Source organism: Streptomyces sp. CNZ287, from assembly GCF_007827615.1.
Genome location: NZ_VISV01000028.1, coordinates 1 through 56359, shown reverse-complemented (window position 1 = coordinate 56359; position 56359 = coordinate 1). Strand labels below are relative to the sequence as shown.

Sequence of the window (56359 nt, the reverse complement as noted above, 5' to 3'; positions counted from 1 at the left end):
TCGCCCGACGAGACCGAGCCGCCGGAGCCGGGTCGCGAGTGGATCGCCGAGATCCCCGGTGACGCGGACGAGCGCGGCGGGGACCGCAAGAGCGACGCCTCGGGACGCGACGCCGCGGCGGGCGGCGGCAGTTATACCGTCCGACCGGGTGACACCCTCTCGGATATTGCCAGCGAGCATTCCCTGTCGGGCGGATGGTCCGAGTTGTACGACGGGAACAAGAACTCCCTCGGTGAGGACCCCGACACCATCAAGCCTGGTCAGGAACTCGAATTGAGCGGGAACTGAACAGTCGACGGGTGAAGGCCGCGCGGATTAGTCATATTTGACGTAATCGGCTGACCGGGCTACCTGACGGACCTAAAACCGGGCGTGGCATTTTCCGAGGTCTTTGAATCGCACACGCCTATGTGCTTACCGTCACATCGCTCGCCAACGCGAGCCCCGGTGATCGCCTCACGCCGAATCCTGTCGGCGTTCACCCGGGCCACCTGTGCATGAAGCACCGCTGACAGGAGCGGGGGACCCACGGTAAGCGCCGCTCCGGTCCAACGAGAAGGCGGACCGGACGGCTTGGGGTCAAGCCGCACGTATGACGTACGGCCGGGCACTCACAGCCCGCACCCGACAGCTCACCTCGCAGGCGTCGGTGAGAAAAGAGCACCATGCTTCTTCCTGCCGGAATGGGTAAGCACCGCCGCCCCACCGCACAGGCACGCCTTGGCACACACTCCCGCGTGGTCGTTCTCATGGGCGCCACCGGAACCGCGATCGGGCTGCCGGTGCTCGGCGCCCAGCACGCGTCCGCGGCGCCCATCGATACATGGGAACGGGTGGCCGCCTGCGAGTCCAGCGGAAATTGGTCGACGAATACGGGGAACGGCTATTTCGGCGGCGTCCAGTTCTCCCAGTCGAGCTGGGAGGCCGCCGGCGGCCGCAGCTTCGCCCCGCGCGCCGACCTGGCGTCGAAGCAGCAGCAGATCGCCGTCGCGGAGCGGCTGCTTTCCATGCAGGGACCGGGCGCGTGGCCCAACTGCGGCCCGCGCGCGGGTCTGGCGGCGGGCGGTCCGGCCGCCGGGCAGATCGTCCCACCGGCGCCACAGGAGGCCCCGCAGCCGCCGCCGCAGGAGCAGCCGCAGCCGCAGCCGCCGCAGGAGCCGCAGGAGGCCCAGACGTTGCCGGCCCCGGCGGCGCAGGAGCAGGCGCCGCAGGAGGCCCCGGAGGGCACCGAGGCCAGCGGCGCCGCCGAGCAGACGCAGCCGGAGTCCCGCACGGTCTTCCGCGGCTTCTACTACGAGGTCCGCGAGGGCGACACCCTCGACGACATCGCCCAGCGGCACGGCGCGGAGAGCTGGCAGCAGTTGTACGAGGACAACAAGCCGGTCGTCGGCGAGAACCCGGACCTGATCCGGCCGGGACAGAAGCTGAAGGTGAACTAGCTCCCCGCGCGGGCGGGCCGCACCGGACCACGAGCCGGCCGGCCCGCCCGCGCCCTGTGCACCGCCGCCGCCTGCCGCCCCCTGGTGCCCACCGGTGCCGCCTGCGGCCCGGCACGCCGCCGCGGTACGGCGCGGCCGTCCCGGCCCGTCCGGTGCGCGGGCCGGGACGACCACGCCGTACGCCACCCGCCGCCGCGGGCCCCGCCGCCGCGGGCCCGCCCCCGGCGGCTCCCGTCCCGCGCCGCGTCCGCTGGCCCGTCCCCGCTCCGCGGCCCGAACCGTCTCGTACCGCGGGATGCGGCCGGGTGCGCGCCGGGGCCGTCACCCGGGGCGGCTAGGCTCAGGGCGGAACCCGTAGCGAATCCCTCCGAAGGAGACACCGTGCCGTCCATCGACGTCGTCGTAGCCCGAGAGATTCTCGACTCCCGCGGCAACCCCACGGTCGAGGTCGAGGTCGGCCTCGACGACGGCAGCACCGGCCGTGCTGCCGTTCCGTCCGGTGCCTCCACCGGCGCCTTCGAGGCCCTGGAGCTGCGCGACGGGGACAAGGCCCGTTACGGCGGGAAGGGCGTCGAGAAGGCCGTGCTCGCCGTCATCGAGCAGATCGGCCCCGAGCTCGTCGGCTACGACGCCACCGAGCAGCGCCTCATCGACCAGGCGATGTTCGACCTCGACGCCACCCCCGACAAGTCCTCCCTCGGCGCCAACGCCATCCTCGGCGTCTCCCTCGCCGTCGCGCACGCCGCCTCCGAGGCATCCGACCTGCCGCTGTTCCGCTACCTCGGCGGTCCCAACGCGCACGTGCTGCCGGTGCCGATGATGAACATCCTCAACGGCGGCAGCCACGCCGACTCCAACGTGGACATCCAGGAGTTCATGATTGCGCCGATCGGCGCCGAGTCGTTCTCCGAGGCCGTCCGCTGCGGCGCGGAGATCTACCACCAGCTCAAGGCCGTCCTCAAGGAGCGCGGCCTGTCCACGGGACTCGGCGACGAGGGCGGCTTCGCGCCAAACCTCGACTCCAACCGGGACGCGCTGGACCTCATCATCGAGGCGATCCAGAAGGCCGGCTACACCGCGGGCCAGGACGTCGCCCTCGCGCTCGACGTCGCCGCCTCCGAGTTCTACAAGGACGGCGTGTACGTCTTCGAGGGCAAGGGCCGCTCCGCCGCCGAGATGACGGAGTACTACGAGCAGCTCGTCGCGGACTACCCGCTGGTGTCCATCGAGGACCCGCTGTTCGAGGACGACTGGGCCGGCTGGCACGTGCTGACCGAGCGCCTCGGCGACAAGGTGCAGATCGTCGGCGACGACCTCTTCGTCACCAACCCCGAGCGGCTCCAGCGCGGCATCGACGAGGGCTCGGCCAACGCGCTGCTGGTCAAGGTGAACCAGATCGGCTCGCTCACCGAGACCCTGGACGCCGTCGAGCTGGCCCAGCGCAACGGCTTCAAGTGCATGATGTCCCACCGCTCCGGCGAGACCGAGGACGTCACCATCGCCGACCTGGCCGTCGCCACGAACTGCGGCCAGATCAAGACCGGCGCCCCCGCCCGCTCCGAGCGGGTCGCCAAGTACAACCAGCTCCTGCGCATCGAGGAGATCCTCGACGACGCCGCCGAGTACGCGGGCCGCAGCGCCTTCCCGCGCTACAAGAACGGCTGAACGGGCCGACCCGTACGACATCGGCGTCGGACGCCCCCGGCCCCGGCCGCACCGCGTAAGGTGCGACCGGGGCCGACCACCGCTTGCCGCCCGGGGAGGACGCGACGCACATGGCCAGGGAGCGCTTCTCCACCACCACCCGGCTCAAGCTGCTCGGCGAGCAGGCCGTCAGCCGGGTCTCGGAGCGCGTCTACCGCGCGCGCCCGCCGCGGCGCAGCCGGCTGACGGGGCGGGCCGCGGTGCTCGCGCTCGTCGTCTGCTCGCTGGTGGTGGCGCTCGCGTACCCGCTGCGCCAGTACATCGCCCAGCGCGCCGAGGTCGCCGAGCTGGAGCGGGAGAAGGCGCAGGCCGAGCAGCGGGTCGAGGAGCTGCGGGACGAGAAGTCCCGCTGGAACGACCCGGAGTACGTGCGCCGGCAGGCCCGCGAGCACCTGCACTACGTGCTGCCGGGCGAGACCGGCTACCTGATGCGCGACGGCACCGGCTCCGCCCGCTCCGGCGAGGAGGGGGAGGCGGTGGACAGGCCGTGGTACGAGAACCTGTGGGACGGCCTGGACGCCGCGGACGGCCGGCGCTGAGGCGCGTACGGACGCGGACTCCGCCCGCCGCGGAACGCCGGACCCGACGCGGGCCACCTGCCGCCCGGACGCCGCCGCCGAACGCCGCCGCCGAACCCCGACGCCCGACGCCGACCGCCCGACGCCGGACGCCGACCGCCCGGCTGAACGAGGAGAGATGGACAAGCCCCCGCCGCCCACCGAGCACACCCCCGCCACCGCGGCCGACGCCGCCGCCGTGGCCGCGCAGTTGGGCCGCGCCCCGCGCGGCCTGCGCGCCGTGGCGCACCGCTGCCCGTGCGGAAACCCGGACGTCGTGGAGACGTCCCCGCGGCTGCCCGACGGCACGCCGTTCCCGACGCTGTACTACCTGACGTGCCCGCGCGCGAACTCCGCGATCGGCACGCTGGAGGCGGACGGCGTGATGAAGGAGATGACGGCCCGGCTGGCGGCGGACCCGGAGCTGGCGGCGGCGTACCGCGCGGCCCACGAGGACTACCTCGCCCGCCGCGACGCGATCGCCGAGCTGGCCGGATTCCCGAGCGCGGGCGGGATGCCGGACCGGGTGAAGTGCCTGCACGTGCTGGTCGCCCACGCGCTGGCGGCGGGGCCCGGGGTGAACCCGCTGGGGGACGAGGCGCTGGCGATGCTGCCGGAGTGGTGGGCCAAGGGCCCGTGCGTGACGTCAGAGGAATCCGGGGAGGATGAGGTATGACCCGAGTGGCTGCCGTGGACTGCGGTACGAATTCGATCCGCCTGCTGGTCGCGGACGTCGACACGCGGTCCGGCGAAGTGAAGGACCTGGACCGCCGGATGGAGATCGTCCGGCTGGGCCAGGGCGTGGACCGTACGGGCCGGCTGGCGCCGGAGGCGCTGGAGCGGACCTTCGCGGCCTGCCGCAGGTACGCGGAGATCATCGAGCGGCTGGGCGCGGTCCGTACCCGGTTCGTCGCCACCTCCGCCTCGCGCGACGCGGAGAACCGCGCGGACTTCGCCCGCGGCGTGGAGGAGATCCTCGGCGTCCGCCCGGAGGTCATCACCGGCGACGAGGAGGCCGCGCTGGCCTTCACCGGCGCGACGAAGGAGCTGTCGGGACGGGTGCCGGGGCCGTACCTGGTGGTCGACATCGGCGGCGGCTCGACGGAGTTCGTCGCCGGCACGGACGACGTGGCGGCGGCCCGCTCCGTCGACATCGGCTGCGTCCGCCTCACCGAACGCCACCACTTCGCCGACCCCCCGACGCCGGCGCAGATCGAGGCGGCGAAGGCCGACATCGCCGCGGCCCTCGACACGGCGGAAGCCGCGGTCCCGCTCCGCGACACCGCCACCCTGGTCGGCCTCGCCGGCTCGGTCACCACGGTCGCGGGCATCGCCATGGACCTCCTGGCCTACGACACGATGGCCCTGCACCACGCCCGCGTCCCGGTGGCGCGCATCCGCGACATCACGAACTCCCTGCTCAAGGCCACCCACGAGGAACGAGCCGCCATCCCGGTCATGCACCCGGGCCGCGTCGACGTGATCGCCGCGGGCGCCCTGGTCCTGCTGTCGGTCATGGAGCGCACGGGCGCCCCCGAGGTGATCGTCAGCGAACACGACATCCTGGACGGGATCGCGTACCGGTGCGCCTCAGCCTGATGGGGGCCGCTGACCTGCCATGACGCGGGTGATGCTGAGGGCGAGGGCGCCGAGCGCTTCCTTTTCGGGGCCGTAGATGCTCCGAATGTTCGCGAGCTGCTGCGCGCGCGGGGCTGTCGGATTGACGTTCTCCGGCCCCTCGCCGTCGAGCAGCGCCTCGAAGGTCGGGTACTCGTTGACCCGGGTGACCCGTACGTCGACAGTTTCCGCGGTGCCCTTGATCCGGAACCGGATCACGTCGCCCGCGGCGAGGTCGGCGAGGTGCGGATACTTGACCCTTACCTCGACGGACTTTCTGCCCGCCGCGACAAGATCGAAATACTGCCGGTAGAGATTGAGCTCGTGAACGCGAGCCGTGATTCCGGTCATGGGGCGGGAACGCTCCTGGTCGCTGGTGCGGTCAGCAGTCGGCCGACTTCGCCGACGGAGTACGAACGGAAGAAGTGCCGCGGGTCTGAGAGCACGATCTCGGTCATGCCGAGCAGGCGCTTGACGTAGTCGGCTAACGTGCCGGGCCATTCTCGGGTGTCGAGCATCCAGGGCTCCGCGCGGTCCGGCAAGGGCGCATGCCCTTCCCGGATGAGGGACTTGGACAGCTTCGCCCCCGTGTCCGTGATGACCTGCGGGCAGAACAACCGGGCGGGAAGCTGCTGCGGGGCGAGACCGACAGCCTGTAGGGCTCCGTCGACGAGCTGCGAGCCGAACACCCAATCGCCGCCTTTGACCATCACGTGGAGCGTGCCGCTGTACTTGTCGCCGAGGGACAACTCTTTCACCAGGTTCCGGTACAAAGTGGCCAGGTCGAGGTACCCGCCGCCGTCTGGAGCGATGGTGACCTCGTACGCGCCATGGCGCAGGCACTCTGCCGTCACGACCGCGTGATCGCGGCTGCTGTCGCGTACGCGCGTTCGCTGGGCATACTTCTCGGCCCAGCCGCACCCCGATGCGGGGCACGGCACGCGGAGGTGAGCGACGCCGGCCGAGGGGGCGAGCCACCAGCGGGCAGCGTCCATACGGGGCAGGACGCGCAGCCACGTATGCCGGTAGTGCTCGGTGGCCTGCTGCTGGCTGTAGGTCTCGACGGCGTAGGGCACCGCCAGGCGCTCGGAGAGCGCGGCGAAGAGCGGTCGGTACAAGGCGTCGATCTGCTCGGTGATGGCCTGCTCGCCGAGAGCGTGCGCGTAGGTGCGCATGTACCGGTGACCGGTCGAGGGGTCCGTGACGGTGGTGTGTGGGGCGTTGTCCAGCGCGGCGAACCGCACCTCGACTGGCACGCCGAACTTCTTGCGCACTCTCGCTGCCGTAGCGAAGGTGAGGGACTGGACGAGTGACGTACCGATGTGGGGCGCCCCGTTGATCTGCGTCCCGACGACGAACACGATCCGCTCGGGTGCCGCGTCGAGGACGCGAGGTGTGAGCACGTCCTGAGCATGTGAAAGCGCGTTGGCCAGGACAGTGTTCGGCGATACCGGGTAGGTGCTCACACTTCCTCCTCGGTTGGGTGAAAGGAACGATGCCCGCGCCGCTAACACGTTGCCTCTGCCGGTTGCTTGATTGTGAACTCGGCCCATACGACCTTGCCGGGGCCGGTGCGGTCGGACACTCCCCAGTCATCCGCGAATGCGGAAACGAGCAGCAGCGCGCGGCCGCGGTCGTCGGTGTCTGCGGGCGTGCACAGGCGCGGGATGTTGGTGCTGGCGTCGTGTACCTCGATGCGTACTACGTTGTCGCTGCACATGATCTGCACGAGGAAGCGGCGGCCGATGGGGGTGTGCTGTAAGGCGTTCGTGGCCAGTTCGGAGACGCACACGCGGATGTCGTCGGCCTGCTCGGGAGCGCATCCGCTGATACAGCCCGCCACGAATGTTCGAGCGCGGCCGACGGCTGCGGCGCTGCGAGGGAACGAACGCGATTTCACCTGGAGTCACATCCTCGGGCGTGGGCGTACCGGCAGTACCCTGGCAGCTCGTTGTCCTGGGACTGCAAGCCGGTTGTGCACGATGTGGCGCGCAGTCCTAGGACAGTCGACAGTCCTAGGACTGTGGTTCACTAGCGCTGTCGAGAGGAGGTGCTGCATGGCGCCCAAATGGCGAGTGCTTGCGGACCGACTGGCCGAACAGATCAGGAGCGGCGAGTACCTGCCCGGTGCCCAGTTGCCGCAGATCAGGGACCTCGTGGAAGCGGGGGAAGGCTCGAAGTCAACGGTCCACGCGGCGTACAAGGCGTTGGAAGCCGAAGGGCTGGTCACGTCGTCACGTGGACACGGCACGGTCGTCCGCGAGCGGATCCCGCTCAAGCGGCTCGGCATCGGGCGGTACGACAAGGCCAAGTGGCGCGACGGCGATGAAGTGGCGTTCATCGCGGACCGCGTGGCGTCTGGACGCCCGTACAGGCGGAACGAACAGACTCAGACCATCAGCCGCGTGGCGGCGTCTGCCACTGTCGCTCAGGCGTACGGCCTGCCGGAAGGCGCGGAGGTCTACGCACGCGCGCGCGTGGTCAAGGAAGGCTCACAGCCGACGCATACCCTGACCAGCTACTACCGTCCCGAGCACGTGGAAGGGACGCGCCTCGTCGACCCGGCGCCGGGGCCCGCCGGCCGGGGCGGCGGCTTCCGTGTCCTGTATGACGCCGGATACGAGATCGACCACATGCAGGAAACGCTGTTCGCGCGCATCCCCACGGCGGACGAGGTGCAACTCCTTCAGCTTTCACCGGGCGAATGGGTGGTAGAGCTGCACCGGACGACCTGCACGGCTGACGGCACCGTGGTGGAGTTCGCGATCGGCGTTCACGCGGCGACGCGCTTCGCCTGGACTTATGACTTCAAGGTCCCCGACTCGGCGGAAGCGGAGGGCGAGGGCAAGTGATCTCAGCACAAGTATGGGCCGACGCTCAACGGCTCTGGGACTTCCAGCAGATGGGCCACGAGCCGTGCCCGTGCTCTGTTGCGATCGGACTGGGCAGCCATGACCTGGGAGTCGCGGACACGACCGCCGATCTCTACCGCCGGGGCATGATGCCGCTGATCGTCTTCACCGGGGCGAGCAGCCGCACCACACGCGACCGCATGCCGCGTGGGGAGGCTGAGCACTATCGCGAGCGGGCGAGGGAACTGGGAGTTCCGGCTGGTGCGATCCTCGTCGAGCCGCGGGCTCGGAACACGGGGGAGAACATCCGCTTCTCCCGCACGCTGCTCGGGGAACAGAGTGTGCCCGTGTCGTCCGTCCTGCTGATCAGCAAGCCGTACGAGGAACGACGGGCCTACGCGACCGCCCGCAAGCTGTGGCCCGAAGTCGAGTGGATCAGCGCCTCCACGCCCATGACGCTGACCGGATACGTCGGCTCGATCGGGGACGCGCGCCTGGTGCTCGACATGCTGGTCGGGGCACAGCAGCGGCTCATGCTCTACCCCCAGCGGGGATTCATGATCGAACAGCACATCCCCGGCGACGTGGCCGCAGCGTACGAGCGCCTGCACGATGCCGGTTTCACGAGCCGCCTCGTGCCGGACAACCCGGAACGGAAGTGACGGAGCCGAGCCCGGAAAGAAGTTCGTGAAGTTATTCACATGCTTCCGGGGCGGATTTGGCCTTCTGGCTCGGATCCTGGACTCCCCGGGCTCGCGCGGCCTGTGACAGGCGCTTTGCGTCAGAGTGACATCTGTGGGTCGTGGGTCCGAAATCCCAGCTCAAGGGCCTGTCGCCGAAAACCGCCTCGCGGTCCGCGGTGAGCGCGCAAGGCGCGGCGGCGCAGTGTAGCACTACCGGGGGTAGAGCTTGTGAACCCCCTCACGAGCACCCCTCCGGTACCGGGGGGATACTCGAATCATGAGCACTACGGAGCGTCCCAGGATCCTCGTAGTAGGCGGCGGTTACGTCGGCCTTTACGCGGCGCGCCGCATCCTGAAGAAGATGCGGTACGGGGAGGCGTCGGTCACCGTCGTCGACCCGCGCTCGTACATGACGTACCAGCCCTTCCTCCCCGAGGCGGCCGCCGGCAGCATCTCCCCCCGGCACGTCGTGGTGCCGCTGCGCCAGGTCCTCCCCGGCGCCGAGGTGCTCACCGGCCGGGTCACCTCCATCGACCAGGACCGCAAGGTCGCGGTTGTCGCACCCATCGTCGGCACTCCTTACGAGGTGCCGTTCGACTACCTGATCGTCGCGCTCGGCGCCGTCTCCCGTACCTTCCCGATCCCCGGCCTCGCCGAGAACGGCATCGGCATGAAGGGCGTCGAGGAGGCCATCGGGCTCCGCAACCACGTGCTGGAGCAGCTCGACAAGGCGGAGTCCACCAACGACGCCGACACCCGCCGCAAGGCCCTCACCTTCGTCTTCGTCGGCGGCGGCTTCGCCGGCGCCGAGACCATCGGCGAGATCGAGGACCTGGCGCGTGACGCCGCCACGTACTACCCCTCGATCAAGCGCGAGGACATGCGCTTCGTCCTCGTCGACGCCGCCGACAAGATCCTCCCGGAGGTCGGTCCCGCGCTCGGCAAGTGGGGTCTGAAGCACCTCCAGGAGCGCGGCATCGAGGTCTACCTCGACACCTCCCTGGAGTCGTGCGTCGACGGCCGCGTCGTGCTCAAGAACGGCCTGGAAGTCGACTCCAACACCCTCGTGTGGACCGCGGGCGTCAAGCCGCACCCGGTGCTGAAGGAGTACGGCCTGCCGCTCGGCCCCAAGGGGCACGTCGACACCGCCGCCACCCTCCAGGTCCAGGGCACCGACTACATCTGGGCCGCCGGCGACAACGCCCAGATCCCCGACCTCGCCGCCCGCGCGGCCGGCGCCGAGAACGCCTGGTGCCCGCCGAGCGCCCAGCACGCCCTGCGGCAGGCGAAGCTCCTCGGCGACAACGTCGTGGCGGAGCTGCGCGGCTTCCCGCAGCGCCAGTACCGGCACAAGAACAAGGGCGCCGTCGCCGGGCTCGGCCTGCACAAGGGCGTCGCGATGATCAACGTGCTCGGCAGGTCCCTGAAGTTCAAGGGCCGCCTCGCCTGGTACATGCACCGCGGCTACCACGGCCTCGCCGTGCCCACCTGGAACCGCAAGATACGGGTCTTCATGGACTGGACGCTCGGCGTCTTCCTCAAGCGCGAGGTCGTCTCGCTGGGTGCCATGGAGTCGCCGCGGGACGAGTTCTACGAGGCCGCTGCGCCGGTCACCGCCGCCGCCCGGGCCCAGCACGACCAGTCCGTACGCGAAGCAGAGGCGACGCGGGAGAAGGAGCAGGCCCGCGGCGCCGTGGGCCTGCCGCCCGCCGAGGACGGCCGCGACGAGCGCGGCCGCGAGGAGCGCGGCCGCGAGGAGCACAGCCGCGAGGCGGCACGCGCCTCCTGACCTCCCCGGTGAACGCCGGTCAGGCGCCCGCCCGGTCCGCCGGGCAGGGTGCCTGACTGCTCTTTTCGGTGGTGGTACCCGCGCCCCGGCGGGCAACGGGACTTCCCGGGGTGGGTCTTGGTGTTTACGTGTAGTCCAGCAACGGCGGACACCACGTCGACCACCTGCCCATCTCACGGAGGTGCGCCATGCCCCACGGAGCCGCGCCCCGGCTCGCCGCCCTCGCGGAGGAGCTGCTCGGAGGCCCGCTGCCGATCCGTATCCGCGCCTGGGACCGCTCGGAAGCCGGTCCCGAGGGCGCCCCCGTTCTCGTCGTACGCCACCGCAGAGCGCTGCGCCGTATCCTGTGGCGCCCCGGCGAACTCGGCCTCGCGCGCGCCTGGGTCGCCGGCGAGATCGACGTCGAAGGCGACCTGTACGCCGCCCTCGACCGCCTCGCGGGACTCCTCTGGGACCGCGGCCCCGACGCTCCCCGCCCCCGCCCGGCCCGGCTCGCCGCCGCCGCCCGCGGTGCCCTCGCCCTCGCCCGGCCGCTGCCACCGCCCCCGCCGCCGCCCGAGGAGGTGCGCCGGCACAAGGTCCGCGGCGCGCTGCACACCCTCCGCCGCGACAAGGCCGCCGTCAGCCACCACTACGACGTCGGCAACGACTTCTACTCCCTCGTCCTCGGCCCGTCCATGGTCTACTCCTGCGCCTACTGGCACGAGGACGGCACCCTGGAGGACGCCCAGGCCGCCAAGCTCGACCTCGTCTGCCGCAAGCTCGGCCTCCGGGAAGGCGACCGGCTGCTCGACGTCGGCTGCGGCTGGGGCTCGATGGTGCTGCACGCGGCGCGCGAGTACGGCGTACGCGCCGTCGGCATCACGCTCTCCCGCCAGCAGGCCGCGTACGCGCGCAAGCGGGTGGCCGACGCCGGGCTCGGCGACCGCGTCGAGATCCGGGTACAGGACTACCGCGAGACGGCGGACGGCCCGTACGACGCGATCTCCTCCATCGGCATGGCCGAGCACGTCGGCTCCCAGCGCTACGGCGAGTACGCCCGCGTCCTCCACCGCCTGCTCCGCCCCGGCGGCCGGCTGCTCAACCACCAGATCGCCCGCCGCCCACTGGCGGACGAAGAGGACTACGCCATCGACGAGTTCATCGACGCGTACGTCTTCCCCGACGGGGAGCTGTCGCCGCTCAGCACGACGGTGGACCAGTTGGAGCGCGCGGGCTTCGAGGTGCGCGACACCCAGGCGCTGCGCGAGCACTACGCGCTGACGCTGCGCCGCTGGGTGGCGAACCTGGAGGCCCGCTGGGCTCAGGCCGTGACCCTGACCTCGCCGGGGCGGGCGCGGGTGTGGCGGCTGTACATGGCGGCGTCGGCGCTGTCCTTCGAGCGCAACCGGATCGGCGTGAACCAGGTCCTGGCGGTACGGACCCCGGCGTCGGGCGACTCGGGTCTGCCGCTGCGGCAGCCGCGGTGGCGGTGAGGCTCGTCGTGGGGTTCGGGGGCCTGGGGCTGTGGGGCTGCGGACCGGTTGATTCCGCAAACGGTACGAGGGCGTCACGCCGGCGCAGCACGCGGTTAACACGGGTCCTGCATTGTTGAGGACGTCGGCAAGGAACTCTCCGGAGCGGCTCCCGGACCTCCTGGTCGCCGGACGCAGGGCACGGCCTGACCGGCCCGCAGCGTCCCCACGCGGGGACCGCCGTCGTCCCGCCCCTTGGTGCACGCACCGGGGGTGCGGCGGTCCCCGCGTCACACGTTTGTTCGCAGGTGTACCAGCGGGTCGTCGAAGCTGACGTGCGCGGCGACGTCGTGCAGCATCGCGCGGTAGTGGGCACGGCGCGGCGGCGCAGGAGTGGTGAGGGTGAGCACGGCGATCCGGCTGCCGTCGGGGTGGGGCAGATAGGCGTGAATCTGCAGCAGCCGCTCGACGGCGATCCCGAGACCGGGCGCGACGCTCCTCGCCACCTCACCGAGGGCGGCGGGGCCGCAGGGGAGGTCGAGGACTTCGATACGGTCGTGACCTGCGGCGACGGCCCGGGCGGCGGTGAGGTGCCGGGGGGCGCGACTGATCTCCTGCCACCGGAAGGTGAAGAACGAGGTGAGGAGGCGGCCGTCGCCGTCGTCGTCGCGATGCAATCCGAGCGAACAGTGCACGACGCCTTCCTCCCGGAGGGCGAGCATCATCCGCTGAGCCCCGGCTAACTGCCCGATCACTCGCTGCCGCCCGACTCCGTCGGGGACCCCGGCGAGCAGATCACCGACCACCTCGCGCATCCGCGAGGCGTCGGCGCTGTCGGAGGAAGCGGTGAGAGCGTCGAGCGGGAGAGTGGTGAACCCGGCGGGCAGCGCGAACCAGGCTTCGCGGTCGGGGGCGGTGGCGGAGTCGTTGAGGATGTATGCGGGCTGGTCCTCAGTCATGAAGCAATGCCTTGCCCACTGCCTGCCGGGCACGGGAGTAGTCCTCGGGGGAGGCATGCCACGGATTGTCGTCGATGGCGGCTCCCTTCTTGTCGGGGCTGATCTGGGCGAGAAAATGCAGGCGCTTCGGCGCAGGACTGGTTCCATCTTCCCCGGATCCGGTTACCGCAATGACGCCGAAGAAGCGCGGATCACCGGCAAACCAGACGGGTGCCAACTGGGCCTTCCGTTCAGGCTTGGCGCGCTCTGACATGCGCCTCTCCCACCACACCGTGTGGTAATGCAGATGAAAGTGCATCGGTATGTACTCTTCGGGCTTAGCCGGGTTCGGGAACGCCAGCCAAGGCTTCGTGTTCGAGGATTCCGGATGTGGAGAACGGCTGAACGGGGTGTCGCCGAGATGCCACGGATATGCCCGTAGGATCCGTCGGGTACGGAAGTTCAGAAAGATGAGCAATGGTTGCACGCAAGCGCGATAAGCGCCGTAGATCGTGGCAATCGCAAATACGGCAACTAGCGCAGAAGGAAGGGAATCGATAAGCGCGAAAAGAAGCCCTCCGGGAACAAGGATCCACGCGGGGAAGGCAAGGACGCTGATCGTCGTCTGTCTGGCCCAGGCGCGTCGAGTTGGCGGGTGCCCCCAGGCGGTGGGGTAAGTGGACGGGTGCACGCGTGACCTCATTCCAGAGTGATTTCTTCACCGGATGAGGACACGGCGGCCGAGAGCGATTAACTCCCCGCTGCCGAGCCCTGCGATTTCCAGACCGCCGATGGTGTTGCCCGCCCCCTCTACGACCTCGTTGTCGAGGGCGTCCACGTCAGTGCCGAGCAGGCCTACTCCCCCTGATAGCACGCTCAGCGACATTACGGTGACCTCGACACCCTGAGCCACCCGCTCGGATCCTCCGACAGCGTGCACCGCTCGGGTGAGCAGGGTGTTGTCGAGCCCAGCGATGGCCCGAGCCTCCGTCATGACGCGGCCGCCCACAGTGCTGAACTTCTGGCCCAGCGTCAAAGCTTCGGTGCCCGTGCGCACAACCTCGACGCCCTGCACAACGCCCTTCCCTACCGCACCCACGCCAGGCAGCATGCCCAGCCCGTCCGCAACCACGCTCACCGTATTGGTGAAGAAGTCCGCGTCGAACTCCCCTTTCGTGATGCCATCCCAGATCGACGCCCGCACCGCCGGGTCGGCCAGCCGTGTGCCCAACGCGCCCGCGCTCAGGGCTGCCGCTGCCAGTAGCAGGATCGCCGTTGCCGTGCCGCCCGTCACGATCGTCAACGCCGCCAGCGCCACCACCCCCGCCGCGATGCTCAGGATGTCCGGGAGGTTTTCCGTGATCCAGGCTGCGGCCTTGGCGAAGAAGCCCGGTTCCTGGGGGGCCAGTTTGTCGGTGGCGTTGCGGATGTCGTCCGCTCGGGCCGCGGCCTCCGTTTCGTGTTCCCAGGCCAGGGTGCGCGCGCTGCGGAGGATGCGTTCGAGTTCGGCCTGGGCGTCGTCCACCGCCGTGTTGAGGCGGCGCAGCGTCGCTTCCGAGTCCGGGTCGTCTCCCGGTTTCCTGGCGCTCAGGTCCGGGCGGTCGCCCGTCCGGCTCGTGTGGGCGCCGGCTTCCTGCTTGGCCGCGCCCGCGCGGGACTCCGCCTCCTCCAGGACCCCCCGCGCCTCGCGGGCCCGGTCGTCGAGTTTCCGCGCGCGGCGCTGGAAGTCCCCGAGTTCCGTTTGCCAGCGGTCGAGTTGCCTGGCGGCCTTCCTGATGGAGTGCGCGGCGTTCTTGAGGTTCAGGGGGAGCGGGCCGTCCTCCAACTGCTGCCGGAAGGCGACGGCCGCGTCGCCCTTCCAGTAACTGCCGTCCATCAGCTTGGTGATCATGTCGCGGGTCTCTTCCAGCACCTTCGCGCACTTGATCAGCTTGGCGTGCAGGGCGCGGACGGTGTCCGTGCTCCCCGGGGCGGGGTTGAAGCCCAGGTGCGGGTACCGGTCGGGGACCGTGCCCGGCTGGAGGCCCTGGGGCCGGATGAAGCTCCAGTCGTCCCTGGGCGGCGGTAAGGCGAAGGGCTTCTCGCCCGGTTTCGGCGGGCCGCCTAAGCCGGGGGTGCCGTCGTTCGTCATGTGCCGCCTCCCTGGGCAGACTTCGCCAGGTTCTCCTCCAGGGCCTTGTCGACCTCGGCGTAGCTCTCCTTGCTGTCCCCGACGATCTCCGCCAGTTCCTCTACCTGTTCGCCGATCTGTCCGGTCCCGTACTTCCAGTCGTCCTGGAAGTCCTGGCACGCGTCATCGAGATCGTCCGTACCCAGTCCGCTGATGGTGGAGTCGCGCAGGGCCCTGTGGACTCCTTCGAGTGACCGCACCGAGCGCTTCAGCAAGCGCATGAAGCGCTCTAATTCGTCGCCGTCGACTGCGAGTCGGTCCGCCAATCTGTCCCTCCGCACGTGTCGTCACCGGGATGCGCACGCATCGTAGCGGTGCGTGGTGACTCGTGTGCGAAGGGTGTGGACAACGTGGCGACTTCACGCCTTGCCGGCGCCTTTCGCCAGGTACGCCAGCAGGTCCGTGCGCGACACCACGCCCGTCGGCTTGCCCTCCACCAGCACCACCGCCGCGTCCGCGCGCTCCAGGACCGCGACCAGGTCCGCCACCGGTTCGCCCGAGCCGACCTGCGGGAGCGGGGGGCACATGTGCTGTTCCAGGGGGTGGTCGAGTTCGGCCTTGTGGGTGAAGAGGGCGTCCAGCAGCTCCCGTTCCACGATCGAGCCGACGACCTCCGCCGCCATCACGTCCGGGTGGCCCGCCCCGGGCTTGACGACCGGCATCTGCGAGACGCCGTACTCCCGCAGCACCTCGATCGCCTCGCCCACCGTCTCCTCCGGGTGCATGTGCACCAGCGAGGGCATGCTGCCCTCCTTGTCCCGCAGCACGTCGGCGACGCTCGCGGCGCCGGCCTCCTCCATGAAGCCGTAGTCCGCCATCCAGTCGTCGTTGAAGATCTTCGACAGGTAGCCGCGGCCGCTGTCCGGGAGCAGGACGACGACCACGCCGTTCTCGTCCAGCCGCTCCGCCACCCGCAGAGCCGCGACCACCGCCATCCCGCAGGAGCCGCCGACGAGCAGGCCCTCCTCGCGGGCCAGCCGGCGGGTCATGCGGAAGGAGTCCTTGTCGGAGACGGCGACGATCTCGTCGGCGACTCCGCGGTCGTACGCGTCCGGCCAGAAGTCCTCGCCGACGCCCTCGACCAGGTACGGGCGGCCCGAGCCGCCGGAGTACACCGAGCCCTCCGGGTCCGCGCCGACGATCTGCACGGCGCCGTCGGAGACTTCCTTCAGATACCGGCCGGTGCCGGAGATCGTGCCGCCGGTGCCGATGCCCGCGACGAAGTGGGTGATGCGGCCTTCGGTCTGCGTCCACAGCTCGGGGCCCGTGGAGTGGTAGTGGGACGCCGGGTTGTCCGGGTTGCTGTACTGGTCGGGCTTCCAGGCGCCGGGGGTCTCGCGGACCAGGCGGTCGGAGACGTTGTAGTACGAGTCGGGGTGCTCCGGGTCGACGGCCGTCGGGCAGACGACGACCTCCGCGCCGTACGCCCGCAGCACGTTGATCTTGTCGGTGGACACCTTGTCAGGGCAGACGAAGATGCACTTGTAGCCCTTCTGCTGGGCCACCATCGCCAGACCCACGCCGGTGTTCCCCGAGGTCGGCTCGACGATCGTGCCGCCCGGCCGCAGCGCGCCCGAGCGCTCGGCGGCCTCGATCATGCGCAGCGCGATGCGGTCCTTCACCGAGCCGCCGGGGTTGAAGTACTCGACCTTCGCCAGCACCGTCGCCCGGATGCCCTGGGTCACGCGGCCCAGCCTGACCAGGGGCGTGTTGCCCACCAGGTCGGTGATCGACTCGTGATACTGCACCGCTCACTCCAGGGTCCGTGGCTCTCGGGGCGAGCCCAGCGTACGGCTTCCGCCGCGGGTGATTGAGCCGGGCACAAGGCCGGGCAACAAAGTGTTAGCACGCGCGTAGACCGCGCCGGGCGGCGGGTGCCCGCGCGCCGCCGCGGACCGGAGGGGGAGACGGCGTAGGACAGAGAAGGGGAGGGGACCGACAGCGGACAGAATTGGCGCAAAGGGTGGAAAAAGGGACAGGGGCGGCGACGGTTCGGACACGGTCGTACGGACCTGGCGGCAGCGGTACGTACGGACACGCGCGGCCGGCACACGGGGGCCGGCGCGGAACGGAGAGGCGATGTCGATGACCAGGGCGAGGGCGGCACGCCGGATCGCCGCGGCGGCGGCGTACGGCGGCGGGGGCATCGGCCTGCTCGGCGGTGCGACGCTGGGGGTGCTGGTCGCGGAGGTGCACCTGGCACGGCGCCGGGTGGGCGGCAGCGACGAGGAGCCGCCGCGGGCCGACGGGCGGTACGGGGCGTCCTTCGGTCGCAGACGCGGCGTGCGGCCGGTGCTGCTGGCGTTCCTCGGCGACTCCACCGCAGCCGGCCAGGGTGTCTACCGCCCCCGGCAGACGCCGGGGGCGCTGCTTGCCTCCGGCCTCGCGGCGGTCGCCGAACGGCCGGTGGACCTGCGCAACGTGGCGCTCTCCGGGGCGCAGTCCGACGACCTCGACCGGCAGGTGACTCTGCTGCTGGACGAGGAGGGGCTGCGGCCCGACGTCGCGGTCATCATGGTCGGCGCCAACGACGTCACCCACCGGGTGCCCCCCGCGGTGTCGGTGCGCTGCCTGTCGGACGCCGTCGCGCGGCTGCGCGACGCCGGTACGGAGGTCGTCGTCGGCACCTGCCCGGACCTCGGCACCATCGAGCCGGTGCAGCAGCCGCTGCGCTGGCTGGCCCGCCGGCTGAGCCGGCAGCTCGCCGCGGCGCAGACCATCGCCGTGCTCGACCGCGGCGGGCGCACGGTGTCGCTGGGCACGCTGCTGGGGCCGGAGTTCGCGGCCAACCCGCGCGAGCTGTTCGGGCCCGACAACTACCACCCCTCGGCGGAGGGCTACGCCACCGCCGCGATGGCCCTGCTGCCCACCCTCTCCGCGGCGCTGGGCCTGTGGCCGGCGGAGGAGGAGCGCCCGGACGTCCGCCGCGACGAGGGCTACCTGCCCGTGGCCAAGGCCGCGGCCCAGGCGGCGGGCGAGAGCGGCACGGAGGTCGCACCGGCGGGGCCGGCGGGCGGCCGCGGGCCGTGGGCGCTGCTGAAGCACCGGCGCAGGCGGCGGGTGGCGGAGTCGGAGACGGACGCGGAGCAGACGGCCGTGGGGGAGCGGGGGTAGCGGGTAGGGGGCGTGCGGGGCGGGCGCATGCCCTGCGGCCCGTAGGGCACGCGTTTCGCGTACGGGACGCGTTTCGCGTGCGGGACGGGCGTCGAGTACGGGACGGGCCTCGCGTACGGCGCCTCGCGTCCGGCGCGCGCCTCGCGGCCGGCGCCGGCCGTGCGTCTCCGCGCCCGTACGCCTCAGTCCAGGAACAGTCCCCGCTCCGCCGCCCGCGCGTCGAACTCCTCCAGCCGCGCCTGCGCCTCCGGCAGCGCGTCGCACATCGCCTCCAGCAGTACCCGCCCCAGCAGCATCGGCCCGCACGCCGTGTCGAACGACAGCCCCGTGCCCACCGCCGCCGGCAGCAGCACGTCGCTGTCCTGCGCGACCGGCGTGAACGAGCTGTCCGCCACCGTGACCACCGTCAGCCCGGTCGCCCGCGCCGTGCGCAGCGCGTCCGACAGCTCCCGCGGGTGTCGCGGCAGCGCGAAGCAGAGCAGCGCCGTGGCGCCGGCGCGGGCGGCGGCGTCGACCCGGTCGTCGAGCATCGAGCCGGCCTCGTCGAGCACCCGGATGTCGGGGTGGACCTTCGCCGCGAAGTACGCGAAGCCGCGCGCCTGCGCCGCGGCGGCGCGCAGGCCCAGCACGGGCAGCGGCCGGGAGGCGGCGAGCAGCCGGCCTGCGTCCTCGACGGGGGCGGGGTCGGCGAGGAGCGCGGCGAGATTGCGCAGGTTCTCGATCTCGGCCTGCACGGCCTGCTGGTACTCGTTCCGCTCCGTCCGCCCCGACGGCTCGCCGAGCCCCGCCTCGCGCAGCGCGCGGCGCAGCGCCGGGTACCCGTCGAAGCCGAGGGCGACGGCGAAGCGGGTCACGGACGGCTGGCTCACCCCGGCCAACTCGGCCAGCTCCACGCTGGACAGGAACGGTGCGTCGGCCGCCCTGCGCACCATGCAGTGCGCGATACGGCGCTGGGTCGGCGTCAGCCGGCGCCCCTCGAAGAGCTTCTGCAGCCTGGCGCCCGCGTCGGCGGAGACCATCCCACCTCCGGATCCGATGTCCTATTCACTGCACGACGACTCTGCATGACCGTATGCACGACGGCAAGGGCGCACCGGAACGAATTGGGGGGGTAGCACTACTGCACCCGGACGCGCGGCCTCGTACCGTACGGGGTATGAGTGCGCGGGACCCGGAGATCAAGAGTGAACTCGATGCCACCCTGCAGACCCGCAGGGACCTCGGCCCCGAGTACGAGGAAGAGCTGATCGAGGGCTTCCTCGAGAAGGTGCAGCAGCGGATGGACGGAACGTTCGACACCCGGCTCCGCCGCCAGCTCGCCGAGCAGCAGATGCAGGTCGCGCGGGGCACGCAGCCGGGCGCGAGCTCGCCGGAGGGCACGTTCGGCGAGCGGTTCGGCTTCGCCGCCGTGTCGATGGTGCTGGCGATTCCGCTGTCGGCGATCGGCGTGGTCAACGAGGGGCTGGCCGGGCTGCTGGTGACGTGGGGCGGCATCGTCGGCGTGAACGCGGTGCACGCCGCGGGCCTCTTCCGCCGCCGTCGGGCGGAGAAGGACAAGTCCGACTGGGACTGACGCGGCTGCCGGGGCGGTTGCGGCCGTGCCGGTCGCGGCAGGCTGCCGCAGGGGCCTCGGCTTGTATGAACCTGCGCGGGTGGCGGCGTTGACCGGGGTGGCGGCGGACCGTAGCGTACGGTCAGAAATTTTCGGCATTGATCTCGAAATATTTCGCCGTCTCGCCCCGGGAGCCGCAGATGCCCCAGCCCGCGTACCGACGCCCCCGTGACCGCCGCGCCGCCGTGTATCCGTACCTCGCCGCCGCGCTCGTCGTGGCCCTCGTCGCGGCCGTGGCGGTGGCGGCGAACGTGCTACGCGGCCCCGCCCCCGCCGCCGCCGGGACCCCCGCGGCGGCGCCCGCGGCTCCCGGCGGGCCCGCGCAGTGGGTCGCCTCCTGGACCTCGATGCCCCAGCTCACCGAGCCGGCGAACATGCCGCCCCCGCCGTTCACCCAGGACGACGGCGTGCTGCGCGACGCCACCCTGCGCCAGACCGTGCGCCTCGCCGTGCCCGGCGAACGGCTCCGGTTCCGCTTCTCCAACGCCTTCGGCGGCGCCGAACTGCCGATCACCCGCGCCGCCGTCGCCCTCCCCGCCGGCGGCCGGGCCGGCGTCGACGGCATCGTGCCGGGCAGCTCGCGCCCGCTGACGTTCGGCGGCCGGACGGGCGCGACGGTCCCCGTCGGCGCGCAGGTCGTCTCCGACCCCGTACGCCTGGATGCCGCCCCCGGCGCCAACCTGACCGTGACCCTCTACCTCGCCGACGGCCAGGCGTCCACCGCCGTCACCTCGCACCCGGGCTCGCGCACCACCTCGTACCTGCTGGCCGGCGACCACACCGGCGCCGCCGCGCTGCCCGGCGCGACGGCCACCGACCACTGGTACTTCCTCAGCGGCGTCGAGGCCCAGGCCCCCGCTCGCACCCGTTCCGCCGTCGTCCTCGGCGACTCCCTCAGCGACGGCCGCGGCTCCACCACCAACGGCAACGACCGCTGGCCCGACGTGCTCAACGACCGGCTGCGCGGGCCCGGCGTCCCGCCCGTCGCCGTCGTCAACCAGGCCGCCGGCGGCAACCGCGTCCTCGACGACGGCCTCGGCCCCAACGCCCTCGCCCGGCTCGACCGCGACGTGCTCGCGGTGAGCGGGGCGCGCTGGCTGCTGGTCTTCGAGGGCATCAACGACATCGGCACGGCGCCGGCCACCGAGGCCGCGCAGCGCGCCACCGGGGACGAACTCCTCGCCGCGTACGACCAGATCGTCACGCGCGCGCACGCGCAGGGCATCCGCGTCTACGGGGCCACGCTCACGCCGTTCGGCGGCAGCACGCCGTACGACGACCCGGCGGGGCTGCGCGAGGCGACGCGGCAGCGGGTGAACGACTGGATCCGCAGCAGCGGGCGCTTCGACGCCGTCGTGGACTTCGACGCGGCCACCCGCGACCCCGCGCACCCCCGCGCGCTGCTGCCCGCCCTCGACACCGGCGACCACCTCCACCTCAACCCCGAGGGTTACGCGCTCCTGGCCCGCACGGTCCCGCTGCACCTCTTCCGCTGACGTTGTTTCTACGCGTTCACGGTGATATGGGCGACGAAACGGATTAGCCGCCGGGCGGCCGCAACTACGCGGCTAATGCGGAACGTTGTTTTTCACTTAACGCCGGGTAATTCGTGTGCCGCTGAAATTCCACGTGCGCGGTGGGCGCCGGTGGCAAGAGACGGGATTTTCCGGTACGCGAATACCACTCGCCGCCGCGCACCCGGCGCACCCGCGCACCCCGCCCACGCGCGCACCCCCGCGCTCCGGGCCCGCCGCGGTCAGACGGTGGCGGGCGAGCCCCGGCGTACGCCCCCGCCCGGCAGGGCGTCGCCGGCGGCGATGCCCGTACGGAGGTACGCGGCACCCGAACCGCCCGTTCCGGCGCCGCGGGCGGTGACCGCGTCGACCGGCAGCCACAGCAGCGCCTCCTGCTCCCGCTCCCAGCGGCCGAGCCACGCGGCCTTCGCCCGCAGCCCCGCACCGGCTCCGGCCAGCGCCAACCCGCCGGCGACCGGCATCGCCGCCGCCGAGCCCGCCGCGACGGCGAACGCCGCCGCCAGCCACCACCGGCGCGCCCGCCGCCATGTCCGTACGGTCACCGCACGGTCCTGCAACACCGCGCCGCGGCCCGCCCGTTGGGCCTTTCGCGCCTGCGTCAGGAGGCGCCCGCGGCGGACCGCCCAGACCGCGGGGGCGACGGCGAGGAAGAGCGCCGCTCCCGCGTAGAGTCCGATCCACTGACCGGTCAGCCCGTCCTGCCAGGCCCCCGCCGCCGCGGCGGCGATACCCAGCCACCACAGCGGCGCCGCGCCCGCGCGCACGACGACCGCCGCCCGCGCCAGCGTCACCGTTCCGCGTGCCACTTCCGCTCCTCCCGTTGGGGTCCTCGACCGCGTAGCGCGCGAGGCTACCTGCGGATTCTGAGGAGTGCATGAGAAGGGGACCGCCCGGCGCCGGGGGGCCGCAGTCGTCCGATCTGCGTCCCGCGGGATCCGGGTGAACGTTTCAGCACCGTGGCCGGTTCCAGACTGCCGGGGCGAGGCCGAAGGAGGTGTCAGCGGTGCCCCGGAGGGGCGGGGTCACCGTTGCTGACCAGCCGTCTTCGCAGGTCGACGACCTCTTGCCGGGAGGTGCCCGGAGCCGGACTTGAACCGGCACGGCCCGAAGGCCAGCGACTTTTAAGGTCGCCGTGTCTGCTTTCCACCATCCGGGCAGGACTCCCGGCCCGCACACGCTGCGTACGGACCACCGCATGGCGCGTAACCAGAGTAGCGGGGCGGATGGGCCGAACTGGCCATCTACGGACTGATGTTGGCTTGAATTAGGCCCGAGTTGTCGAAGAAGTCCTCGGATGAAATTCCACTTCCCTTATTGCCCCTCCGGGGGCCCTTGCCCCATGCCTTCGTCAGGGTGCGGGTCATCCCCGAGGAGGAGCCGGCGGCGGCCCGTGTACCTCCTCGGTCTCGCCCGGAACCGGAGCGCGGGCTGATCCGGGCGACCCATTCCGCAGCCACGATGGAGGGGACAGGTTGCACACCACCGTCCCGACAGGAGCCCACCGCCGTGACCACCACCATCCCCGGCGCCTCCGGCCCCGGTACCGCCTACGCCCGCGTGGCGGCGGCCGGCGCCACCGAGCTGACGAAGGTCTACGGCGAGGGCGAGACGAAGGTCGTCGCGCTCGACCGCGTCTCCGTCGAGTTCATGCAGGGCGAGTTCACCGCGATCATGGGGCCGTCCGGCTCCGGCAAGTCCACCCTCATGCACTGCATGGCCGGCCTCGACACCATCTCCGGCGGCTCCTCGCGTATCGGCGAGACCGAGCTGAACGGGCTGAAGGACAAGAAGCTCACCCAGCTCCGCCGCGACAAGGTCGGCTTCGTCTTCCAGGCGTTCAACCTGCTGCCGACGCTGAACGCGCTGGAGAACATCACGCTGCCCATGGACATCGCGGGCCGCAAGCCCGACGAGCAGTGGCTGCGGCAGGTGGTGGAGACCGTGGGCCTGTCCGGACGGCTCAAGCACCGCCCGAGCCAGCTCTCCGGCGGCCAGCAGCAGCGCGTCGCCGTGGCCCGGGCGCTGGCCGCCCGGCCCGAGATCATCTTCGCCGACGAGCCGACCGGCAACCTCGACTCCCGCTCCGGCGCCGAGGTGCTCGGCTTCCTGCGCAACTCCGTGCGCGAGCTGGGCCAGACGGTCGTCATGGTCACGCACGACCCGGTCGCCGCGGGATACGCGGACCGCGTGGTGTTCCTCGCCGACGGCCGCATCGTCGACGAGCTGCGCGACCCCACCTCCGAGCAGGTGCTGGACAAGATGCGGAGCCTTCCGGGGGGCGCAGCCCCGCAGACCCCCCAGGCTTCGACGCCAAGGGCCGGGTGAGCTGAGCCCCGCTCGCTGACCAGCAGGCCGCCCGCTACCGGCTTTCCACCACAGGACCCCATATGCTTCGCACCGCCTTGCGCAACGTGTTCGCGCACAAGGCCCGGTTGCTGATGACCGTGCTCGCCGTGATGCTCGGCGTGGCCTTCGTCTCCGGCACCCTGGTCTTCACCTCCACCATCTCCGACGCCTACACCAAGAGTTCGGAGCAGGGCTTCGACCACGTCGACGTACGCCTCCAGCCCGACGACGACGCCGACGAGGGCCGCCCGGGCGCGCCGCCGCCGCTCACGCAGGACCTGCTGGACGAGGCCGCGGCCCTGCCCGGCGTGAAGTCCGCCACCGGCAACGTCGCCGGTTTCGCCGCGCTCGCCGACAAGGACGGCGACCTCGTCGGCGACGGCTGGTCCACCAGCGGCGCCAACTACTACCCCGGCGACGGCGGCAGGGGCGAAGACCCCCGCTACCCGATGCGCGACGGCCGCGGGCCCGCGAACGCCAACGAGATCGCCATCGACGCCAGGACCGCCGAGCGCACCGGCTACGAGGTCGGCGACACCCCGCGGATGTCCGTCGACGGCCCCGTACTCGAACCGGTGATCACCGGCATCTTCACCACCGACGACGGCAACGTCGCCGCTGGCGGCAGCCTCGTGCTCTTCGACACCAAGACCGCGCAGGGCCTCTTCACCAAGCCCGGCGAGTACACCGAGATCGACCTCGCCGCCGCCCCCGGCACCTCCGAGAGGGACCTGCGGGCCGAGGCGCAGAAGATCCTCCCCGCCGAAGCCGAGGCGCTCACCGGCACCAAGCTCGCCGACGACCAGGCCCGGCAGATCGAGCAGGGCATGGACGGGCTCCGTACCGCCATGCTCGCCTTCGCCGGCATCGCGCTCTTCGTCGGCATCTTCCTCATCGCCAACACCTTCACCATGCTCGTCGCCCAGCGCACCAAGGAGCTGGCGCTGCTACGGGCCGTCGGCGCCAGCCGCCGCCAGGTGACCCGCTCCGTGCTCTTCGAGGCCACCGCCGTCGGCGCCGCCGCGGCCCTGACCGGCCTCGCCGCGGGGGTGGGCATCGGCGCCGGGCTGCGCTCGCTGATGAGCGCCACCGGCGAGACCGTGCCCGACGGGCCGCTGGTCGTCTCGCCCGCGACGGTCGTGATCTCGCTCGTCGTCGGCATCGTCGTCACCGTGCTCGCCGCCTGGCTGCCCGCCCGCCGGGCCGCGAAGATCCCGCCGGTCGCGGCGATGAGCAGCCTGCACGCCCAGGCGTCCACCCGCAGCCTCGTCGTACGCAACATCATCGGCGCGCTCATCGGGGGCGTCGGCGCCGTCATGGTCGTCGCGGGCACCACCGCGAGCGACGGCAAGGCGCTCATGGGCATCGGCGCCGCGGTGCTGCTGATCGGCATCTTCGTGCTGACGCCGCTGCTCTCCCGCCCGGTGATCGCACTCGGCGCCCCGCTGCTGCGGGTGTTCGGGGTCTCCGGCAAGCTCGCCCGGCAGAACGCCGTACGCAACCCGCGGCGCACCGCCGCCACCGCCTCCGCGCTGATGATCGGGCTCACCCTCATCACCAGCCTGACGGTGATCGCGGGCGGCGTCGCGAACGCCATCGACAAGATGGCCACCGACGCCATGAAGGCCGACTACTCGGTCTCCATGACGAACTTCACCCCGCTGAACCCGGAGGTCGGGGAGAAGCTCGCCGGCCTCGACGAGGTCACCGCCGCCTCCCCGCTGCGCACGGTCCCCGTCGACATCGGCGGCGACGACGAGGACCTCACCGGCGTCAACGGCGAGACCGTCGGCAAGCTCGTCGAGCTGGACTTCGAGCAGGGCTCGTTCGCCGGCCTCGCCGAGGGCGTCCCGGCCGGCGGCGGCCCCGCCAAGGCGATCGTCGACACCGACACCGCCGAGGACGAGGGCTGGAAGATGGGCGACACCGTCCAGGTCACGTACCAGGACGGGGCCGAGGGCGAGCTGACCGTCTCCGGCCTCTACAAGGGCAACGAGATGCTCAGCGGCATCATGCTCGACACCTCGGTCGTCAACCCGCACCTCGACCGGATCACCGACTTCGAGGTCTGGGTGAAGACCGCGGGCGGCGAGAGCGACGCCATGAAGGACAAGCTGGAGGCGGCCCTCGGCGACAACCCGGCCATCGCGGTGATGGACGAGGAGGACGTCTCGGAACTGGTCGCCGGGCTCATCAGCATGATGCTCAACGTGCTCTACGCCATGCTCGGCATGGCCGTCCTGGTCGCGGTCCTCGGCGTCATCAACACGCTGGCCATGTCGGTCTTCGAGCGCTCGCAGGAGATCGGCATGCTGCGCGCCATCGGCCTCGACCGGCGCGCGGTGAAGCGGATGGTCCGGCTGGAGTCGCTGGTCATCTCGCTCTTCGGCGGGGTGCTCGGCATCGGGCTCGGGGTCTTCCTCGGCTGGGCCGCGGGTGAGTTGATCGCCAGCTCGATCGACACGTACTCGCTGGTGCTGCCGTGGGAGCGGATGGGCTACTTCATCCTCGGCGCGGCGCTGGTCGGCATGCTCGCGGCGCTCTGGCCGGCCCGCAGGGCGTCGCGGCTCAACATGCTCGCCGCCATCAAGAGCGAGTAGAGAGCGAGTAGAGAGCGAGGAGAGCGAGGAGAGCGAGAAGGAGGCCACGGGGGAACGGGGCCCGCGAGGAGGGATCGCCCTCCCGCGGGCCCTTGAACGTGCCGTGGTGTGCTCTCGTGGTGCGCGGAGTCCCCTCCTAGAGCAGTTTGCGCGCGGCCCGCCTCAGGTCGTACTCGTGGATGATCGCTTTGGCGTGGCCGTACGCCAGGTTGTGCTCGCCACGGAGCCAGCTCACTTTCTCCTCGAAGCGGAGGAGACAGGGACCGTCTTCGACGGTCTGCAACCAGTCGGAGACTTCACGGCCGGTGCAGTGGGGGATGCGGGAGAGCAGGTTCCGGTGGGTTTCTGCGGAGAAGACTTGGGACATCGGCGCCTCCGGTATGCAGTCCTTCTCAGCACCGTGCCTGAGGGCGCGCCGATTGACAACCGTCTGGAACGGGACGGCTCGAACCGCCCGGTGGCTACCGGCGGGTTAAGCTCGGCTCGTGCTCGACGTCCTCGACTTCGTGACCGCGGTCGACCGGATCGCCGACCGGCTGCGGTCGCTGCCGCAGAGCCGGCTGCGCGCGGGGGCGGCCGCCGCCGGGCTCGCGCTGGCGCGCGAGCTGTCCGCGCGTGCGCAGCGGCTGGAGGCGCCGGAGCGGACGCCGTACGAGATGCCGGCGGCGGGGGAGTTCGCGGTGGGGGACCAGGTGGCGGTCGCGGGCCGGGATCTGGCGGAGGCGCTGCGGGCGGCGGGGGACGCCGAGGGGCTCGCGGAGGCGCTGGCGGTGGTGAGGGGCGTACGGCTGTGAACGGGGCGCTCTGACGGGCTTGTACGGGCTCTGCGGGCCCGCCCCCGTACGCGTCTCGGCCCGTACGGCTCAGAGGGAGGCGATGACGCGGTCCGCGAGGATGTAGACGCTCTCGCCCGCGCAGTCGAAGGTCAGCGCGAACGCCCCGCTGATCGCCGAACCGCCCAGCAGTACCGGCTCCGTGCCCCCGTCGAGGGCCTCGGCGAGGCGCTCCGCGGTGTCGCGGTGGCCCGGGGAGAGGCAGAGCGTGGTGCCGTCGGCGAAGACGTAGACGTCAAGGGTGCCGAGCGGGCCCAGCCGCACGTCGGTCAGCGGCGTACGGCCCGCGGCCAGGTCCTCCAGCCGGTTCACGGTGCGCTCGTGGTCGGCGACGGCGGGCTGGGGGCGGAAGTCGGGGTGCGAGGGGTGGCGGCGGCGGGCGGCGGCCAGCTCGGCGGACTCGCCCTCGGCGGGCGGTGCGTCGGCGGCGGCGACGTCGTCCGGTTCGGCGGGTTCGGTGCGCTCCAGCCGGTCCACGGGGTCCATCCGGTCCAGCCGGTCCATCGGGTCGAGCAGCGGCTCGAAGCCGGCGAAGTCGGCCTGGCGCGGTATGAACACCTCGCCGCCGAAGTCGACGGGGTCGCCCGGGAAGGGGGTCGCGTCGATGCTGTCGCGGGCCTCCTGCTCGGCCCAGAACGCCCGGGCCTCGGCCAGCTCGCGCTCCCGCTCGTCGGCGAGCGCCTGGGCGACGGCGATACGTATCTCCGCCGCCGGTACGGGCCGGGCGGCCGGCACCGCCGCCTCGTCCGCGGCCTCCGCCGCGCTCTCCTTCGCCTGCTTCGGGACGGCCTGCGCCCGTTCCCCGGCGTCCTGCGTCGCGGCCCGCGCGGTCAGCTCGGCACGGAGCGTGACGACCTCGCGCCGCAGCCCGCTCACCGCGCGCAGCACGGCGGCGCCGAGCAGCGCGGCGGGGGTGGCGGCCAGCAGGACGGCGAAGTTGGTGGCGCTCACTGTCGGACTCCCGATTGCTGTAGGACCCCCATGTTCTACCTCAGCCTGCCGGAGCGCAGAACCCCACCCCTAGCGGAAAATGGCATGAATAGGACGGGCCTTTGGTCCCACCGCCGCATGACGGGGCGCGGAACGCGCCCCGTACGCCCCCGCGCCAGGCTCCGTACCGGCTCAGCCGCGCGGTGTCTCCCGTCGCGCTGAGCTTCGCTTCCGCTCCGGGCGGGTCCTGCCCCTCGTTCCTCGGGACGGCCCCCACCCTCCGCTGCAGCTCAGCTCAGCCGCTCCAGCACCATCGCCATCCCCTGCCCGCCGCCGACGCACATCGTCTCCAGGCCGAACTGCTTGTCGTGCCACTGCAGGGAGTTGATGAGCGTCGTCGTGATCCGCGCGCCCGTCATGCCGAAGGGGTGGCCGACGGCGATGGCGCCGCCGTTGACGTTCAGCCGGTCCAGGTCGATGCCCAGATCCCGGTACGAGGGGATGACCTGCGCGGCGAACGCCTCGTTGATCTCCACCAGGTCGATGTCGCCGATCGCCATCCCGGCCCGCGCGAGCGCCTGCCTGCTCGCCTCCACCGGGCCCAGGCCCATGATCTCCGGCGACAGTGCGGAGAGACCGGTCGAGACGATCCGCGCCAGCGGGGTGAGACCCAGCTCACGCGCCTTGGTGTCGGACATCACGACGACCGCCGCGGCGCCGTCGTTGAGCGGGCAGCAGTTGCCGGCGGTGACCCGCCCGTCCGGACGGAACACCGGCTTCAGCCCCGCGACCCCCTCCATCGTCACACCGGGCCGCGGGCCGTCGTCCTTGGTCACCACCGTGCCGTCGGGGGTGGTGACCGGCGTGATCTCGCGCTCCCAGAAGCCCGCGGCGATGGCCTTCTCCGCAAGGTTCTGCGACCGCACGCCGAACTCGTCCATGTCCTGCCGCGTGACGCCCTTCGCCCGGGCCAGGTTCTCCGCGGTCTGCCCCATGGCGATGTAGACGTCCGGCACGAGGCCGTCCGCGCGCGGGTCGTGCCAGCCTCCGCCCTCGAAAGCCGACCCCTTCTCCTGCCGTTCCGCGGTACGGGCCTCGGCCTCGGCGAAGAAGGGGTTGTGCGTGCCGGGCATCCCGTCGGAGGAACCGTTGACGAACCGCGAGACCGTCTCCACGCCCGCCGAGACGAACACGTCGCCCTCGCCGGCCTTGATGGCGTGGAACGCCATCCGCGTGGTCTGCAGCGAGGAGGAGCAGTAGCGGGTGACGGTGCAGCCGGGGAGGTGGTCCATGCCGAGCTGCACGGCGACCACCCGGCCCAGGTTGTGCCCCTGCTCACCGCCGGGCAGGCCGCAGCCGAGCATGAGGTCGTCGATGTCCCCGGGGTCGAGCCCCGGCACCTTGTCGAGGGCGGCCCGGACGATCCCCGCGGTCAGGTCGTCGGGGCGGACGTCCTTGAGCGAGCCCTTCCCGGCCCGGCCGATCGGGGAGCGGGCGGCAGAGACGATCACGGCTTCGGGCATCACGGCTCCCAGGGGACGCGGAGGGCAGGGTCCTGGGCTGAAGTTACCCGTACGTAGCGAGGGGGTCACGGTTCTCGCGCTGTGACGCGGACCTCAATTTCTGAGCGCTTGCTTACCCGGAAGAGGGAAAGTCCGGGAAAAGCCTTGTGAAAGATCCTCCTGAGGTACTGGCGCGATGTCTTTGCCTACCCATTACTCTTGTCCCAAGGCCGCGCAGTGCGGCCACGGAGGAGTGAGATGAGGAGCAGCAACCCGGTCTTCACGCGACGGGGGTTCAGCCGCGAGGGCGGTTCGGCAGGCTTCAACGCGCCGTCGCAGGCCGGGGGCCCCACTGTCGCCCAGGGCAACAACCCGTACGCCCAGCCCGGCACCAACCCGTATGCGCAGCAGCCGGGTGGCGCCCCGCGGAACCCCTACGCGCCCGCGGACCAGCAGCAGGGCGAGTGGGCGCCGTACGCGGCGCCCGCCGGCGGCCGGATGACCATGGACGACGTCGTGTCCCGCACGGGCATGACGCTCGGCCTGGTGATCCTCGCGGCCGTCGCCTCCTGGATCACCTTCGACGGCGAGAAGTCGCTCGGCATCGGCCTGGTGGCCGCGCTCGGCGCCTTCGTGCTCGCGATGGTCCAGGCGTTCAAGCGCCGGCCCATCCCCGCGCTGATCCTGTCGTACGCGGTCCTCGAGGGCGTCTTCCTCGGCATCATCAGCGAGTACTTCAACACCTACGTCGACGGCGCGGTCATGCAGGCCGTGCTCGGCACGATGGCGGTGTTCTTCGGTGTGCTCGTCGCGTACAAGCTGCGGATCATCCGGGTCACGGCCCGGTTCCAGCGGTTCGTCGTCGGCGCGGCCATCGGCTTCGTGCTGCTGATGGCGGTCAACCTGTTCGCCTCGCTCATCGGCGGCGGCGACGGCATGGGTCTGCGCAGCGGGGGCCTCGGCATCCTGTTCGGCATCATCGGCGTCGTGCTCGGCGCGTGCTTCCTGGCCCTGGACTTCAAGCAGGTCGAGGACGGCATCGCCTACGGCGCCCCGAAGAACGAGGCGTGGCTCGCCGCCTTCGGTCTGACCCTGACCCTCGTCTGGATCTACCTGGAGATGCTGCGCCTGGTCGCCATCCTCCAGGGCAGCGACTGACGCGGCGGACACGACTGAACGACCGACACGACTGACTCGACTGACCGTGTGGCCCGGCCGGATCCCTCCGGCCGGGCCACCGGCATGAAGGGGGCGGGCATGACCGACCTGAGGCGGCTGCTGCGCGGGATCGAGGTCTTCGAGGGCGACCTGCCGTCGTTCGACCCGCGCGAGACACCGGACGAGCCGGTCGCGCTCTTCACGAGCTGGCTGCTGGCGGCCGTACGGGCGGGGGTGCGCGAGCCGCACGCGATGACCCTGTCGACGGCGGACGCGGCCGGCGACCCGTCGGCGCGGGTGCTGATCCTCAAGGACGTCGGCCAGGACGGCTGGCAGTTCGCCTCGGACGCGGGCAGCCCGAAGGGCCGGGAGCTGGCGGCGCGGCCGTACGCGGCGCTGACGTTCTACTGGTCGCCGCTGGCCCGCCAGGTACGGATCCGGGGCCCGGTCACGACCGCGGACCCGGAGGTGAGCGCCGCGGACTTCCGCGCCCGCGGAGCCGCCGCCCGCGCGGAGGCCCTCCTCGCCCGCCAGTCCCGCCCGCTCGCGGACCCGGCGGAGCGGGACGCGGCGGTCGCCGGGTCTCTCGCCCGGATCGAGGCGGACCCGGAGCTGGTGTCGCCCGGGTGGACGCTGTACGCGGTACGGCCGCGGACGGTGGAGTTCTGGCAGGGTGACAAGTCCCGCCGCCACACCCGCCTCGTCTACGAGTCGGCACCACCCGGGTGGACGAAGCACCTCCTGTGGCCGTGAGACTCATCTCTGCCCGGCCGCCCGCACGGCGACCTGGTTGACGATCCACAGCCCGATCCCGATGGCGAGCAGCACGCCGGCCCGGATGTAGACGTCGGCGGGCCGGTCCGACAGCGGGCTGGCCAGGATCCCGGCGGTGACGGCGCCCAGCACGGGTATCCACGTCGGCGCGCGGAAGTGCCGGTGGTCCACCGGGTCGCGGCGCAGCACGAGCACGGCCACGTTGACGACGGCGAAGACGCAGAGCAGCAGGAACGACGTGGTGTCGCCCAGCCCCTCGATCTCGCCGGTCGACACCAGCCCGATGGCCAGCGCGGTGACGAAGACGATCCCGACCACGGGCGTCCGCCGCCCCGGCAGCACGCGCGCCATCGCACGCGGCAGCACCCGCTCGTTGGCGAGGCCGTAGCAGAGGCGGGAGGCCATCATGATGTTGATCAGCGCCGAGTTGGACACCGCGAAGAGCGCGATGAGGGCGAACAGCTTCGCGGGGAAGTCCACGCCGCTCTCGTCCACGACCAGCAGCAGCGGCCCGCTGGAGCCGGCCAGCCGTTCGTGGTCGACCATCAGCGAGGAGACGAGCGCCACGAGGACGTAGATCGTGCCGGTGATCGCCACCCCGAGGAAGATCGCCCGCGGGAAGTTCCGTACCGGATCCTTGGTCTCCTCCGCCATGTTGACGGAGTCCTCGAACCCGACGAAGGCGAAGAACCCCAGCGCGGTCGCCCCGAGCACCCCGGTGAGCACGGCGTACCCGGTCCCGCCGGTCTCGAACTCCGTCAGCCGCGACGGCTCCCCCTCGCCGGTCAGCACGGCGGCGACGCCGATGCCGAGGATGACGAGCAGCCCGGTCACCTCGACGACGGTGAGCACGACGTTCGTCTTCACCGACTCGGAGACGCCGCGCAGGTTGAGCGAGGCGAGCAGGAGGACGAAGAGGATGGCGATGAGCGTCGGCGAGATGTCGACGAACTCCTGGAGGTAGTCGCCGCTGAACGCCCGCGCGGCGGCACTCGCGGACGACAGCCCCGAGCACATCACCATGAACGCGACGATGAACGTGAGGAACGGCACCCGGAACGCCTTCTGCGTGTACAGCGCCGCCCCCGCGGCCCGCGGGTACTTGCCGACCAGCTCGACGTACGAGGCGGCGGTAAGCATCGCCACCACGAACCCGATCACGAACGGCACCCACAACGCCCCGCCGATCCGCCCGGCGACGGCACCGGTGTTGGCGTAGATGCCGGTGCCGAGGATGTCGCCGACGACGAAGAGCAGCAGCAACTTGGGCCCGATGGCCCGCTTCAGCGGCGTACCGCTGTCGGTGGGTGTCGGGCCGGCGGCTTCGGTGGAGGATTTCGACATGCCCCTGCCAGTGCCCACCAGCCCCTTACACCAACCCCTGACAAGCACCCCTTACCTCAACCGCCCCCGGCCGTGCGGTTACCCGGCAGCCCCGCCGCTACACGATGAGGTGGCCGGTGAAACCGTCGCGAACGAGGGACCGGTACGCCGCGTACACGCTTCCCGGGACCTCCTGAGCGACGGCGAACCCGAGCTTGGGATACTCGATCACGCGCTGCAGGTCGCCGACCATCATGCTGATCACGGTCTCCTTGTCGCCCATGGCCTTGAGATAGGCATCGAAGGGCAAGGGATCGGAGGCGCACACGACGTCGACGTCGGGCCACTGCTTGTGGCACGTGGCGAACGCCCGTCGCTCCATGTACGGCATGGTGACCAGCATCACGGATCCCGGCCGGACACCGGCGGCGATGAGGGCGTCGCGCGCGTAGGCGATGTTCTGCCCGGTGTTGGCGGCCCTCGGCTCCAGGAGCATCGCGTGGGAGGGCACGCCGAGCGCGAGAGCGTGTTCGCGGAAGTGCACCGCCTCGCCGCGGGGAAACACCCCGGCGGTGGCGGGACTGTTACCACCGGTGAACACGAGGGTGGGGAAGAACCGGCTCTTGTACAAGCTGACGGCGAAGGTGCTGACGCCGAGGTCGTTGCACCCCAGTGCGATGGCCGCGTCGCACGGACGGATTTCGTGACGCATGTGGTGGTAGTCCCAGATCAGTTGTGCGGCCTGTCGCTGATCCTCGGTGAGGGCGAGTCCCTGCGGTCGGCTGTCCACAGTCGCTGCTCCCTGGTCATTGATGTCGGGGCTTGAAGGCTCCCTCGCACGTCTTCTTGATGGCCTCGATGCTACGGAGCTGATGCCCGAGGCCGGACCGGGCGGCGACCTGTGCGGCGTCGTCGAGAAGGCGAAGTCCGTCGTCGCGGGTGGCAGGGTCGGTGCGCAGGATGTGGGCTTGAGCGGTGGTGAGCTGTACCCGTTGCATCGGGGACTCTGGTGCGCCTGCCGTGCGGGCGATGTCCAGGAGCCGGAACGCTGCCGTGAGATCGCCGGCGCCCCGGCGGGCGAGGGCGAGCTTCTGGTGGGCCATGGACCAGTCGTCGGGTTCGGCGAGTTCCTCGAACTCGCGGGTCGCGGCCCGCATGGCGCGGGTTGCATAGTCGTGCCGACCGTCCTTGCTCAGCGCGGTCCCCACCCACAGTCGTGCCCTCGCACGGTCGCGGCGGGAGAGCCGGTCGTCGACGGCGAGAGCTTCGTAGGTGCGGGCGGCGATCTCCAGCTTTCCCGACATCTCCATGACGACCGCGAGGGCCAGGTCGAGCTGGGCGACGCGGCGGGGGATTCCGAGCTCGGTGAAGACCGCTCGGGCATCGGTGTAGGAGTGCTGGGCCGACAGCAATCCACCGAGAGTTCCCCGATAGCGCTGGAGGTCACCGAGCAGGGCGGTCGACCGGGCGAACAGATACAGACCCTTCTCGTCCAGTTCGGTGGGGTTGAAGCGGCCCAGCCACCGGTCGAGCAGGCTGTCGGCGAAGGTGAAGTTCTGCCGGGACAGTGCGACCACGACCCGGTCCAGGTCGTCGGCCCAGGATTCGTACTCCCAGGCCCGGGGGCCGGCGGGCATCGTGCCGGTCGTCTCGGACAGAATCGCCTCGAATCGAAGGTGGACCGAGGCGTCGGCCTTGCCGAGGGCGGTATCCAGGATGGCCTGGGTGTCCGGTCTGGGCTCGGTGGCGGCGAGCTTGCTCTCCCACTTGGAGATGGTCGCCACCGCCAGTCCCAGGTGCTGGGCGAAGGCCCGCACGCTCATCCTCAGCGCGTGCCGTAAGGCCCGGGCCTCCAGACCGGTCCAGTGGTGCACGGTCGCCACGTCTCGCTCCCTTCCGGTCGCCATGGAAGCAGACACCTGCGGCCGGTGCGACGAAAGTGGAACAAAGGTGGAACGGCGGGTGATTGGCCACGCGCTGAGGAGCGGACACGCTCGTGAGGGTCGAGTTTCGCCGAGCCCATCGGGTGGTCACGAGCATGCAGTCCCTTACGGAGAAGCGCTTCTTCGACGCCCGGCCCGCGTCGGTCGGCCGCGCACGGACGTTCGCCGTCGAGGTCCTCACCGATTGGGGCCTCCTGGACCGGGCCGAGGACATTCGGCTCTGCGTTTCCGAGCTGGCGACGAATGCCCTGGTGCACGGGACCGAACGCGGGCGCGGCTTCCTGGTCCGGCTCGACGCCGATCAGGAAGTCGTACGCCTGGAAGTGCACGACAGCCGTCGCCGGCCGCGTCCCGAACTTCGCCAGGCTGCCGACACAGACGTGGCCGGTCGCGGGCTGGCGCTGGTGGACGCGCTCGCGGACGGCTGGGGCATCGAGGACCGCGAGCCCCTGGGGAAGATCGTCTGGTCCTGCTTCAAAGGCGCCGGCGGGATGACAGCATGAGTGCCGGATTCCGGAACACCCTCCGAACTTCGATCCGGCTTCAGCGGAGGGTGATGATGTTGCCCGCCACGAGTGCGGCGTCGTCAGAGGTGAGGAACACGATGGCCCTGGCGACCTCGTCCGGCGTGGCGACGTGGAAGTGCGTGCCGCTCGACGCGACGAACTCGCGGACCTCGTCGGTGATCCACCCGGTGTCGGTCACCGGCGGGTGCACGACGTTTGCGGTGATGCCGAGATCGGCCAACTCCGCCGCGGCGGACAAGGTGTAGTCGGTCTGGGCGGCCTTCGCGGCCCCGTAGGAGACCTCGCCGGGGAACCCGAGGTCCCCGCCCGAGGTGAGGCCCACGATGCGGCCCCAGGTGGCCCCGCGGGCGCGGTGGCGCCGGGACAGCTCGCTGATCAGCAGGGCGGGGGCCATCGCGTCGACGGCGAACTGCCGGGACCAGGTCTCGGCGGTGACCGCGCGCAGCGGCCTGCCGAACCGGTCGGCCGGCCGGGGTGCGAAGGAGTCCTGGATCCAGCCGGACGCGTTGTTGATCAGGATGTCGACCGCGCCCAGATGGTGCTCTGCCGCGTCGAAGAGGGCCGCAGGGGCGGCCGGATCGCTCAGATCCGCCTCCAGGGACGCGGCCCGCCCTCCCGCCTCGCGGATCTCCTCGACGACCGCCTCCCCGCCGGCGGACCGGGCGCGCCGGTAGTCGTCCGTCGCCTCCTCGCCGGACTCGCGCAGGTACGTGCAGAGCACGGCAACGCCGCGAGCGGCAAGGGCCTTTGCCACTGCGGCCCCGATTCCGTGGTTGGCACCGGTGACGAGGGCAACGTGGTCCGTCCGGGCTGTCTCGGGCATGACGAAATCCTCACAGAGCGAGAGCACGGCGCGACATCGGATTTGCGGGGTGCCGTCCTTTGCAGGCGGCAGTCTCACGGCAGGGCCGGCCAGAGCGCGGCCGCGGGCAGGTCGGCCTCCGCGGCGTCAGGTCAGGGTGGTGAGGGACGTGCAGTGGGGGCCGCCGGATTCCTTGACGATTTCCTGGAGCGTCTGGGCTGTTCTCACCGTCGCGAAGCGGACCTCGGTGCCGGCTGTCGTGAAGCCGTGGATCGCCGGGCGGGGGAGGCTGTTGTACGAGAAGGGGTTGGAGAAGTAGTACGCGCCCGTGTCGAGGAGTGCCACGTGATCGCCCGCCGCCAGCGGGGGGAGCTCGCGGGCGCGGGCCACCAGGTCGCCGGCGAAGCAGCACGGGCCCGCCACGTCCTGGGCGACCGGGGTGCCCGTCTTGGGGCGGCCCTCCGCGTCGTACGCCGTCACGCGCAGCGGCCAGGAGTCCGGGGCGAAGACCGTGCGTACGGCCACCTGGACGCCCGCGTGGGTGACCGCGATGGGGCGGCCGCCGGCGGACTTGGCGTACTCGACGCGGGCCAGCACCAGGCCGTTCTTCGCCAGCAGCGAGCGGCCGAACTCCGTGATCAGCGCGTAGCGCCCGTCGAAGAGGCCCGGGATCTCGGCGCGCAGCAGCCGGGCGTAGTCCGCGAACGACGGCGTGACCTCGTCGGAGCCGAAGTTGACCGGCAGGCCGCCGCCGATGTCCAGCGTCGTGACCTGCCGCCGCCCCGCGGCCGCGTTGATCTCCTCCGCCAGCTCGTACGCCGCGCGCACCCCCGCCGCCATCAGCGGCAGCGGCACGCCCTGCGAGCCCGTGTGGGTGTGCAGCGCGGTGAGCCAGGGGCGGTCCACGTACGCGCGGACCAGCCAGTCGCGGGCGCCCTCGTCCTGGAGCGTCACGCCGAACTTCGACGTGGCCGTCGCCGTGCTCATCGCGCCGATGCTGCCGCCGCCGACCTGCGGGTTGATCCGCACGCCGATCGTCGAGCGGGTGGGCGCCGAGCGGACCAGGGCGTCGATACGGGCCAGTTCCTCGGGGTTGTCGGCGTTGACCGCGATGCCCAGGGCCAGGGCGCCGCGCAGTTCGGCGGGGGTCTTGGCGGGGGAGTCGAGCACGGTGCGGTCCGGGGGTACGTCCGCGGCGCGGGCCAGCTCCAGCTCCCCGGGGCTGGCCACCTCCGCGCCCAGGCCCTCGTCGGCGAGCAGCCGCAGCACCGGCACCAGGGAGGCGGCCTTGACCGCGAAGGAGTGCAGCACCGGTGTCCCCGGCGCGATCACCTCGTCGAACGCGGCCCGCAGCGCGGCCGCGGACTCGCGGATGCCCGCGACGTCCAGCAGCCCCGCCACTGGCTCGGCGCCGGACACCAGGCCCTGGGTCAGCGCCGCGTGCACCGCCAGGTCGCGGCGGGCGGCGAGCGGGAGATTCTGCGGCACGGGAACGGGCTCGTCGTCAGGCATGCCGGCAGTCAACCATCCGTCCGCAAATGCTGTCGTACGGCGTCCAACTGTCGGACGCGAGGCGGCCTTGACTAGGGTAATTCAGTCGCGCCAGGATGTGTTTCTGTTCATTCAGAATCGGACGGTGCGCGCCAGGAGGCAGGCATGGCAGGACCCCGACCCGTGCGGGCCCCGCGCGGCAACCAGCCGAGCGCCCGCGGGTGGCAGCAGGAAGCCGCCCTGCGGATGCTGCAGAACAACCTCGATCCCGAGGTGGCCGAGCACCCCGACAAGCTCGTCGTCTACGGCGGCACCGGCAAGGCCGCCCGCGACTGGGACTCCTTCGACGCCATGGTGCGGACGCTGACGACCCTCGGCCCCGACGAGACGATGCTCGTCCAGTCCGGCCGCCCCGTCGGCGTCATGCAGACGCACGAGTGGGCGCCCCGCGTCCTCATCGCCAACAGCAACCTCGTCGGCGACTGGGCCACCTGGGAGGAGTTCCGCCGGCTGGAGGCCCTGGGGCTGACCATGTACGGCCAGATGACCGCCGGTTCGTGGATCTACATCGGCACGCAGGGCATCCTCCAGGGCACGTACGAGACCTTCGCCGCCGTCGCCGAGAAGCTCAGTCGTGAGAACAAGCACAGCGGCGGCACCCTCGCCGGGACCCTCACCCTCACCGCGGGACTCGGCGGCATGGGCGGCGCCCAGCCGCTCGCCGTCACCATGAACGACGGCGTCGCGCTCTGCGTCGAGTGCGACCCCTCCCGCATCGAGCGCCGCCTGGAGCACGGCTACCTCGACGTGAAGGCCGACAGCCTGGAGCACGCCCTGCGGCTGGCCACCGAGGCCCGCGACGCCCGCCGCCCGCTCTCCGTCGGCGTCCTCGGCAACGCCGCCGAGGTGGTCCCCCGGCTCCTCGCGGAGGGCGCGCCCATCGACATCGTCACCGACCAGACCTCCGCCCACGACCCGCTCGCGTACCTTCCCCTCGGCGTCGACTTCGCCGACATGGCCGCGTACGCCGCGGAGAAGCCCGCCGACTTCACCGCCCGCGCCCGCGAGTCGATGGCCCGGCACGTCGAGGCCATGGTCGGCTTCCAGGACGCCGGCGCCGAGGTCTTCGACTACGGCAACTCCCTCCGCGGCGAGGCCAGGCTCGCCGGCTACGCGCGCGCCTTCGACTTCCCCGGCTTCGTACCCGCCTACATCCGCCCCCTCTTCAGCGAGGGCAAGGGCCCCTTCCGCTGGGCCGCGCTCTCCGGCGACCCGAAGGACATCGCCGCCACCGACCGCGCCATCCTCGACCTCTTCCCCGGGAACGAGTCGCTGGCCCGCTGGATCCGGCTGGCCGGCGAGCGCGTGCGGTTCCAGGGCCTGCCCGCCCGCATCTGCTGGCTCGGCTACGGCGAGCGCGACCGGGCCGGCGAGCGGTTCAACGACATGGTCGCGAGCGGTGAGCTGGCCGCGCCGCTGGTCATCGGCCGCGACCACCTGGACTGCGGCTCGGTGGCGTCCCCGTACCGCGAGACCGAGGCCATGCGCGACGGCTCCGACGCCATCGCGGACTGGCCGCTGCTCAACGCGATGGTCAACGTCGCCTCCGGCGCCTCCTGGGTCTCCCTCCACCACGGCGGCGGCGTCGGCATGGGCCGCTCGCTCCACGCCGGCCAGGTCACCGTCGCCGACGGCACGGCGCTCGCGGGCGAGAAGATCCGCCGGGTGCTCACCAACGACCCGGGCATGGGCGTCATCCGGCACGTCGACGCGGGCTACGAGCGCGCCGAGGAGATCGCCGCCGAGCGGGGCGTGCGCGTGCCGATGCGGGAGAACGCCGAAAGCGGACCCGCGTGAGCCCGTCCTCGTTCCAGGAGATGTGGCGCGAGCTGCGCCCCCTCGGGCGGTACGCGCCCTCCGGCGGCTACCGCCGGTTCGCGTGGACGGCGGCGGACGCCGACTGCCGGGCCTGGTTCCGGGCGCAGGCCAGCGCGCGCGGGCTGGCGTACGAGACCGACCGCAACGGCAACCAGTGGGCCTGGCTCGGCGACCCCGCCGCGGGCGGCGCCGTCGTCACCGGCTCGCACCTCGACTCCGTACCCGACGGCGGCGCCTTCGACGGCCCCCTCGGCGTCGTCTCCGCCTTCGCCGCCCTCGACGAACTGCGCGCCCGCGGTGTCCGCCCGGACCGCCCCCTCGGCGTGGTCAACTTCGGCGACGAGGAAGGCGCCCGCTTCGGCCTGGCCTGCGTCGGCTCCCGGCTGGCCGCCGGGCGGCTCACCGCCGCCGCCGCGCACGAGCTGACCGACGCCGACGGCGTCACCCTGCCGCGGGCGATGGAGCGCGCGGGCCACGACCCCGGCGGCATCGGCCCCGACCCCGAGCGGCTGGCGCGCATCGGCGCCTTCGTCGAGCTGCACGTCGAGCAGGGCGTGGCGCTCGCCGGTACGGACCACGCGGTGGGCGTGGCGTCGGCGATCTGGCCGCACGGCCGCTGGCGGTTCGACTTCCGCGGCGAGGCCAACCACGCGGGCACGACCCGCATGGAGGACCGCCACGACCCGATGCTGACCTACGCCCACACCGTGCTGTCCGCCCGCAAGAAGGCCGCGCAGGCCGGCGCCCGCGCCACCTTCGGCAAGGTCGCCGTCGAGCCCAACGGCGTCAACGCCATCCCCTCGCTCGTCCGCGGCTGGCTCGACTCCCGCGCCGCCGACGAGGAGACCCTGCACACCCTCGTCGCCGCCGTCGAGCAGGCCGCCCGCGAGCGGGCAGGACGCGACGGCACGGCGGTGGAGGTCACCCGCGAGTCCATGACGCCCGTCGTCGACTTCGACCACGCCCTGCGCGACCGCCTCGCCGCGCGCCTCGGCGGCGCGCCCCTGCTTCCGACGGGGGCGGGACACGACGCCGGGATCCTGTCCGGGGCGGTGCCGGCGGCCATGCTGTACGTACGGAATCCGACCGGCGTCTCGCACGCGCCGGCCGAGTCGGCGGACGAGGACGACTGCGCGGCGGGCGTACGGGCGCTCGCGGACGTGCTGGCGGACCTGGCCGGCGACGGCAGCTCCGTACCTCGGTCGGAAGGAGCCGCGTGACGACGTACTGGGCGGAACAGGCGTGGGTCGGCGGGGTCGTCGAACCCGGTGTCGTCCTGGAGCCGGCGGCGTCCGGCGGGCTGCTCGCCGCGGTGAGGACCGCGGTCCCCGCGCCGCCGCCGGGCGCCACCGTCCTGCGCGGCCTCACCCTCCCCGGCCTGGCGAACGTCCACAGCCACGCCTTCCACCGTGCGCTGCGCGGCACCGTGCAGGTCGGCTCCGGCACGTTCTGGACCTGGCGCGAGGTGATGTACGGCGTCGCCGACCGGCTCACCCCCGGCACGTACTACGACCTCGCCCGCGCCGTCTACGCCGAGATGGCGCTCGCCGGGATCACCTGCGTCGGCGAGTTCCACTACGTCCACCACGCGCCCGGCGGCGCCCGCTACGACGACCCCAACGCCATGGGCCACGCGCTGATCGCCGCCGCCGCGGCGGCCGGGATCCGGCTGACCCTGCTCGACACCGCCTACCTGGCCGCCGGCTTCGGGCAGCCGCCCGGGCGGCACCAGCTCCGCTTCAGCGACGGCGACGCCGACGCCTGGGCGGAACGCGCGGCGGCCCTCGAACCCGGCGACGCCACCGTGCGCGTCGGCGCCGCCGCCCACTCCGTGCGCGCCGTACCCGCGGGACAGCTCGCCACCGTCGCGGGCTGGGCCGCGGAACGCCGCGCCCCGCTCCACGTCCACCTCTCCGAGCAGCCCGCCGAGAACGAGGCGTGCGTCGCCGCCCACGGCGTCACCCCCGCCCGCCTCCTCGCCGACCACGGCGTCCTCGGCCTCCGCACCACCGCCGTGCACGCCACCCACCTCACCGCCGACGACCTCACCCTCCTCGGCCGCAGCAGCACGGGCGTGTGCATGTGCCCCACCACGGAACGGGACCTCGCGGACGGCATCGGCCCCGCCGCGGCCGTGGAGCGGGCCGGCAGCCCGCTGTCGCTGGGCAGCGACAGCCACGCCGTGATCGACCTCTTCGAGGAGGCGCGGGCGCTGGAGCTGAACGAGCGGCTGCGCACCCGCCGCCGCGGCCACTGGACCGCCCACCAACTGCTGCGCACCGCCACCGAGGGCGGCTACGAGGCCCTCGGCTGGGACGCGCCGGCCCGGCTGGAGCCGGGCGGGCTCGCGGACTTCACCACCGTGGCGCTGGACAGCGTGCGCACGGCGGGCGCGGTGCCGCGGCTGGGCGCGGAGACGGCGGTGTTCGCGGCGACGGCGGCGGACGTGCGGCACACGGTGGTGGGGGGCCGGCACGTCGTACGGGACGGGGTGCACGCGCTCGTGGAGGACGTACCGGGGGCGCTGACGGCGGCGATCGCGGCGCTGCGCGTCTGACGCCCGGCCCCCGGTCCCGCGCACCACCGGCCCACGGAACCGTATGCCCGTCCCGCACCCACCCCGACCCACGAGGGCAGGAACATGACCGCCACCGCCATCGTCAACATCGGCAGCCTCGTCACCAACGACCCGGCCCTCGGGGACGGGCCGCTCGGCCTGCTTCAGGACGCGGCCGTCGTCTTCGACGGCGACCGCGTCGCCTGGGTCGGCGCGGCCGACGCGGTGCAGGCCGCGGACACCGCGTACGACGCGGCGGGGCGGGCGCTGCTCCCGGGTTTCGTCGACTCGCACTCGCACCTCGTCTTCGCCGGCGACCGCACGCGCGAGTTCGCCGCCCGGATGTCGGGCCGTCCGTACACAGCGGGCGGCATCCGCACCACGGTCGCCGCCACCCGCGCGGCGACCGACGAGGAACTGGCGGCGAACCTCGCCCGGTTCGTCCGCGAGATGCTCCGGCAGGGCACGACGACGCTGGAGACGAAGTCCGGCTACGGGCTGACCGCGGCGGACGAGGCGCGGGGGCTGCGGGTCGCGGCGGAGCAGGTGGAGGAGGTCACGTACCTCGGTGCGCATGTCGTCGCGCCGGAGTACGCGGACGATCCGGGCGCGTACGTCGACCTGGTCACCGGCGAGATGCTGGACGCCTGCGCGCCGTACGCGCGGTGGATCGACGTCTTCTGCGAGAAGGGGGCGTTCGACGGCGACCAGGCACGGGCGATCCTCGCGGCCGGCAAGGTACGCGGCCTGACCCCGCGCGTGCACGCGAACCAGTTGTCGTACGGGCCCGGGGTGCAGCTCGCCATCGAGCTGGAGGCGGCGTCCGCGGACCACCTGACGCACCTGACGGACGCGGACGTGGCGGCGCTGGCGTCGGGGGTGACGGTGGCGACGTTCCTGCCGGGCTGCGAGTTCTCGACCCGGGCGGTCTACCCGGACGTGCGGCGGGTGCTGGACGCGGGCGCGACGGTGGCGCTGTCGACGGACTGCAACCCGGGCTCGTCGTTCACCAGCTCCATGCCGTTCTGCGTGGCCGTCGCGGTACGGGAGATGGGCATGACGCCGGACGAGGCGGTGTGGTCCGCGACGGCGGGCGGCGCGGCGGCGCTGCGGCGCACGGACGTGGGCCGCCTCGCACCGGGCGCGCGGGCGGACGCGGCGCTGCTGGACGCGCCGAGCCACGTGCACCTGGCGTACCGGCCGGGGGTGCCGCTGGTGGCGGAGGTGTGGCGCCGGGGGGAGCGGGTGCCGGCGGGCGGCAACTGAGGAGCGGCGGCCGGTCCCGACGGGCCGGTCAGCAACTGAGGCTTGCGTCCGGGGCCGCCGCGGGGCGCGCCGTCAGATGCTCCACCGCCGCGCGCTCCGCGCACTCGTTGCCGAAGCCCACCAGCCCGTGCCGCCCGCCCGGCACCGTCAGCAGCGGCGCCCGGAACCGCATCGCCACCCGCTCCGCGCCCGCCGCCGGCGTGCGGATGTCGTCCTCGCTGTTGATCAGCAGCAGATCCGCCCCGTCGGCCGCGCCGTAGTCCCCGGCACGGGCCCCGTCGCCGCCCCTGTCGCCGGTTCCGGGCCGGACCGCGCCCAGCGGCTCGCCGCGCCCCGGCCAGTGCACGCAGGGCGCGTAGTCGCGCGCCACCGTCCGCGTACGCCACCGCGCCTCGCGGGCGTCGTCCAGCTCCCGCAGCAGCGCCCGCAGGTTCCCCGGCCACCGGAAGTCCGTGCAGTGGACGCCGAGGAAGAGCGCGAGCGGCGGCGGTCCCGGGTCCAGTTCGTCGAACGCCGCCCGCACATCGGACGGCACCGCCTTCGGCGCGGCCCTCGGCCCCGGCTCCGGCACCTGCTCGTCGTCCAGCTCCTGGCGGGTGTGGAGCGTCCTCAGTACGTAGGACGGGCCCCGCCGGTCCGGGTCGACGACCCCGTCGAAGACCGCCGCGCGCACCCGCTCCGGGTGGCGGGTGACGTAGACCTGGCCGGCCACCGTGGCGTACGAGTGCAGCAGCAGGCTGACCCGCTCCTCGCCCAGCGCCCGCCGGACCCGCTCCAGGTCCGTCGCGCCCGCGCGGGAGCCGAGGCGGGCCAGCAGCGGTCCGTAGGAGAGGCGGCAGCCCTCGACGTAGTCGCGGGCGGCGGCGTCGACGGCGATGACGTCCCGGACGAGCCGGAGGCTGCGCGCGCTGCCGAGGCGGTCGAGGGCGCCGCGGGGCTCGCCGCAGTCGACGCGGTGGCTGCGGCCGGTGCCACGGCGGTCGTAGCCGACGATGTCGAACCGGTCGCGCAGCGCGCGCGGGTAGTCGACGCCGGCGGAGACGGCCTCCTGGAGGCCCGAGAGGCCGGGACCGCCGGGCGCGAGGACGAGGGCGCCGATGCGGCGGCCTGCGTCGCGGGCGGGCAGCCGGGAGAGCGCGAGACGGAGGGTCTCGTGGCTGCCGCCGCCGACGGGCACGGTGACGCCGCGGCACTCGCGCCGCTCCATGCCGGTCAGCGGGCAGGGGGTCCACTCGTCGCCGCCGGGGTCGGGGTCGTACGAGGAGGTGGCGGCGCCGGACGGCTCCCGGCCGTCCCCGCCCGGCAGCGCGCACGCGCCCGTCCAGGCCAGCGCCAGCGCCGTGAGCAGGGCGAGCACCGGGGCCTGGCGGCCGGGCCGCCGCCGGGGGGAGGCCATGGGCCGATCATGGCACCGCCTCCTCGGAAACCCGGGGAGGCGGCTCTCGGCCGGGCCCGCGGCCCGGTCCGCGGTCCGCGGTCCGCGGACCGGTCTCCGGCTCACTCCTCGACCATCAGCCCCTTGCGCAGCCGCACCAGCGTCCGCGACAGCAGCCGGGAGACGTGCATCTGCGAGATGCCCAGCTCCTCGCCGATCTCCGACTGGGTCATGTTGGCCACGAAGCGCAGCGAGAGGATCTTCCGGTCGCGCGGCGTCAGCTCCGCTATCAGCGGCTTGAGGGACTCGACGTACTCGATGCCCTCCAGGCCGTGGTCCTCGTAGCCGATGCGGTCGGCGAGGGTGCTCTCGGAGTCGTCCTCCTCGGGCTGCGCGTCCAGCGAGCTGGCGGTGTAGGCGTTCGAGGCGGCCATGCCCTCGACGACCTCGTCCCTGCCGATGGCCAGCCGCTCGGCCAGCTCGTCGACCGTGGGGGCGCGGTCGAGCTGCTGTGCCAGCTCGTCGCCCGCCTTCGCCAGGTCGAGGCGCAGCTCCTGCAGCCGCCGCGGGACGCGTACGGACCAGGAGGTGTCGCGGAAGAAGCGCTTGATCTCGCCGATGATCGTCGGCATCGCGAAGGTGGGGAACTCCACCCCGCGGGCGGGCTCGAAGCGGTCGATCGCCTTGATGAGCCCGATCGTGCCGACCTGGATGATGTCCTCCATCGGCTCGCTGCGCGAGCGGAACCGGGAGGCGGCGAACTTCACCAGCGCCAGGTTGAGTTCGATCAGGGTGTTGCGCACGTACGAGTACTCGTGGGTGCCCTCTTCGAGGGTGCCGAGCCGGTCGAAGAGGGTCTTCGACATGGCCCGCGCGTCCGCGGGGGCGACCTCGTCGAAGGCGATGCCCTCCAGCTCGTCGATGCTCCCCGTGAACGACGCCGCCGTGCCGGCGGCGTCCGCGGCGTTCGCGATGCTCGCGGTGTCCTCGGTGGCCTGGTCGGCGGCGTCCTCGCCGCCGGGGCCGCCACGGGAGACGACGGTGTCCGCGCCGTGGTGCTCAGTGTGGTCGTTGCCGCGCTCGGCGTGGGGTCGTGCCGGCGGCGTGCTCGCCGCGGCGTCGAGCCGGGTTGACATTTGTCCTCCATCGTTCTCGGCAATGCGGCTGCCGATGCCAGTTCTTGTCCGCTTGTGGTCTGCGGCGCCTCCCAAGGCCACGTGTGGTGAGTGCTTCTAGCCCTACCCGCTTCTCTCCTCCGGTGCAAGAATCAGGTGTCCATATTTGCCCTATTATGTTGGCTGTTCGGGTGCCGAACATGTGACCAAAGGCGTAGGGTCGGACCTGCATCGCACGACAGCCCGAGGGTCAGGAGACAAGCGCGCATGGACGCCGGAACCGCCGGAAGCCCGAGCCGCGGCCGACTGCACGTCGACGTGCGGGTGCATGGCGGGAGCGCCGTCCTCACACCTGCGGGTGAACTCGATTACCACACGGCCGAGGTACTGCGGGAGCCGCTGGAGCGCTGTATCGCCGGCGGCCGCAGCCGGCTCGTACTCGACTGCTCGCGTCTGGAGTTCTGCGACTCGACAGGGCTGAACGTGCTCCTCGGCGCCCGCCTGAAAGCGGAGGCCGACGGCGGAGCCGTGCACCTCGCGGGGCTGCGGCCGGTGGTGGCCAGAGTCTTCGAGATCACGGGTGCGGAGGCGGTCTTCCGGCTGCACGACACCCTGGAGTCCGCCCTCGTGGAGTGACCTCCCGGTCGCCGGATGCCGGGTGGGGCCGGTGAGTCAGGTGATGCGCGTCACAGTGACCCGGGGAAACTCAGGGGTGTTTCCGCGATCTCGTAGGGCAGAAGCCCAGGCGAAACTTCTGGAACGGGCAGGAAGGGCACGAATGCGCGGACGGGTGCGCGAGCGGGCGTGCGGTTGCGTGAAGGGGGTGTCGTGAGGCGATGAGCTTCAGGTCGTTGCCGCCGGGCGCGCTGCCGCCCGAGGGCGAGGCCGGCAGCGGCGCCGCCGCGCCCGCGCGCCCCGACGGCGGCGCCGCCGCGGCCGATCCGGCCGGCGAGCCCGCCCCCGCGGGACAGGTCCGCCGGCTGCGGCTCGTCGGCGCCAGCGGCATGGTGCCCCGCGCGCGCGACTTCGCCCGCCGGGCCCTGGAGGACTGGGGCTGGCTGCCCGCGGTCAACGCGGAGCAGCGCGCGGCCGCGGAGGACGTCCTGCTCGTCGTCTCGGAACTGGTCACCAACGCCTGCCTGCACGGCGGCGGCCCGGACGAACTGCGGCTGCGCACGGCGGGGAAGGTGCTGAGGCTGGAGGTCAGCGACTCCGGCACCGGCACGCCCGAGCCCCGCACCCCGCACCGCGCCAGCAGGCCGGGCGGGCACGGGATGTTCATCGTGCAGCGGCTCTGCCTCGACTGGGGCGTGCAGCGGGAGCCGGGAGTGGTGGGCAAGACGGTGTGGGCGGAGCTCTCCGCGCCGCTCTAGGGCCGTCGTACGGGCCTCGCCCGCCGCACGTCGTACGAGCCGATCGTCGTACGCCCCCGCCCGGCGCGTACGCCTACCCGATCCGCCCCCGCAGCCACCCCTCGATCTCCCCGACCACCCCGGGCTCCGTCAGCAGCCGCATCCCGTGCGCGCTGCCCGGCACGACCCGCACCCGTACGTCGTCCGCAGGCATCCCCTGCGCCCGCTCCGCCGCCGCCACCTCCTCCGAGTGGTACGCGGGCACGAAGTCGTGCGCCGAGTGCAGCAGCAGCATCGGGGCGTCGTCCGGACCGGACGCCATGCTCCGCGGGTCCAGCGACCACCACGCCCGCCGGCACGACGGGTCCGCCGACAGGGACGGCGTGCCGTCCGGCGCGCACCCCGCCAGCCGCTCCGCGCTCGCCCGCAGCCGCCGCTCCGCCGCCGTCGCCCCCGGCGCCCCGCCGTCCAGCCAGGCCCGGTACGGCGACGCCACCGGCGACAGCGCCACCACCCCGGCGCTGTGCGCGGCCCCCGCCCCGTACACGGCCGCCGCGACGGCGAGCTGCCCGCCCGCCGACGAGCCCAGCACCGCCACCCGCGCCGGATCCACGGCGTACCCCGCGGCGTTGTGCCGCACCCACCGCAGCGCCGCCGTCACGTCGTCCCGCTGCGCCGGCCACGGCACCTCGGGGGTGAGGCGGTAGCCGGCGTCGAAGACCGCGTAGCCGCGCCGGGCGAAGGCCCGCGCCCACTCCTCCCAGTCGGTGTCGTACGACCAGTACCCCCCGTGCACCACGACGAGCCCGCCGCGAAGCGCCCGCCGCGGCTGCCAGTGGACGGTGACGCGCTGCCGCGGATGCTGCCCGTACGCCTCGACGCTGCGCCTGAGCGCCCCGTCTGCGCCGGGCCGCTGCTCCGCCGTCCGCTCCGCAAGCCGCTCCGGGGGCACGGTCCCGGCCGGCGGCGGCACCACCGCCGTCAGCGCCGCGGCGGTCCCCAGCACCGCGGTCACGAGCCGCCGCCACCGGACCCGTACCGCAGCCATCGCACCCGCCTCCCCGCGGACCGGCCGGCCCGGTGCCCTCATGGTCGCCGGAAACCCCGCGCGCCGCGATCCGGGGACCGCGATCAGGCGGACGGCGCGAACCGGCGCACGGGCACCGCCGGGATGTTCGACCGCGTGCCGGGAGGTGAGAGAACCCGACGCCACCGGCCCACTCCCGGTGACCGGAGGTCTACCATCGCACCATGACCCGAGTACTGCTGGCCGAGGACGACGCGGCCATCTCGGAACCGCTTGCCCGCGCGCTGCGCCGGGAGGGCTACGAGGTGGAGGTACGGGAAGACGGTCCCACTGCGCTCGGTGCCGGGCTCCGCGGCGGCGTCGACCTCCTCGTGCTCGACCTGGGCCTGCCGGGCATGGACGGCCTGGAGGTGTGCCGGCGACTGCGCGCCGACGGGCACGGCTTCCCCGTGCTGGTACTCACCGCCCGCGCGGACGAGGTGGACACCGTCGTCGGCCTCGACGCGGGCGCCGACGACTACGTCACCAAGCCCTTCCGCCTCGCCGAACTGCTCGCCAGGGTCCGGGCCCTGCTGCGCCGCGGCTCCACCGAGGCGCAGCCGCCGGCCACCCACGGCGTACGCATCGACACCGACTCGCACCGGGCCTGGCTCGGCGAGGAGGAGCTGCAGCTCACGGCGAAGGAGTTCGACCTGCTCCGGGTGCTGGTGCGGGACGCGGGCCGGGTGGTCACACGCGAGCAGTTGATGCGCGAAGTGTGGGACACCACCTGGTGGTCCTCCACCAAGACGCTCGACATGCACATCTCATGGCTGCGCAAGAAGCTCGGCGACGACGCCGCGAACCCCCGCTACATCGCGACGGTCCGCGGCGTGGGCTTCCGCTTCGAGAAGAGCTAGGCCGGCCGCCCGCGGCCTCCGGCAGCCATGCGCAGACGGCTCATCAACAGCACCCTCGCGGTCGTGCTCGTCGTCATCGCCGTCTTCGGCGTCTCGCTCGTCATCGTCGAGACCCGCACCATCGAGGCAGCCGCGCGCGACCGGGTGCAGTCGGAGGCCGTCCGGCTCTTCAGCGTCGTGGAGGGCAAGATCGCCGACGACGCGCGGGTGACCCGCCGGGCGCTCGCCGGGCAGGTCACGGACGGGCGGTACGCGGAGGTGGAGCTGCCGGGCGGGCCGGCGCTCAAGATGGGGGAGCGGCCCGAGGGCTCGGTCATCGAGGCCACCGAGACCGGCAGCAGGGGGGAGCGGGTCACGGTCATGGAGGCCCGCGACCGGGTCAACGACGAGCTGGGCCAGACCCTGCTGATCATCTTCGCGGTGGCGCTGCTCGCCGTCGGTGCCGCCGTGCTGCTCGCCGTCCGCCAGGCCAACCGGCTCACCGCCCCGCTCACCGACCTCGCCGAGACCGCCGAGCGCCTCGGCTCCGGCGACCAGCGCACCCGCCACCGCCGCTACGGCGTCCCCGAGCTGGACCGCGTCGCCGACGTGCTGGACGCCAGCGCCGAACGGATCGCGCGGATGCTCACCGCCGAACGGCGGCTGGCCGCGGACGCCTCGCACCAGCTCCGTACGCCGCTCACCGCGCTGTCCATGCGGCTGGAGGAGATCGCGCTCACCGACGATCCGGCGACGGTCAAGGAGGAGGCGGCGGTCGCGCTCACCCAGGTGGAGCGGCTGACGGACGTGGTGCAGCGGCTGCTGACGAAGTCCCGGGACCCCAAGGCCGGCTCGGGCACGGGCTTCGACCTGGACGAGGTCGTCAAGCAGCAGTTGGAGGAGTGGCGGCCCGTGTACCGCGGCGAGGGGCGGGCGATCGTCCGCTCGGGCAAGAAGGACCTGCGCGCGGTGGGCACGCCGGGTGCGGTGGCGCAGGTGCTCGCGACGCTGATCGAGAACGCGATGATGCACGGCGCGGGGACGGTCGCGCTGCGCACCCGGGTCACGGGCAACCAGGTGGTCGTGGAGGTCACCGACGAGGGTCCCGGCGTCCCCGCGGACCTCGGCTCGCGGGTCTTCGAGCGCACGGTCAGTGGGCGCAACTCGACGGGTCTGGGGCTGGCGGTCGCCCGCGACCTGGCGGAGGCGGACGGGGGGCGGCTGGAGCTGGTGCAGCAGAAGCCGACGACGTTCGCGCTCTTCCTCGCGCGGGAGCACGAGGAACACTGAGGGGCGTACGGGGCACGCACCCGGCCCGGATACGGGGGGCACGCGGGGGGCTCGGGTACGGGGCGTGCGTGGGCTCGCGGGGGTGGAGGGGGCGCGTACGCGAGACGCGAGGGCTCGTACGGGACGCGAACGCTACCGCCGCGCCGCGACCGCCTCTTCCTGCGCCTCGGGCTCCTCCGGCTCTTCGGGCTCCTTGGCCTCCCGTGGCTTGCGCCGGCTGCCCGGGATCTGCACCCCGGGGGCCACGGCTATGTCGCCGGCTTCGCCGCCATCCGCGGGCGCGGCGGCGGGCCGGGCCGCCGCGGGCACCGCACGGAACACCCAGCTCCGGTAGGACCAGAAGCGGAAGAGCGACGCCATCCCGATGCCCAGGAACTTGAAGATGTTGTTCTGCAGCGGGGTGTCCCAGTCGAACCCGTACGTGGCCACGTACAGCAGGCCGTTCTCGATGACGAGCCCGGCGGTGCTGAAGACCAGGAACAGGGTGAACTCGCGAGGGGGCCGGGTCTTGTCCCGGTCGCGGTAGGTGAAGTACCGGAAGCCTATGTAGTTGAAGATGATGGCGACGGCCGTCGCGATCATGCTGCAGCGGACCACGGGCAGCTCCGTGGAGTTCCGCACGAGGTTGAAGACAGCCAGGTTGACCAGGACGCCGATGCCCCCGACCGCGGCGAACTCGGCCACCTCGCGGCTCAGGCGGCGCAGCCGCGTTGCCCCCGGGGGCCGTGCACTCTTCAAGATCGTCAGACTCCGATGGTCGGTGGTGTTCCCCTGGTCCCGGTCTTCTCCGGCGGGCCGGAGCCCTCATGCTAACCGGGCCCGCCGACGGAGGGGGCGGCTCCGCCCGGGCGGCCGATACGCTGGGACGCGTGACATTCCCGGTAGTCGGCATGATCGGCGGGGGACAGCTCGCCCGGATGACCCACGAGGCAGGCATCCCCCTCGGCATCAGGTTCAAGCTCCTCAGCGGCACCCGTACGGACTCCGCCGCCCTGGTGGCGGGCGACACGGTCGTCGGGGATTACCGCGATCTCGACACGCTGCGTGACTTCGCCCGCGGCTGCGACGTGATCACGTTCGACCACGAACACGTACCGGCCGAGCATCTGCGGGTACTCCAGGCCGAGGGCGTCGCGGTCAGGCCGGGCCCGGACGCGCTGGTGTACGCGCAGGACAAGGGCGCCATGCGGGCCCGGCTGACGGAGCTGGGCATCCCCTGCCCGCGGCACCGGATCGTGGCGGACCCGGCGGACGTGGCGCGCTTCGCGCGCGAGGGCGGCGGCTTCCCGGTCGTGCTGAAGACGGTCCGCGGCGGGTACGACGGCAAGGGCGTGTGGGTCGTCCGTACGGAGGAGGACGCCGCGCCCCCGTTCCGCGCGGGGGTGCCGGTGCTGGCCGAGGAGCTGGTCGGCTTCCGCCGCGAGCTGGCCGCGAACGTCGTCCGCTCGCCGAGCGGCCAGGCGGTCGCGTACCCGGTGGTGGAGTCGATCCAGGTCGACGGCGTCTGCGACACGGTCCTCGCCCCGGCTCCCGGGCTGGCGCCGGAGGACGCGGTGCGTACGCAGCAGCTCGCGCTCCGCATCGCCATGGAGCTGGACGTGGTGGGCCACCTCGCGGTGGAGCTGTTCGAGGCGGAAGGGCCGGACGGCGAGCCCCGGATCCTCGTCAACGAGCTGGCCATGCGCCCGCACAACTCCGGCCACTGGACCCAGGACGGCGCCGTCACCTCGCAGTTCGCCAACCACGTGCGCGCCGTGCTCGACCTGCCGCTGGGCGACCCGCGCCCGCGCGCGCCCTGGACGGTGATGGCGAACGTCCTCGGCGGCGACTACCCCGACATGTACCCGGCGTACCTGCACTGCATGGCCCGGGACCCGGGGCTGAAGATCCATATGTACGGCAAGGACGTGAAGCCCGGCCGCAAGGTCGGCCACGTCAACACCTACGGCGACGACCTGGCCGACGTGCGCGCCCGCGCCCGCCACGCCGCCGACTACCTGCGGGGGACGATCACGGAATGAGCAGCGTATGAGCGCGGAGAACGGCCCGCTGGTCGGCATCGTCATGGGCTCCGACTCCGACTGGCCGGTCATGGAGGCGGCGGCGCAGGCCCTCGACGAGTTCGAGGTCCCGTACGAGGTCGACGTCGTCTCCGCGCACCGGATGCCGCGCGAGATGATCGCCTACGGCGAGGAGGCCGCGTCGCGCGGCCTGCGCACCCTCATCGCCGGCGCCGGCGGCGCCGCCCACCTCCCGGGCATGCTCGCCTCCGTGACCCCTCTCCCGGTCATCGGCGTCCCGGTCCCGCTGAAGTACCTCGACGGCATGGACTCCCTGCTCTCCATCGTCCAGATGCCCGCGGGCGTCCCGGTCGCCGCGGTCTCCGTGGCCGGCGCCCGCAACGCGGGCCTCCTGGCCGCGCGCATCCTGGCCGCCCACGACGAGGACCTCCGCGCCCGGATGACGGCGTTCCAGGAGGACCTGAACCACCAGGCCCGCGAAAAGGGCACCCGCCTCCGCCGCAAGACCACCCGCGCGGACTGACACACCGTCCGATCCGGGCCCGGTCGTCCGGCTGTCAGCCTGCGCGGATAGCGTGTGTCCCACGCTATCCGCGCAGGGAGGACGACCTCATGAACGGCGAACTGCTCGCGCGTGCGCGCGAGGTGCTGCGGGCGCACCCCGTCGTCGACGGGCACAACGACCTTCCCTGGGCCCTGCGCGAGCAGGTGACGTACGACATCGACCGGCGCGACATCGCCGTCGACCAGAGCGCGCGGCTGCACACCGACCTCCCGCGGCTGCGGGCCGGCGGGGTGGGGGCGCAGTTCTGGTCCGTGTACGTCAGCGCCGACCTGGCCGGGGACGCCGCCGTGAGCGCGTGTCTGGAGCAGATCGACGTGGTGCGCCGGCTCGTCGACCGCTATCCCGGGGAGCTGCGGCTCGCCGTGACCGCCGACGAGGTGGAGGCGGCGCGGGCCGACGGGCGGATCGCCTCGCTGATGGGGGCCGAGGGCGGGCACTCCATCGCCAACTCGCTCGCCACCCTCCGCGCCTTCCGCCGGCTCGGCGTGCGCTACATGACGCTCACGCACAACGACAACACCGACTGGGCCGACTCCGCGACCGACGAGCCGCGGCACGGCGGGCTCACCGCCTTCGGCGAGGAGGTGGTGCGCGAGATGAACCGGGTCGGCATGCTCGTCGACCTCTCCCACGTGGCGCCCTCGACCATGCGCCACGCGCTGCGCGTCACCGAGGCGCCGGTCGTTTTCTCCCATTCATCCGCCCGCGCTCTGTGTGACCATCCGCGCAACATTCCGGATGATGTGCTGGAAATGCTCCCTGCCAACGGCGGCGTGGCGATGGCCACGTTCGTGCCGAAGTTCGTCCTGCCCGCCGCCGTGGAGTGGACCGCGGAGGTGGACGAGCACATGACCGCCCGGGGCCTCGACCCGTTCGGCGCGGACGACGAAGCGGTCCGCGTACGGCGCGCGTTCGAGGAGGCGCACCCGCGGCCGCAGGCGACGGCCGCGACCGTGGCGGATCATCTGGATCATATGCGCGAAGTAGCGGGAATCGACCATATCGGTGTCGGCGGCGACTTCGACGGCACGCCGTTCACGCCGGAGGATCTCGCCGACGTGGCCGGTTATCCGCACCTCGTCGCCGAGCTGCTGCACCGCCGTTGGTCGGAAGAAGACCTGGCCAGGCTCCTGTGGGCCAACGCGCTACGGGTGTTGCGCGACGCCGAGGCGGCGGCGCGCGAAGTGGCCGCCCGGCGCGGCCCGTCGATCGCCACCATCGAACAGCTCGACGGCCCCGTGAAGGTCCAGGGGTGAGCAGAGTGACATAAGTCACTCACAGAATTCTCATCTCGTGCGGCACCGCGCCCGGTTCCTCATTTATCGACAAGTCTCTACTGGGGAGGGGGGATTGAGGAGCGCCGCGGGATGGGGCGATTGTCGGGCTGATTCCGGTGTGATGTGGGGAACGGCCTTGATGACGTTTCACAGCTTGTTCTGTTTTCGGCTGTGTGATTACGGTGCTCGGCGTGCTCGCGCCACCGATGCGGGCACCTCGTCGCCGTAACGCCGAATCCTGTCGGCGGCGACGGGCAGGCACTTCAGCTTTCACGGCAGGAGCGGGGGACCCAGGTAAGTGCCGCACCGCGCGCAAGCGCGGGACGGCTTGGGGTGAAGCCATGCTCCGCATGGCCGGGCATCTCCAGCTCGAACCCGACAGCTCACCTCGCAGGCGTCGGAGAGGAGCATGTCCATGTCCGCACGCGGACGTCACCGTCGCCTGGGCCGGATAGCCCGGGGCAGCAGGGCCCTCATCGTCACCGCCGGCAGCGCCGGCGTCGCCATTCCGCTCATCGCCGGCGGCCACGCCCAGGCCGCCTCCGTCGACACCTGGGACCGCGTGGCCCAGTGCGAGAGCGGCGGCGACTGGAGCATCAGCACCGGCAACGGCTTCTACGGCGGCCTGCAGTTCGTGCAGAGCACCTGGGAGGGCTACGGCGGCACCCAGTACGCGCCGCGCGCCGACCAGGCCACCAAGGAGCAGCAGATCGAGATCGCCGAGAAGGTCCTCGCCTCGCAGGGCCCCGGCGCCTGGCCGGTCTGCTCGGTGCAGGCCGGGCTCACCCAGGGAGGCCCCGCCCCGGACCTCTCCACCGGCGGCGGCGAGGAGAGCGAGCCCGAGGCGCAGCCCGCCAAGGACGAGGCCCCGAAGCAGGAGAAGGCGCCGGAGAAGAAGTTCAAGAAGGCCGGCAACTACACCGTCGTCTCCGGTGACACCCTGTGGGACATCGCACGCAAGCACGGCATCGCGGGCGGCTGGCAGACGATCTACGAGGGCAACAAGGACGTCATCGGCGACGACCCGGACCTGATCTTCCCCGGTCAGGAGTACGAGTTCGACGGCGGCGAAGAGGTCACCCTCGAGGAGCCGGAGACCACGTCGGCCCAGCCGTCCTCCGCGCAGGAGGAGAAGCCGGCGGCCAAGGAGCAGCAGGAGGAGCAGTCCGCCGAGGCCGCTCCCGCGGGCGGGTTCTCCGCCCCGATCGACGCCGGTCTCTCCACCGCCTACCGGGCCGCCGGCGGCTCGTGGTCCAGCGGTTACCACACCGGTGTCGACTTCTCCGCCGGCACCGGCACCCCGGTCAAGGCCGTCACCTCCGGCACCGTCGTCAAGGCCGGCAACGGCGCCGACGGTGGCGCGTACGGCATCGCCGTCGTGATCAAGCACGACGACGGCCGCTACAGCCAGTACGCCCACCTGTCGTCCACCTCGGTGAGCGTGGGCCAGAGCGTGGGCGCCGGCGACCAGATCGGTCTCTCCGGCTCCACCGGCAACTCCACCGGGCCGCACCTGCACTTCGAGGTGCGCACCAGCCCGGACTACGGTTCCGACGTCGACCCGGTCGCGTACCTGCGCGACAACGGCGTCTCCATCTGAGGGTCCCCCGCAGGCGTAACCCCCCGTTTCCGGCGGAACGGGGGGTTCGCCGTGTCCTACGGCCCGGAGCCGCCCGCGCTACGCCGCCGGGCGGCCCATCGCGCGGAAGGTCCAGCCGGCGGCGCGCCACGGCACCGGGTCGAGCGTGTTCCGGCCGTCGATCAGGTGCGGCCGGGAGACGACCTGCGCGAGCTGCCCGGCGTCGAGGGCGCGGAACTCCGGCCACTCGGTGAGGTGCAGCACGAGGTCGGTGCCGCGCAGCGCGTCCTCCGCCGACTCGGCGTAGCGCAGGGTGGGGAAGACGCGGCGGGCGTTGTCCATGCCCTTCGGGTCGTAGACGGTGACCTGGCCGCCCTGGAGGTGGATCTGGCCGGCGACGTTGAGCGCGGGGGAATCGCGCACGTCGTCGGAGTCGGGCTTGAACGCGGCGCCCAGGACGGCGATGCGGCGGCCGAGGAAGGTGCC

The 56359-nt window shown here is 72.4% G+C and carries 54 protein-coding genes, 1 tRNA gene and 2 riboswitches (1 of these 57 cut by a window edge); of the genes, 31 read left to right on the top strand and 24 right to left on the bottom strand.

Translation table 11 applies throughout. The annotated features are described in order from the left end of the window. The 6 genes from FB457_RS33100 to FB457_RS33075 all read left to right on the top strand — a co-directional run. Positions 1-288: the end of a LysM peptidoglycan-binding domain-containing protein gene (locus tag FB457_RS33100; RefSeq protein WP_047016130.1), read on the top strand. It extends 759 nt beyond the left edge of the window; only the last 288 of its 1047 coding nucleotides appear in the window; its start codon lies off the left edge, out of view; the stop codon is at positions 286-288. 208 nt (positions 289-496) lie between these two features. Next, a riboswitch (cyclic di-AMP (ydaO/yuaA leader) is annotated at positions 497-661 on the top strand. A 76-nt stretch (positions 662-737) separates the two neighbouring features. Next, on the top strand, positions 738-1439 hold the full coding sequence (locus FB457_RS33095) for a LysM peptidoglycan-binding domain-containing protein (RefSeq protein WP_047016129.1): 702 nt from the start codon (positions 738-740) through the stop codon (positions 1437-1439). A gap of 381 nt (positions 1440-1820) precedes the next feature. After that, positions 1821-3104 carry a phosphopyruvate hydratase gene (gene eno / locus FB457_RS33090; protein ID WP_047016128.1) on the top strand — a complete coding sequence of 428 codons (1284 nt, stop codon included), beginning with the start codon at positions 1821-1823 and terminating at the stop codon, positions 3102-3104. A 110-nt stretch (positions 3105-3214) separates the two neighbouring features. Next, positions 3215-3682, top strand: a complete 468-nt coding sequence (locus tag FB457_RS33085; protein WP_047016127.1) for an FtsB family cell division protein — start codon at positions 3215-3217, stop codon at positions 3680-3682. 157 nt (positions 3683-3839) lie between these two features. Further along, on the top strand, positions 3840-4376 hold the full coding sequence (locus FB457_RS33080) for a DUF501 domain-containing protein (RefSeq protein ID WP_047016126.1): 537 nt from the start codon (positions 3840-3842) through the stop codon (positions 4374-4376). Beyond that, positions 4373-5299, top strand: coding sequence for a Ppx/GppA phosphatase family protein (locus tag FB457_RS33075; protein ID WP_145784265.1), 927 nt, complete (start codon positions 4373-4375; stop codon positions 5297-5299). The genes FB457_RS33080 and FB457_RS33075 overlap by 4 nt, the downstream gene beginning before the upstream one ends. Here FB457_RS33075 and FB457_RS33070 read toward each other — a convergent pair. Genes FB457_RS33070 through FB457_RS33060 form a run of 3 tightly spaced genes read right to left on the bottom strand, consistent with a single transcriptional unit; the run spans position 5291 to position 7217 of the window. Then, on the bottom strand, positions 5291-5668 hold the full coding sequence (locus tag FB457_RS33070) for an ASCH domain-containing protein (protein ID WP_145784263.1): 378 nt from the start codon (positions 5666-5668) through the stop codon (positions 5291-5293). The genes FB457_RS33075 and FB457_RS33070 overlap by 9 nt on opposite strands. Then, positions 5665-6783, bottom strand: coding sequence for a hypothetical protein (locus FB457_RS33065; protein WP_145784262.1), 1119 nt, complete (start codon positions 6781-6783; stop codon positions 5665-5667). Before FB457_RS33065 ends, FB457_RS33070 begins: the two co-directional genes overlap by 4 nt. Before the next feature lie 41 nt (positions 6784-6824). Continuing rightward, positions 6825-7217, bottom strand: coding sequence for an ATP-binding protein (locus tag FB457_RS33060; RefSeq protein WP_145784261.1), 393 nt, complete (start codon positions 7215-7217; stop codon positions 6825-6827). 157 nt (positions 7218-7374) lie between these two features. On the opposite strand from FB457_RS33060, the gene FB457_RS33055 reads away from it, so the two are divergent. The 4 genes from FB457_RS33055 (at position 7375) to FB457_RS33040 (ending at position 12116) form a co-directional block, all read left to right on the top strand. Further along, positions 7375-8169, top strand: a complete 795-nt coding sequence (locus FB457_RS33055) for a GntR family transcriptional regulator (protein WP_047016122.1) — start codon at positions 7375-7377, stop codon at positions 8167-8169. Next, positions 8166-8831 carry a YdcF family protein gene (locus tag FB457_RS33050; RefSeq protein WP_047016121.1) on the top strand — a complete coding sequence of 222 codons (666 nt, stop codon included), beginning with the start codon at positions 8166-8168 and terminating at the stop codon, positions 8829-8831. The genes FB457_RS33055 and FB457_RS33050 overlap by 4 nt, the downstream gene beginning before the upstream one ends. Positions 8832-9129: 298 nt before the next feature. Further along, positions 9130-10641 carry an NAD(P)/FAD-dependent oxidoreductase gene (locus tag FB457_RS33045; protein WP_145784260.1) on the top strand — a complete coding sequence of 504 codons (1512 nt, stop codon included), beginning with the start codon at positions 9130-9132 and terminating at the stop codon, positions 10639-10641. Positions 10642-10829: 188 nt separating this feature from the next. Next, a complete protein-coding gene (locus FB457_RS33040) occupies positions 10830-12116 on the top strand; it encodes an SAM-dependent methyltransferase (protein WP_047016119.1) in 1287 nt (428 codons plus the stop codon). Positions 12117-12385: 269 nt separating this feature from the next. Here FB457_RS33040 and FB457_RS33035 read toward each other — a convergent pair whose 3' ends face one another. The 5 genes from FB457_RS33035 to FB457_RS33015 all read right to left on the bottom strand — a co-directional run bounded on the left by FB457_RS33035 (position 12386) and on the right by FB457_RS33015 (position 16951). Then, complete coding sequence (locus FB457_RS33035) at positions 12386-13054, bottom strand: hypothetical protein (protein ID WP_145784258.1); 669 nt, start codon at positions 13052-13054, stop codon at positions 12386-12388. Continuing rightward, positions 13047-13724, bottom strand: coding sequence for a hypothetical protein (locus tag FB457_RS33030; protein ID WP_145784257.1), 678 nt, complete (start codon positions 13722-13724; stop codon positions 13047-13049). Before FB457_RS33030 ends, FB457_RS33035 begins: the two co-directional genes overlap by 8 nt. 27 nt (positions 13725-13751) lie before the next feature. Beyond that, positions 13752-15164, bottom strand: a complete 1413-nt coding sequence (locus FB457_RS33025; RefSeq protein ID WP_145784255.1) for a putative T7SS-secreted protein — start codon at positions 15162-15164, stop codon at positions 13752-13754. Continuing rightward, positions 15161-15424, bottom strand: a complete 264-nt coding sequence (locus tag FB457_RS33020) for a hypothetical protein (protein ID WP_486589226.1) — start codon at positions 15422-15424, stop codon at positions 15161-15163. The genes FB457_RS33025 and FB457_RS33020 overlap by 4 nt, the downstream gene beginning before the upstream one ends. A gap of 138 nt (positions 15425-15562) precedes the next feature. Next, positions 15563-16951 (bottom strand): cystathionine beta-synthase, encoded by a 1389-nt coding sequence (locus tag FB457_RS33015; RefSeq protein WP_047016116.1) that lies wholly within the window; start codon positions 16949-16951, stop codon positions 15563-15565. Between the two features lie 331 nt (positions 16952-17282). Between FB457_RS33015 and FB457_RS33010 the strand changes: the two genes are divergently transcribed. Continuing rightward, on the top strand, positions 17283-18317 hold the full coding sequence (locus FB457_RS33010; protein WP_047016115.1) for an SGNH/GDSL hydrolase family protein: 1035 nt from the start codon (positions 17283-17285) through the stop codon (positions 18315-18317). A gap of 182 nt (positions 18318-18499) precedes the next feature. On the opposite strand, the gene FB457_RS33005 is transcribed toward FB457_RS33010, so the two are convergent. After that, a complete protein-coding gene (locus FB457_RS33005; protein ID WP_047016114.1) occupies positions 18500-19336 on the bottom strand; it encodes a MurR/RpiR family transcriptional regulator in 837 nt (278 codons plus the stop codon). Positions 19337-19473: 137 nt separating this feature from the next. Here FB457_RS33005 and FB457_RS33000 point away from each other — a divergent pair, with 137 nt between their 5' ends. Together FB457_RS33000 and FB457_RS32995 are read left to right on the top strand one after the other, a co-directional pair. Next, complete coding sequence (locus FB457_RS33000) at positions 19474-19890, top strand: hypothetical protein (RefSeq protein WP_145784253.1); 417 nt, start codon at positions 19474-19476, stop codon at positions 19888-19890. A 179-nt stretch (positions 19891-20069) separates the two neighbouring features. Next, on the top strand, positions 20070-21425 hold the full coding sequence (locus FB457_RS32995) for an SGNH/GDSL hydrolase family protein (protein ID WP_145784274.1): 1356 nt from the start codon (positions 20070-20072) through the stop codon (positions 21423-21425). Between the two features lie 260 nt (positions 21426-21685). Here FB457_RS32995 and FB457_RS32990 read toward each other — a convergent pair whose 3' ends face one another. After that, on the bottom strand, positions 21686-22270 hold the full coding sequence (locus FB457_RS32990) for a hypothetical protein (RefSeq protein WP_047016111.1): 585 nt from the start codon (positions 22268-22270) through the stop codon (positions 21686-21688). Between the two features lie 268 nt (positions 22271-22538). Next, a tRNA-Leu gene (locus FB457_RS32985) sits at positions 22539-22620 on the bottom strand. A gap of 350 nt (positions 22621-22970) precedes the next feature. Here FB457_RS32985 and FB457_RS32980 point away from each other — a divergent pair. Beyond that, positions 22971-23789 (top strand): ABC transporter ATP-binding protein, encoded by an 819-nt coding sequence (locus tag FB457_RS32980; protein ID WP_047016110.1) that lies wholly within the window; start codon positions 22971-22973, stop codon positions 23787-23789. Between the two features lie 62 nt (positions 23790-23851). Next, complete coding sequence (locus FB457_RS32975; protein WP_047016109.1) at positions 23852-26410, top strand: ABC transporter permease; 2559 nt, start codon at positions 23852-23854, stop codon at positions 26408-26410. A gap of 136 nt (positions 26411-26546) precedes the next feature. On the opposite strand, the gene FB457_RS32970 is transcribed toward FB457_RS32975, so the two are convergent. Continuing rightward, a complete protein-coding gene (locus FB457_RS32970) occupies positions 26547-26777 on the bottom strand; it encodes a DUF4287 domain-containing protein (RefSeq protein ID WP_047016108.1) in 231 nt (76 codons plus the stop codon). Between the two features lie 118 nt (positions 26778-26895). Here FB457_RS32970 and FB457_RS32965 point away from each other — a divergent pair, with 118 nt between their 5' ends. After that, positions 26896-27204 (top strand): hypothetical protein, encoded by a 309-nt coding sequence (locus tag FB457_RS32965; protein WP_047016107.1) that lies wholly within the window; start codon positions 26896-26898, stop codon positions 27202-27204. 69 nt (positions 27205-27273) lie between these two features. On the opposite strand, the gene FB457_RS32960 is transcribed toward FB457_RS32965, so the two are convergent. Further along, entirely contained in the window at positions 27274-28194 is a 921-nt protein-coding gene (locus tag FB457_RS32960; protein WP_047016106.1) for a hypothetical protein, read from the bottom strand. A 269-nt stretch (positions 28195-28463) separates the two neighbouring features. Next, a complete protein-coding gene (locus FB457_RS32955) occupies positions 28464-29696 on the bottom strand; it encodes an acetyl-CoA C-acetyltransferase (RefSeq protein ID WP_173534843.1) in 1233 nt (410 codons plus the stop codon). 237 nt (positions 29697-29933) lie between these two features. On the opposite strand from FB457_RS32955, the gene FB457_RS32950 reads away from it, so the two are divergent. Next, positions 29934-30833: a Bax inhibitor-1/YccA family protein gene (locus FB457_RS32950; protein WP_047016104.1), complete on the top strand. Its 900-nt coding sequence runs from the start codon at positions 29934-29936 to the stop codon at positions 30831-30833. A gap of 99 nt (positions 30834-30932) precedes the next feature. Then, complete coding sequence (locus tag FB457_RS32945) at positions 30933-31586, top strand: pyridoxine/pyridoxamine 5'-phosphate oxidase (RefSeq protein WP_047019966.1); 654 nt, start codon at positions 30933-30935, stop codon at positions 31584-31586. Positions 31587-31589: 3 nt separating this feature from the next. On the opposite strand, the gene FB457_RS32940 is transcribed toward FB457_RS32945, so the two are convergent. The 3 genes from FB457_RS32940 to FB457_RS32930 form a co-directional block, all read right to left on the bottom strand. Then, positions 31590-32951, bottom strand: coding sequence for an APC family permease (locus FB457_RS32940; protein ID WP_047016103.1), 1362 nt, complete (start codon positions 32949-32951; stop codon positions 31590-31592). A 97-nt stretch (positions 32952-33048) separates the two neighbouring features. Beyond that, positions 33049-33720 carry a YdcF family protein gene (locus FB457_RS32935; RefSeq protein ID WP_047016102.1) on the bottom strand — a complete coding sequence of 224 codons (672 nt, stop codon included), beginning with the start codon at positions 33718-33720 and terminating at the stop codon, positions 33049-33051. Positions 33721-33736: 16 nt separating this feature from the next. Further along, positions 33737-34813, bottom strand: coding sequence for a helix-turn-helix domain-containing protein (locus FB457_RS32930; RefSeq protein WP_145784251.1), 1077 nt, complete (start codon positions 34811-34813; stop codon positions 33737-33739). A gap of 155 nt (positions 34814-34968) precedes the next feature. Between FB457_RS32930 and FB457_RS32925 the strand changes: the two genes are divergently transcribed. Beyond that, the gene (locus FB457_RS32925) at positions 34969-35376 is read left to right on the top strand and encodes an ATP-binding protein (RefSeq protein WP_047019965.1); all 408 of its coding nucleotides are present in this window, start codon (positions 34969-34971) and stop codon (positions 35374-35376) included. A gap of 40 nt (positions 35377-35416) precedes the next feature. Here FB457_RS32925 and FB457_RS32920 read toward each other — a convergent pair whose 3' ends face one another. After that, positions 35417-36223 carry an SDR family oxidoreductase gene (locus FB457_RS32920; RefSeq protein WP_145784249.1) on the bottom strand — a complete coding sequence of 269 codons (807 nt, stop codon included), beginning with the start codon at positions 36221-36223 and terminating at the stop codon, positions 35417-35419. A gap of 126 nt (positions 36224-36349) precedes the next feature. Continuing rightward, positions 36350-37714 carry a type III PLP-dependent enzyme domain-containing protein gene (locus FB457_RS32915; protein WP_145784248.1) on the bottom strand — a complete coding sequence of 455 codons (1365 nt, stop codon included), beginning with the start codon at positions 37712-37714 and terminating at the stop codon, positions 36350-36352. 144 nt (positions 37715-37858) lie between these two features. Here FB457_RS32915 and hutU point away from each other — a divergent pair, with 144 nt between their 5' ends. From hutU to hutI, 4 genes are all read left to right on the top strand, one after another. Then, positions 37859-39550, top strand: a complete 1692-nt coding sequence (hutU, locus tag FB457_RS32910) for a urocanate hydratase (protein ID WP_047016098.1) — start codon at positions 37859-37861, stop codon at positions 39548-39550. Between the two features lie 20 nt (positions 39551-39570). Then, positions 39571-40791, top strand: a complete 1221-nt coding sequence (locus FB457_RS32905; protein ID WP_145784272.1) for an allantoate amidohydrolase — start codon at positions 39571-39573, stop codon at positions 40789-40791. Then, positions 40788-42128: a formimidoylglutamate deiminase gene (locus FB457_RS32900; protein WP_145784245.1), complete on the top strand. Its 1341-nt coding sequence runs from the start codon at positions 40788-40790 to the stop codon at positions 42126-42128. Before FB457_RS32905 ends, FB457_RS32900 begins: the two co-directional genes overlap by 4 nt. Positions 42129-42212: 84 nt before the next feature. After that, complete coding sequence (gene hutI, locus FB457_RS32895) at positions 42213-43394, top strand: imidazolonepropionase (protein ID WP_145784242.1); 1182 nt, start codon at positions 42213-42215, stop codon at positions 43392-43394. 28 nt (positions 43395-43422) lie between these two features. Here the strand turns inward: hutI and FB457_RS32890 are convergent, their stop codons facing one another. Both FB457_RS32890 and FB457_RS32885 read right to left on the bottom strand, forming a co-directional pair. Further along, entirely contained in the window at positions 43423-44790 is a 1368-nt protein-coding gene (locus tag FB457_RS32890) for an alpha/beta fold hydrolase (protein ID WP_145784241.1), read from the bottom strand. 101 nt (positions 44791-44891) lie between these two features. Next, complete coding sequence (locus FB457_RS32885; protein WP_173534842.1) at positions 44892-45905, bottom strand: RNA polymerase sigma factor SigF; 1014 nt, start codon at positions 45903-45905, stop codon at positions 44892-44894. 246 nt (positions 45906-46151) lie between these two features. On the opposite strand from FB457_RS32885, the gene FB457_RS32880 reads away from it, so the two are divergent. Both FB457_RS32880 and FB457_RS32875 read left to right on the top strand, forming a co-directional pair. Then, positions 46152-46520 (top strand): STAS domain-containing protein, encoded by a 369-nt coding sequence (locus tag FB457_RS32880; protein ID WP_047016094.1) that lies wholly within the window; start codon positions 46152-46154, stop codon positions 46518-46520. A gap of 200 nt (positions 46521-46720) precedes the next feature. Next, the gene (locus FB457_RS32875) at positions 46721-47257 is read left to right on the top strand and encodes an ATP-binding protein (RefSeq protein WP_047016093.1); all 537 of its coding nucleotides are present in this window, start codon (positions 46721-46723) and stop codon (positions 47255-47257) included. A gap of 73 nt (positions 47258-47330) precedes the next feature. On the opposite strand, the gene FB457_RS32870 is transcribed toward FB457_RS32875, so the two are convergent. Further along, positions 47331-48284, bottom strand: a complete 954-nt coding sequence (locus tag FB457_RS32870; RefSeq protein ID WP_145784239.1) for an alpha/beta hydrolase fold domain-containing protein — start codon at positions 48282-48284, stop codon at positions 47331-47333. 203 nt (positions 48285-48487) lie between these two features. Between FB457_RS32870 and FB457_RS32865 the strand changes: the two genes are divergently transcribed. Together FB457_RS32865 and FB457_RS32860 are read left to right on the top strand one after the other, a co-directional pair. Continuing rightward, positions 48488-49162, top strand: coding sequence for a response regulator transcription factor (locus FB457_RS32865; RefSeq protein ID WP_047016091.1), 675 nt, complete (start codon positions 48488-48490; stop codon positions 49160-49162). 27 nt (positions 49163-49189) lie between these two features. After that, a complete protein-coding gene (locus FB457_RS32860) occupies positions 49190-50431 on the top strand; it encodes an ATP-binding protein (protein ID WP_047016090.1) in 1242 nt (413 codons plus the stop codon). A gap of 132 nt (positions 50432-50563) precedes the next feature. Here FB457_RS32860 and FB457_RS32855 read toward each other — a convergent pair whose 3' ends face one another. Next, positions 50564-51115: a GtrA family protein gene (locus tag FB457_RS32855; protein ID WP_145784271.1), complete on the bottom strand. Its 552-nt coding sequence runs from the start codon at positions 51113-51115 to the stop codon at positions 50564-50566. A 206-nt stretch (positions 51116-51321) separates the two neighbouring features. Here FB457_RS32855 and FB457_RS32850 point away from each other — a divergent pair, with 206 nt between their 5' ends. From FB457_RS32850 to FB457_RS32835, 4 genes are all read left to right on the top strand, one after another. After that, positions 51322-52452: a 5-(carboxyamino)imidazole ribonucleotide synthase gene (locus tag FB457_RS32850; protein ID WP_047016088.1), complete on the top strand. Its 1131-nt coding sequence runs from the start codon at positions 51322-51324 to the stop codon at positions 52450-52452. Between the two features lie 7 nt (positions 52453-52459). Next, positions 52460-52975 (top strand): 5-(carboxyamino)imidazole ribonucleotide mutase, encoded by a 516-nt coding sequence (gene purE, locus FB457_RS32845; RefSeq protein WP_047016087.1) that lies wholly within the window; start codon positions 52460-52462, stop codon positions 52973-52975. 89 nt (positions 52976-53064) lie between these two features. After that, positions 53065-54273 carry a dipeptidase gene (locus FB457_RS32840; RefSeq protein WP_145784237.1) on the top strand — a complete coding sequence of 403 codons (1209 nt, stop codon included), beginning with the start codon at positions 53065-53067 and terminating at the stop codon, positions 54271-54273. A 240-nt stretch (positions 54274-54513) separates the two neighbouring features. Further along, positions 54514-54706: riboswitch (cyclic di-AMP (ydaO/yuaA leader) on the top strand. A gap of 3 nt (positions 54707-54709) precedes the next feature. Then, entirely contained in the window at positions 54710-55894 is a 1185-nt protein-coding gene (locus FB457_RS32835) for a transglycosylase family protein (RefSeq protein ID WP_047016085.1), read from the top strand. Positions 55895-55972: 78 nt separating this feature from the next. Here the strand turns inward: FB457_RS32835 and FB457_RS32830 are convergent. Continuing rightward, positions 55973-56359, bottom strand: a 387-nt coding sequence (locus tag FB457_RS32830; RefSeq protein WP_486589225.1) for a Rossmann-fold NAD(P)-binding domain-containing protein, incomplete at its 5' end; no start/stop codon positions are given.

Bases quoted from the DNA above. Each gene is read 5' to 3' on its own strand.
- FB457_RS32940 (WP_047016103.1), bottom strand. From the start codon at position 32,951: ATGTCGAAATCCTCCACCGAAGCCGCCGGCCCGACACCCACCGACAGC.
- FB457_RS32915 (WP_145784248.1), bottom strand. From the start codon at position 37,714: ATGCCTGACGACGAGCCCGTTCCCGTGCCGCAGAATCTCCCGCTCGCC.
- FB457_RS32890 (WP_145784241.1), bottom strand. From the start codon at position 44,790: ATGGCCTCCCCCCGGCGGCGGCCCGGCCGCCAGGCCCCGGTGCTCGCC.
- FB457_RS33045 (WP_145784260.1), top strand. From the start codon at position 9,130: ATGAGCACTACGGAGCGTCCCAGGATCCTCGTAGTAGGCGGCGGTTAC.
- FB457_RS33070 (WP_145784263.1), bottom strand. From the start codon at position 5,668: ATGACCGGAATCACGGCTCGCGTTCACGAGCTCAATCTCTACCGGCAG.
- FB457_RS32950 (WP_047016104.1), top strand. From the start codon at position 29,934: ATGAGGAGCAGCAACCCGGTCTTCACGCGACGGGGGTTCAGCCGCGAG.
- hutU (WP_047016098.1), top strand. From the start codon at position 37,859: ATGGCAGGACCCCGACCCGTGCGGGCCCCGCGCGGCAACCAGCCGAGC.
- FB457_RS33000 (WP_145784253.1), top strand. From the start codon at position 19,474: ATGAGTGCGCGGGACCCGGAGATCAAGAGTGAACTCGATGCCACCCTG.
- FB457_RS33040 (WP_047016119.1), top strand. From the start codon at position 10,830: ATGCCCCACGGAGCCGCGCCCCGGCTCGCCGCCCTCGCGGAGGAGCTG.
- hutI (WP_145784242.1), top strand. From the start codon at position 42,213: ATGACCGCCACCGCCATCGTCAACATCGGCAGCCTCGTCACCAACGAC.
- FB457_RS33080 (WP_047016126.1), top strand. From the start codon at position 3,840: ATGGACAAGCCCCCGCCGCCCACCGAGCACACCCCCGCCACCGCGGCC.
- FB457_RS32885 (WP_173534842.1), bottom strand. From the start codon at position 45,905: ATGTCAACCCGGCTCGACGCCGCGGCGAGCACGCCGCCGGCACGACCC.
- FB457_RS32995 (WP_145784274.1), top strand. From the start codon at position 20,070: ATGCCCCAGCCCGCGTACCGACGCCCCCGTGACCGCCGCGCCGCCGTG.
- FB457_RS32870 (WP_145784239.1), bottom strand. From the start codon at position 48,284: ATGGCTGCGGTACGGGTCCGGTGGCGGCGGCTCGTGACCGCGGTGCTG.
- FB457_RS32955 (WP_173534843.1), bottom strand. From the start codon at position 29,696: ATGCCCGAAGCCGTGATCGTCTCTGCCGCCCGCTCCCCGATCGGCCGG.
- FB457_RS33035 (WP_145784258.1), bottom strand. From the start codon at position 13,054: ATGACTGAGGACCAGCCCGCATACATCCTCAACGACTCCGCCACCGCC.
- FB457_RS32945 (WP_047019966.1), top strand. From the start codon at position 30,933: ATGACCGACCTGAGGCGGCTGCTGCGCGGGATCGAGGTCTTCGAGGGC.
- FB457_RS32860 (WP_047016090.1), top strand. From the start codon at position 49,190: ATGCGCAGACGGCTCATCAACAGCACCCTCGCGGTCGTGCTCGTCGTC.
- FB457_RS32920 (WP_145784249.1), bottom strand. From the start codon at position 36,223: ATGCCCGAGACAGCCCGGACGGACCACGTTGCCCTCGTCACCGGTGCC.
- FB457_RS33020 (WP_486589226.1), bottom strand. From the start codon at position 15,424: ATGCGCTTGCTGAAGCGCTCGGTGCGGTCACTCGAAGGAGTCCACAGG.
- FB457_RS32850 (WP_047016088.1), top strand. From the start codon at position 51,322: ATGATCGGCGGGGGACAGCTCGCCCGGATGACCCACGAGGCAGGCATC.
- FB457_RS32925 (WP_047019965.1), top strand. From the start codon at position 34,969: ATGCAGTCCCTTACGGAGAAGCGCTTCTTCGACGCCCGGCCCGCGTCG.
- FB457_RS32970 (WP_047016108.1), bottom strand. From the start codon at position 26,777: ATGTCCCAAGTCTTCTCCGCAGAAACCCACCGGAACCTGCTCTCCCGC.
- FB457_RS32880 (WP_047016094.1), top strand. From the start codon at position 46,152: ATGGACGCCGGAACCGCCGGAAGCCCGAGCCGCGGCCGACTGCACGTC.
- FB457_RS33005 (WP_047016114.1), bottom strand. From the start codon at position 19,336: ATGGTCTCCGCCGACGCGGGCGCCAGGCTGCAGAAGCTCTTCGAGGGG.
- FB457_RS32835 (WP_047016085.1), top strand. From the start codon at position 54,710: ATGTCCGCACGCGGACGTCACCGTCGCCTGGGCCGGATAGCCCGGGGC.
- FB457_RS33075 (WP_145784265.1), top strand. From the start codon at position 4,373: ATGACCCGAGTGGCTGCCGTGGACTGCGGTACGAATTCGATCCGCCTG.
- purE (WP_047016087.1), top strand. From the start codon at position 52,460: ATGAGCGCGGAGAACGGCCCGCTGGTCGGCATCGTCATGGGCTCCGAC.
- FB457_RS33025 (WP_145784255.1), bottom strand. From the start codon at position 15,164: ATGACGAACGACGGCACCCCCGGCTTAGGCGGCCCGCCGAAACCGGGC.
- FB457_RS32905 (WP_145784272.1), top strand. From the start codon at position 39,571: ATGTGGCGCGAGCTGCGCCCCCTCGGGCGGTACGCGCCCTCCGGCGGC.
- FB457_RS33055 (WP_047016122.1), top strand. From the start codon at position 7,375: ATGGCGCCCAAATGGCGAGTGCTTGCGGACCGACTGGCCGAACAGATC.
- FB457_RS32975 (WP_047016109.1), top strand. From the start codon at position 23,852: ATGCTTCGCACCGCCTTGCGCAACGTGTTCGCGCACAAGGCCCGGTTG.
- FB457_RS33010 (WP_047016115.1), top strand. From the start codon at position 17,283: ATGTCGATGACCAGGGCGAGGGCGGCACGCCGGATCGCCGCGGCGGCG.
- FB457_RS32840 (WP_145784237.1), top strand. From the start codon at position 53,065: ATGAACGGCGAACTGCTCGCGCGTGCGCGCGAGGTGCTGCGGGCGCAC.
- FB457_RS32865 (WP_047016091.1), top strand. From the start codon at position 48,488: ATGACCCGAGTACTGCTGGCCGAGGACGACGCGGCCATCTCGGAACCG.
- FB457_RS33085 (WP_047016127.1), top strand. From the start codon at position 3,215: ATGGCCAGGGAGCGCTTCTCCACCACCACCCGGCTCAAGCTGCTCGGC.
- FB457_RS32875 (WP_047016093.1), top strand. From the start codon at position 46,721: ATGAGCTTCAGGTCGTTGCCGCCGGGCGCGCTGCCGCCCGAGGGCGAG.